Annotated in this window: 51 protein-coding genes and 2 pseudogenes; 27 read left to right on the forward strand and 26 right to left on the reverse strand. The window is 60.3% G+C overall.

Features of this window, described 5'->3' with window-relative positions:
- Window positions 1-190 precede the first annotated feature (190 nt).
- Together NKJ06_RS12350 and NKJ06_RS12355 are read left to right on the forward strand one after the other, a co-directional pair.
- Window positions 191-610 carry a helix-turn-helix domain-containing protein gene (locus NKJ06_RS12350; RefSeq protein ID WP_352809862.1) on the forward strand — a complete coding sequence of 140 codons (420 nt, stop codon included), beginning with the start codon at window positions 191-193 and terminating at the stop codon, window positions 608-610.
- Complete coding sequence (locus NKJ06_RS12355) at window positions 607-819, forward strand: hypothetical protein (RefSeq protein ID WP_352809863.1); 213 nt, start codon at window positions 607-609, stop codon at window positions 817-819. Before NKJ06_RS12350 ends, NKJ06_RS12355 begins: the two co-directional genes overlap by 4 nt.
- 258 nt (window positions 820-1077) lie before the next feature.
- Here the strand turns inward: NKJ06_RS12355 and NKJ06_RS12360 are convergent, their stop codons facing one another.
- Window positions 1078-1536 carry a hypothetical protein gene (locus tag NKJ06_RS12360; protein ID WP_352809865.1) on the reverse strand — a complete coding sequence of 153 codons (459 nt, stop codon included), beginning with the start codon at window positions 1534-1536 and terminating at the stop codon, window positions 1078-1080.
- 777 nt (window positions 1537-2313) lie between these two features.
- Between NKJ06_RS12360 and NKJ06_RS12365 the strand changes: the two genes are divergently transcribed.
- The gene (locus tag NKJ06_RS12365; RefSeq protein WP_352809866.1) at window positions 2314-2820 is read left to right on the forward strand and encodes a helix-turn-helix domain-containing protein; all 507 of its coding nucleotides are present in this window, start codon (window positions 2314-2316) and stop codon (window positions 2818-2820) included.
- Between the two features lie 454 nt (window positions 2821-3274).
- On the opposite strand, the gene NKJ06_RS12370 is transcribed toward NKJ06_RS12365, so the two are convergent.
- Entirely contained in the window at window positions 3275-4300 is a 1026-nt protein-coding gene (locus NKJ06_RS12370) for an RcgR family putative quorum lactone hydrolase (protein WP_352809867.1), read from the reverse strand.
- Window positions 4290-5903: an RcgA family putative transporter gene (locus NKJ06_RS12375; RefSeq protein ID WP_352809938.1), complete on the reverse strand. Its 1614-nt coding sequence runs from the start codon at window positions 5901-5903 to the stop codon at window positions 4290-4292. The genes NKJ06_RS12370 and NKJ06_RS12375 overlap by 11 nt, the downstream gene beginning before the upstream one ends.
- 341 nt (window positions 5904-6244) lie before the next feature.
- Here NKJ06_RS12375 and NKJ06_RS12380 point away from each other — a divergent pair, with 341 nt between their 5' ends.
- Complete coding sequence (locus NKJ06_RS12380) at window positions 6245-6589, forward strand: hypothetical protein (RefSeq protein WP_352809868.1); 345 nt, start codon at window positions 6245-6247, stop codon at window positions 6587-6589.
- Here the strand turns inward: NKJ06_RS12380 and NKJ06_RS12385 are convergent.
- Genes NKJ06_RS12385 through NKJ06_RS12395 form a run of 3 tightly spaced genes read right to left on the reverse strand, consistent with a single transcriptional unit; the run spans window position 6586 to window position 7894 of the window.
- Window positions 6586-6750, reverse strand: coding sequence for a hypothetical protein (locus NKJ06_RS12385; RefSeq protein ID WP_352809869.1), 165 nt, complete (start codon window positions 6748-6750; stop codon window positions 6586-6588). The genes NKJ06_RS12380 and NKJ06_RS12385 overlap by 4 nt on opposite strands.
- Complete coding sequence (locus NKJ06_RS12390) at window positions 6747-7295, reverse strand: thermonuclease family protein (protein WP_352809870.1); 549 nt, start codon at window positions 7293-7295, stop codon at window positions 6747-6749. Before NKJ06_RS12390 ends, NKJ06_RS12385 begins: the two co-directional genes overlap by 4 nt.
- The gene (locus NKJ06_RS12395; RefSeq protein WP_352809871.1) at window positions 7292-7894 is read right to left on the reverse strand and encodes a hypothetical protein; all 603 of its coding nucleotides are present in this window, start codon (window positions 7892-7894) and stop codon (window positions 7292-7294) included. The genes NKJ06_RS12390 and NKJ06_RS12395 overlap by 4 nt, the downstream gene beginning before the upstream one ends.
- 87 nt (window positions 7895-7981) lie before the next feature.
- On the opposite strand from NKJ06_RS12395, the gene NKJ06_RS12400 reads away from it, so the two are divergent.
- The 12 genes from NKJ06_RS12400 to NKJ06_RS12455 all read left to right on the forward strand — a co-directional run bounded on the left by NKJ06_RS12400 (window position 7982) and on the right by NKJ06_RS12455 (window position 21004).
- The gene (locus NKJ06_RS12400; RefSeq protein WP_352809873.1) at window positions 7982-8635 is read left to right on the forward strand and encodes a lytic transglycosylase domain-containing protein; all 654 of its coding nucleotides are present in this window, start codon (window positions 7982-7984) and stop codon (window positions 8633-8635) included.
- Window positions 8636-8647: 12 nt separating this feature from the next.
- Window positions 8648-8962, forward strand: a complete 315-nt coding sequence (locus tag NKJ06_RS12405; protein ID WP_023749602.1) for a TrbC/VirB2 family type IV secretion system protein — start codon at window positions 8648-8650, stop codon at window positions 8960-8962.
- Between the two features lie 3 nt (window positions 8963-8965).
- Window positions 8966-9259, forward strand: a complete 294-nt coding sequence (locus NKJ06_RS12410; protein ID WP_023720449.1) for a VirB3 family type IV secretion system protein — start codon at window positions 8966-8968, stop codon at window positions 9257-9259.
- Window positions 9256-11658: a VirB4 family type IV secretion/conjugal transfer ATPase gene (locus NKJ06_RS12415; RefSeq protein WP_352809874.1), complete on the forward strand. Its 2403-nt coding sequence runs from the start codon at window positions 9256-9258 to the stop codon at window positions 11656-11658. The genes NKJ06_RS12410 and NKJ06_RS12415 overlap by 4 nt, the downstream gene beginning before the upstream one ends.
- Window positions 11642-12799, forward strand: coding sequence for a transglycosylase SLT domain-containing protein (locus NKJ06_RS12420; protein ID WP_352809876.1), 1158 nt, complete (start codon window positions 11642-11644; stop codon window positions 12797-12799). Before NKJ06_RS12415 ends, NKJ06_RS12420 begins: the two co-directional genes overlap by 17 nt.
- Window positions 12800-12808: 9 nt before the next feature.
- Window positions 12809-13543 (forward strand): type IV secretion system protein, encoded by a 735-nt coding sequence (locus NKJ06_RS12425; RefSeq protein ID WP_352809877.1) that lies wholly within the window; start codon window positions 12809-12811, stop codon window positions 13541-13543.
- A gap of 183 nt (window positions 13544-13726) precedes the next feature.
- The gene (locus tag NKJ06_RS12430) at window positions 13727-14770 is read left to right on the forward strand and encodes a TrbL/VirB6 family protein (RefSeq protein WP_352809879.1); all 1044 of its coding nucleotides are present in this window, start codon (window positions 13727-13729) and stop codon (window positions 14768-14770) included.
- A gap of 81 nt (window positions 14771-14851) precedes the next feature.
- Complete coding sequence (locus tag NKJ06_RS12435) at window positions 14852-15559, forward strand: VirB8 family type IV secretion system protein (protein ID WP_352809880.1); 708 nt, start codon at window positions 14852-14854, stop codon at window positions 15557-15559.
- Window positions 15556-16356 (forward strand): TrbG/VirB9 family P-type conjugative transfer protein, encoded by an 801-nt coding sequence (locus NKJ06_RS12440; protein ID WP_352809882.1) that lies wholly within the window; start codon window positions 15556-15558, stop codon window positions 16354-16356. Before NKJ06_RS12435 ends, NKJ06_RS12440 begins: the two co-directional genes overlap by 4 nt.
- The gene (virB10, locus tag NKJ06_RS12445; RefSeq protein WP_352809883.1) at window positions 16356-17819 is read left to right on the forward strand and encodes a type IV secretion system protein VirB10; all 1464 of its coding nucleotides are present in this window, start codon (window positions 16356-16358) and stop codon (window positions 17817-17819) included. The genes NKJ06_RS12440 and virB10 overlap by 1 nt, the downstream gene beginning before the upstream one ends.
- Window positions 17816-18841, forward strand: a complete 1026-nt coding sequence (gene virB11, locus NKJ06_RS12450; protein WP_352809885.1) for a P-type DNA transfer ATPase VirB11 — start codon at window positions 17816-17818, stop codon at window positions 18839-18841. The genes virB10 and virB11 overlap by 4 nt, the downstream gene beginning before the upstream one ends.
- Before the next feature lie 12 nt (window positions 18842-18853).
- The gene (locus NKJ06_RS12455) at window positions 18854-21004 is read left to right on the forward strand and encodes a type IV secretory system conjugative DNA transfer family protein (protein WP_352809887.1); all 2151 of its coding nucleotides are present in this window, start codon (window positions 18854-18856) and stop codon (window positions 21002-21004) included.
- Window positions 21005-21401: 397 nt separating this feature from the next.
- Here the strand turns inward: NKJ06_RS12455 and NKJ06_RS12460 are convergent, their stop codons facing one another.
- The gene (locus NKJ06_RS12460; RefSeq protein WP_352809888.1) at window positions 21402-21647 is read right to left on the reverse strand and encodes a hypothetical protein; all 246 of its coding nucleotides are present in this window, start codon (window positions 21645-21647) and stop codon (window positions 21402-21404) included.
- Between the two features lie 81 nt (window positions 21648-21728).
- Entirely contained in the window at window positions 21729-22277 is a 549-nt protein-coding gene (locus NKJ06_RS12465; protein WP_352809890.1) for a Crp/Fnr family transcriptional regulator, read from the reverse strand.
- A gap of 541 nt (window positions 22278-22818) precedes the next feature.
- Here NKJ06_RS12465 and ligD point away from each other — a divergent pair.
- The 3 genes from ligD to NKJ06_RS12480 all read left to right on the forward strand — a co-directional run bounded on the left by ligD (window position 22819) and on the right by NKJ06_RS12480 (window position 27750).
- Window positions 22819-24717 (forward strand): DNA ligase D, encoded by a 1899-nt coding sequence (gene ligD / locus NKJ06_RS12470; RefSeq protein WP_352809892.1) that lies wholly within the window; start codon window positions 22819-22821, stop codon window positions 24715-24717.
- Window positions 24718-24824: 107 nt separating this feature from the next.
- Window positions 24825-26486, forward strand: a complete 1662-nt coding sequence (locus NKJ06_RS12475) for a DNA polymerase/3'-5' exonuclease PolX (protein WP_352809894.1) — start codon at window positions 24825-24827, stop codon at window positions 26484-26486.
- A gap of 271 nt (window positions 26487-26757) precedes the next feature.
- Window positions 26758-27750 (forward strand): IS481 family transposase, encoded by a 993-nt coding sequence (locus NKJ06_RS12480; protein WP_352513790.1) that lies wholly within the window; start codon window positions 26758-26760, stop codon window positions 27748-27750.
- A 50-nt stretch (window positions 27751-27800) separates the two neighbouring features.
- Here NKJ06_RS12480 and NKJ06_RS12485 read toward each other — a convergent pair whose 3' ends face one another.
- Window positions 27801-28979, reverse strand: a complete 1179-nt coding sequence (locus NKJ06_RS12485) for a trans-sulfuration enzyme family protein (protein ID WP_352809895.1) — start codon at window positions 28977-28979, stop codon at window positions 27801-27803.
- 40 nt (window positions 28980-29019) lie between these two features.
- Between NKJ06_RS12485 and NKJ06_RS12490 the strand changes: the two genes are divergently transcribed.
- Both NKJ06_RS12490 and NKJ06_RS12495 read left to right on the forward strand, forming a co-directional pair.
- Window positions 29020-29679, forward strand: a complete 660-nt coding sequence (locus NKJ06_RS12490) for a helix-turn-helix domain-containing protein (protein ID WP_352809896.1) — start codon at window positions 29020-29022, stop codon at window positions 29677-29679.
- Window positions 29680-29714: 35 nt separating this feature from the next.
- On the forward strand, window positions 29715-30356 hold the full coding sequence (locus tag NKJ06_RS12495) for an FMN-binding negative transcriptional regulator (RefSeq protein ID WP_352809897.1): 642 nt from the start codon (window positions 29715-29717) through the stop codon (window positions 30354-30356).
- A 247-nt stretch (window positions 30357-30603) separates the two neighbouring features.
- Here NKJ06_RS12495 and NKJ06_RS12500 read toward each other — a convergent pair whose 3' ends face one another.
- Both NKJ06_RS12500 and NKJ06_RS12505 read right to left on the reverse strand, forming a co-directional pair.
- Window positions 30604-32844, reverse strand: coding sequence for a relaxase/mobilization nuclease domain-containing protein (locus NKJ06_RS12500; RefSeq protein WP_352809898.1), 2241 nt, complete (start codon window positions 32842-32844; stop codon window positions 30604-30606).
- Window positions 32841-33248: a MobC domain-containing protein gene (locus NKJ06_RS12505; RefSeq protein ID WP_352809899.1), complete on the reverse strand. Its 408-nt coding sequence runs from the start codon at window positions 33246-33248 to the stop codon at window positions 32841-32843. Before NKJ06_RS12505 ends, NKJ06_RS12500 begins: the two co-directional genes overlap by 4 nt.
- Window positions 33249-33744: 496 nt before the next feature.
- Here NKJ06_RS12505 and NKJ06_RS12510 point away from each other — a divergent pair, with 496 nt between their 5' ends.
- Together NKJ06_RS12510 and NKJ06_RS12515 are read left to right on the forward strand one after the other, a co-directional pair.
- A complete protein-coding gene (locus NKJ06_RS12510; RefSeq protein WP_352809901.1) occupies window positions 33745-34425 on the forward strand; it encodes a nucleotide-binding protein in 681 nt (226 codons plus the stop codon).
- Window positions 34422-34829, forward strand: coding sequence for a hypothetical protein (locus tag NKJ06_RS12515; RefSeq protein ID WP_352809902.1), 408 nt, complete (start codon window positions 34422-34424; stop codon window positions 34827-34829). The genes NKJ06_RS12510 and NKJ06_RS12515 overlap by 4 nt, the downstream gene beginning before the upstream one ends.
- Before the next feature lie 118 nt (window positions 34830-34947).
- Here NKJ06_RS12515 and NKJ06_RS12520 read toward each other — a convergent pair whose 3' ends face one another.
- The 8 genes from NKJ06_RS12520 to NKJ06_RS12555 form a co-directional block, all read right to left on the reverse strand.
- On the reverse strand, window positions 34948-35289 hold the full coding sequence (locus NKJ06_RS12520; protein ID WP_352809904.1) for a hypothetical protein: 342 nt from the start codon (window positions 35287-35289) through the stop codon (window positions 34948-34950).
- A 57-nt stretch (window positions 35290-35346) separates the two neighbouring features.
- Window positions 35347-35670: a DUF736 domain-containing protein gene (locus NKJ06_RS12525; protein WP_006339490.1), complete on the reverse strand. Its 324-nt coding sequence runs from the start codon at window positions 35668-35670 to the stop codon at window positions 35347-35349.
- A gap of 702 nt (window positions 35671-36372) precedes the next feature.
- Complete coding sequence (locus NKJ06_RS12530) at window positions 36373-36906, reverse strand: hypothetical protein (protein WP_352809906.1); 534 nt, start codon at window positions 36904-36906, stop codon at window positions 36373-36375.
- Window positions 36907-37196: 290 nt separating this feature from the next.
- Window positions 37197-37616 carry a hypothetical protein gene (locus NKJ06_RS12535; protein WP_352809908.1) on the reverse strand — a complete coding sequence of 140 codons (420 nt, stop codon included), beginning with the start codon at window positions 37614-37616 and terminating at the stop codon, window positions 37197-37199.
- Window positions 37606-37866, reverse strand: coding sequence for a type II toxin-antitoxin system prevent-host-death family antitoxin (locus NKJ06_RS12540; RefSeq protein WP_352443212.1), 261 nt, complete (start codon window positions 37864-37866; stop codon window positions 37606-37608). Before NKJ06_RS12540 ends, NKJ06_RS12535 begins: the two co-directional genes overlap by 11 nt.
- Window positions 37867-37929: 63 nt before the next feature.
- On the reverse strand, window positions 37930-38871 hold the full coding sequence (locus NKJ06_RS12545; protein WP_352809909.1) for a DUF2493 domain-containing protein: 942 nt from the start codon (window positions 38869-38871) through the stop codon (window positions 37930-37932).
- Window positions 38872-39117: 246 nt separating this feature from the next.
- A complete protein-coding gene (locus NKJ06_RS12550) occupies window positions 39118-40170 on the reverse strand; it encodes a DUF7146 domain-containing protein (protein ID WP_352809911.1) in 1053 nt (350 codons plus the stop codon).
- A 12-nt stretch (window positions 40171-40182) separates the two neighbouring features.
- A complete protein-coding gene (locus NKJ06_RS12555) occupies window positions 40183-44742 on the reverse strand; it encodes a strawberry notch-like NTP hydrolase domain-containing protein (protein ID WP_352809913.1) in 4560 nt (1519 codons plus the stop codon).
- A 184-nt stretch (window positions 44743-44926) separates the two neighbouring features.
- Here NKJ06_RS12555 and NKJ06_RS35800 point away from each other — a divergent pair.
- Window positions 44927-46120: pseudogene (locus NKJ06_RS35800) on the forward strand (DUF1173 domain-containing protein).
- Window positions 46121-46149: 29 nt separating this feature from the next.
- On the opposite strand, the gene NKJ06_RS12570 reads toward NKJ06_RS35800, so the two are convergent.
- Window positions 46150-46833, reverse strand: a complete 684-nt coding sequence (locus NKJ06_RS12570) for a transposase (RefSeq protein WP_352809915.1) — start codon at window positions 46831-46833, stop codon at window positions 46150-46152.
- A 227-nt stretch (window positions 46834-47060) separates the two neighbouring features.
- Between NKJ06_RS12570 and NKJ06_RS12575 the strand changes: the two genes are divergently transcribed.
- The gene (locus NKJ06_RS12575; protein ID WP_352809917.1) at window positions 47061-47519 is read left to right on the forward strand and encodes a hypothetical protein; all 459 of its coding nucleotides are present in this window, start codon (window positions 47061-47063) and stop codon (window positions 47517-47519) included.
- Window positions 47520-47707: 188 nt separating this feature from the next.
- On the opposite strand, the gene NKJ06_RS12580 is transcribed toward NKJ06_RS12575, so the two are convergent.
- From NKJ06_RS12580 to NKJ06_RS12595, 4 genes and pseudogenes are all read right to left on the reverse strand, one after another.
- On the reverse strand, window positions 47708-48343 hold the full coding sequence (locus NKJ06_RS12580) for a DUF1419 domain-containing protein (protein WP_352809918.1): 636 nt from the start codon (window positions 48341-48343) through the stop codon (window positions 47708-47710).
- A 95-nt stretch (window positions 48344-48438) separates the two neighbouring features.
- Window positions 48439-48831 carry a hypothetical protein gene (locus tag NKJ06_RS12585; RefSeq protein ID WP_352809919.1) on the reverse strand — a complete coding sequence of 131 codons (393 nt, stop codon included), beginning with the start codon at window positions 48829-48831 and terminating at the stop codon, window positions 48439-48441.
- A 119-nt stretch (window positions 48832-48950) separates the two neighbouring features.
- Window positions 48951-51086, reverse strand: a complete 2136-nt coding sequence (locus NKJ06_RS12590) for a ParB/RepB/Spo0J family partition protein (RefSeq protein ID WP_352809920.1) — start codon at window positions 51084-51086, stop codon at window positions 48951-48953.
- A gap of 324 nt (window positions 51087-51410) precedes the next feature.
- A pseudogene (locus tag NKJ06_RS12595) lies at window positions 51411-52413 on the reverse strand (hypothetical protein).
- A 332-nt stretch (window positions 52414-52745) separates the two neighbouring features.
- Between NKJ06_RS12595 and NKJ06_RS12600 the strand changes: the two are divergent.
- Window positions 52746-52988 carry a DUF982 domain-containing protein gene (locus tag NKJ06_RS12600; RefSeq protein WP_352700127.1) on the forward strand — a complete coding sequence of 81 codons (243 nt, stop codon included), beginning with the start codon at window positions 52746-52748 and terminating at the stop codon, window positions 52986-52988.
- Window positions 52989-53610: 622 nt separating this feature from the next.
- Window positions 53611-54072, forward strand: a complete 462-nt coding sequence (locus NKJ06_RS12605) for a Ros/MucR family transcriptional regulator (RefSeq protein ID WP_352809921.1) — start codon at window positions 53611-53613, stop codon at window positions 54070-54072.
- Between the two features lie 252 nt (window positions 54073-54324).
- Here the strand turns inward: NKJ06_RS12605 and NKJ06_RS12610 are convergent, their stop codons facing one another.
- Window positions 54325-54537 (reverse strand): cold-shock protein, encoded by a 213-nt coding sequence (locus NKJ06_RS12610; RefSeq protein ID WP_027038889.1) that lies wholly within the window; start codon window positions 54535-54537, stop codon window positions 54325-54327.
- Window positions 54538-55238: 701 nt separating this feature from the next.
- Entirely contained in the window at window positions 55239-56057 is an 819-nt protein-coding gene (locus NKJ06_RS12615) for a GGDEF domain-containing protein (RefSeq protein ID WP_352809922.1), read from the reverse strand.
- Between the last annotated feature and the right edge of the window lie 200 nt (window positions 56058-56257).

The following is a 56257-nucleotide window of genomic DNA, read 5'->3' on the forward strand; positions in this document are numbered from 1 at the left end:
GCCCGAAACCAACGAAACAGTAACCCAATGAAGGGGGTCAGTTCCTGATGTCGCCAAAGGGGTCAATTCCTCGTGTCGCTTGACAACCGGACACCGTTCCGATCAAAAACCGGACGCGATTGGAGTGCACCCCCAGGCTGAGACAAGGAAAATCGCGGACAGTTTCCCCGCAAGTAGAGGAAACTCGGGCATGGCCGGACGGCAAAGAGTTATTGATGATGACCAAAAGCTGGAGCTTCTCCGGCGCATGGAGGCGGGCGAAACCGTCAGCAAGTTGGCAGATGAGGTTGGTATCAGTCGCCAACGACTTTACGAGTGGCGTGATCATCTCAGGCTTCATGGTAATCTGAAGTCGCGTCGGCGCGGCCGGCCGGCCAGGACAGCAGGAGTTGACGGGGCCGCACAGCTGCAGAGTGCAGTCGATGTGCCGTCACCTCAGGAAAAGGCACTGAGCAAGGCCAGGCGCCGGAGCAGGGAACTGGAGCAGAAGGTCGGGCAGCAGCAGCTCGATCTCGATTTTTTTCGCGAAGCCTTGCGGCACTTCGAGGAAGATCGGCGTCGGAGCAGCGCTCCTGGCGAAACGGGATCTTCAAAGTCATCGAAAAGATGATGACCGGCCTGTCGCAAGGCGAATTCAACATCGACAGAATGTGCTGGCTCGCTGGTGTCAGCCGCGCGAGCTATTACCGTCACTGGCTGGATTCGGCCCCTCGTCGGGCCGAGACGGGTTTGCGCGATCTCATTCAGAAGCTGGCTCTCGGCAACGTACACTACGGCTATCGCCGAATTGGAGCCCTGCTGACCGAGCAGCTTCCATGAGGAAAACTGAATATCATCTAGTCATGAAAATAATTATCGAGTTGTCGACAACATTCCCGGATGCAGTGGCAATCAATCAGTTTCGAATCAGTAAATTCCACTTGATGTTTTGGTCTTGTAGACCGGTGCTTCTTTAAACAACCTCATCGTCGCATGAAATTGACGAAAAGGCCCTGACATTCTCTGCAGCGCTCGCCGAGGATCGGCCTCCAGGTCAGACCATATCTGGTGCTTCGCTCCCCTCCCCTCTCGGCGCACTCACTTATGCGGCATGCAATAGACCCCCTCGGATTCCATCAGTACCGCGCCACCCTTCAACTCGCTCAGGGCGCCGACCCACGCTTCCGAATAAGTGCGGCTGGCATCCACGGCCGTCAACCAAAGAACGCGATTATCGGCCAATTCGACTTTAACTTCCTGCTGCAAAGGGCTTGCCTGCACGGTCTGTTGATAGTGGCGCTTGATCCTGACATTGCCAGCTGGGAACTCGGCTTCGTTACTGCCGTAGTTCAGCACAAATCCAGAGCGGTCCTCAGTCACTGAGCAACCGCCATCACGCTCGCATACAATCTTGGCAGCGGTCTTGCAGTCCCACTTCAGTGAAGCCGGCCACATAGGATTGTCCACGCTTGATCGCGGCTTGTCGCTCTGACCAGCGGCCGTCAACACTGCGCCTGTGTTCATAATCATTGTGGATAGCAGAAGCGCCTTGAACACTACAAACCTCCCGGAATTGTGGCCCTCATAGTCCTCGTCCTACGTGATGGCCTGGCTTATGGCATGTTGAGATTGAACCAGCTTTTCTGGCGCACGCCGTTCGCGTCATCATACTCGATGAACCAGGGCTTTCCGCGCATCGGTCGAGGGATGGTGTAGTAGGTCGGGCCATTATCAATGGAATGCCCTCGATCGTTCCCCGCGGTCTGGATTGTTGCCGCAACCGCCTTGCCGTCGATTTCGATTTGGACCTGACGTGATCCGTCTCCATGATGCCCGCCGAGGGCGTTTGTTTTTGAAAACGACGGGCAAGGAGAGCCTATCAGCCGCGAGGCGGCAGATGTTCCGTTCTTGACCTAAGCCCGGCCGATCGGATTCGGAGCTGCCAACTGCTTGCCAGCCAGACGGACAATCCTCATACTTCTCAAATCTCGCCGCGCTCGAGTTGCCTTGCGGACAGGTCGGCCAATTGAAACCCGGGGCTTCCATCGCCTCAATCAACTTGTAAATTGGCGGGTGGCACGAGGGGGTGCCTTGCCAGTCGCCGGAAAGACATAGGAGGACCTGACAGCCCCATTCCGACGCTTTTGATTGGGATGGAAGAGCTGCGACGCCCGCGATGGCGACGGCACCCCCCAGTAGAAATTTGAGTATGGTCATAGCCTTTTCCTCGCTGCAGATTTGACAGTTTACTATGGATGATCCGCGCGAAAAAGGACAGGTCAAAAAGGCAGGTTTGTGCGACTACATCGATTTATGAAACGAGACGACGGAGGCGTGGTCAACAACCCGTTGCGCGCCAACATTGCCCTGACGCTTGAGCGGGAGAGAGCCAGACGCGGCCTATCCCACATGCACATGGCCGAACTGTTTCGGACCGCCGAGGGCGAAAAACTGGCCTATCGAACCTACATTCAGACTGTGCGTCAGAAAAATAATGTCACGTTGACGACGCTGCAGATCATGGCAATCGGCTTGCAAGTGTCTTTTGCAGAAATGCTCGCCGGCGGTAAGAAAGTTCCGGAATGGGCGCATCGGTTGGACGACAATGCGATCCGCAAGCGGCTGGCGCACATCATCGATTTTGAGCGACAACGACGTACTTTGCACCGCTATGAGATGGCCGAACTCATCGGCGTGGCGGAGGCGACCTTCACGAAACTGGAACGCGCGAGCGGCAACATCAGCGTGGACACGATTGCCGCGATCGCCAAGGCGTTGAAACTTGATCCAGCGACCTTCCTCTTTTCCGAAAAGATCCCGCCTAGCAGAGCCGACACCTAGCCGCCCCACGAGTGTTCCCAAAGAGCCTATAATTCGCCCCAGCCGGCGCCGCTCCTATGCCCCTGCCGGTCAGGCCCGGCGGCCGACTAGCGCCCCCCGCCGCGGCTGTCGGACCGCTGCTGTCATCGTCGGCTGTTGGCCTATTGCGGCGGCGGGATGATAAGGGGACTTTGGCATGGACGACTGTGCTGGCGCCGGGAATGCTGCTGATCAAGAGCTTCCCTTGAGGGTCGAAACCATATGAGAACAGCCGTCAAACCTAGCCCGGGGTGATTGCCGGCGCGTGTTGAGAAGAAGGGTGTCGTGGCCTTTTCGACAATTACCGGCGTCATGCTGCGCGTTTGTCGGCCCCTTCCAGGGTCGGTTCCGGTATGGGGCGACCCCACATTCATCACTTTCGTGTTGTGATGCCTACCAGAGAATTTGCTGGTGAACTGACCGGCCAAAGCCAAACTCATGCTCGCCGGGTTGATTTTTCAGCACACGACAGAAACCGCTTCAAGCTCAAACCCGCCCACAAAATGTAAGGCGGCATGGCGAGGGAATAGTGACCACAGTTTAATTCCAAAATATTTGGCCTAGCGCCGGCGTCCTTCAGCCTCTGCATGAACCTCTCCGATAGCTCTGGCAACACCACTTTGTCTCTCTCAGCCAACACAACATGGAGATCGAGATCAGGCCGTGCCAAACTATGCGCGTAATTCTCCAAGTTAAGTGGACCCCAGGCCCTTCTGAGATCGGTCAGCTCAATCTCAGGCTCAAGGCTATCGCGTATTGATCGTGTCGCGCGGCCCGTCCAAACCATATCCGCCAGACTCCCCGCCGTCAGAAACAACGAGGCTTTCGACACAGCCAAGTCGTGCGCTGCGACTATGGCCGCAACCCAGGAACCCAAGCTCATTCCGAGAACCGAAATCTCTCGATAGCCTTCGCTTTTCAACCAACGTATGAGTTTTCGCCCATCGAACACTGCCTGCCTTACAGATTGGATTGTTCGACCGAGATTAGGGCTAAGCATATAGTCGGCGTGCACGGAGCCGGGACGGCTGCGTTCGAAGTGATAAGGCATAGCAATCTCGACAACCGTGATACCACGCTGGGAGAAAAAGTTGGCAATCTGACGGTTCCGGGCGCTCGCATTCCAGTGGTGAAAAATCACCATCGCCTGATCGAACGACCCGCTTTCTGTGATTTTCGCCGACACGACATTGTTCTGTTCAATATCAGTAGAAATGCCCGATGGAAATTTGAGCCACCCATCCAGCCGTTCAAACCCCTGATCACTCACATTCGAGTCATCGAAAAAGGCTGGATCAGCCACAGCCTGGTCCGCAAAGGCACAGAACTCCTCGATACTTGTTATCTTCTTCGCACCTGGAAAGGCGAGTTCCGCGTCAAGGGCGAAATCCGATGGCTTCTTCCCTTCCTCACCGCGCCGCGCCCGCCGCTCATCCCAACGATCAAGCCAACTATGATACACTCTGATTGTTTCCTAACTTACTCGCTTGCCCTCGCCCCAACCCTGGATCAAACAGGCCGTACATTGAGAACAGCAGTCCAACCCCCAGAAGGATCGAAAAGCCAGCAAATGCATCGATCAGCAAGTAGCTAGCCACGAGTAACGCTACGATCGCTGACATTCTCCACAAAGACATATAAAACCGACGTTCGACACCTAAACGGATGGATCCGTATACAAATACCACACAGGTCGAAATAGCGATAAGAAGGCTACTGTAATGGGTGGGCCTACGGTAGATGATCTCGGTGCTCACATGGTTGCGTCCATCAAAGGCGGAAGACATATCGCCGACCAGCCAAGACACAATATTCTCTCCACGCGATGTCAGGTAAGCACTCTGGAGCTTCATGACTATGGCGATCAGAAGTCCCAAAACAGTACACCGAAACATCGCACGCATAACCCTGAGGCTGGCTTCATGGAGCTTGTGTTGATAGTCCACTTCCGGCCGATTACTCGCTGCCTCTCCAATACTCCAAAGATCATGGATCACCGTATAAAGCAAAATCAGGCCTACGAAGAACAGATAAAAACAGAGGCACATATACAGGTAAGCGAGCCCCGTGAATACGACCGCTTCCGGCACCGATATAACCTCAGGGCGTACAATCGCTAACGAGCCCCAATCCGTCGCATAGTTGCCACCCCCTTTTAGCAACGGGATTAAAGACACGCCGATCCACTGAAGAAGACCGGCGAACACCACACAAATCAAAAAAACCGCCCAATATGAATATGAAGAAGCTTGTACGGTGCGCGACCAGGCATCGTCGCTTTCCATCCTGTCGCCCTGCGTCACAAGCTTTGGGCGGCCTTCATCTTTCCAAAAGGTCACCAGCTCGGTCACGAAGGCAAAAAACAGTGGCAAAAATACCATGAAGACGAATGTCCAATTCGCTGTCCAAAGAAACCCAACCTGCTTGACGACGCCATCCGCCCGGCCATACGTCACGCTGTGAATCCCTGTAAGGTACGACAAAAACCCAAGAGCGGTGACACCCGCAAACACCGACGCAGGTAAATTCAGGGGAGATCCGCGACTAAAAAACGCCTCCGATTTCCTAGCCAAACTAAAGCGCCGGCTCGGCCCCTTGGGGTCAGTATCCAGTATCAGCTCTACCGGGCAGTCTGTCTCGTCATCGATGGCCGCAGTCACTGCCGTATCTGGAAGCTCCTGCGCAACGCTGCTTCCGGTTCTCTTCCATTCTCGTCTCTTGGCCGATAACCGCGATTGCGCCTCACTAAGCTCCATCTGCCATTCGCTAGTTGCGACCGGATCATCGCATCCAAAAATCCTCGCCAGCCAACGAATGTTGGCAGTGCTAATTCCCTTCTCGTTCTCTTGAAACCAAAGCTGCACCGTTCGCAGATCGACTCCAACCCGGTTGGAATCAATCAGTGAAATCGCCTCTGCAAGGAGTTCGGGCGTCCATGGGCCAGCAGGAAACCCATCTTTGTCCAACAGTCGACCCGCACCCGCCGCCGCCAGTCGTTTGAATAGTTCTTTGAAATCACTCCCGTCTCTCGGCGGAGGGAGAAATAACTTTCCGTTCTTAAACAACAACTTATAGGCTCTTTTTTCGTTCCGTTTCGCTAGGCTTCGTATCCTATCGTGCCTTCCTCCTCAATCAACGTTTTTATCAACTCGATTTTGGCCGGGCAGGGAGACATCCAATGACGGGTGACCCGCTGGAGAGGCTGAACACGTTTGTTGCGTAGGAGATGCTTCGCAAACCGCCGGCCAACTGAAACGTTTGTCTGGTCGCAGGGTAGTGTGACCTCATGAGCGAACAGTGGGGAAGCCAGGGCTTCGGGAGCCTGAAAAGCGGAGGGATGAACCCATTCCTATTTTTCTCGCCTCCCCAGGTATCATTTACGAATTGTCATGCATGGAGCCGGTCGATGCCCATTCAAGTGGTCTGTAATAACGGAGTGATAGAAGAGGCCGATGGGGTCGCGAGTCTGCTCGCGGCGCATCGTCATGCAGTCGCCATGGTTGAACGTCTCGGCAGGCGATGGATGAGGGCCGAAGAGCCGGACGCGACCCTGATCGGCCGGCGATTGGATTCGTTGATGGCGGAAGAGGCTATCGCGCGTCGGCGCGCGGCCGCTGCGCAGGTGGCCGATGTCGCTGAGATGAAAATGAAGGCAGCTTATTTCCAGCGGTTGTTGGGCAACGACTGGTGCGAGCTTGATGTCGACGATTTTCGCGCGTTGCTCGGTTCTTTCGCGAAACTGCAGTCCTAGGAGAAGAGCGCTGAAATCCATGAGGCCATGGTATTCCAGGCCGCATAGATTCCTGCCGGCACCAAGATGATCGCGATGAGAGCGATAGCATCGCCGATGGCGCCTTCAGTGCGTCCTTCCACGGGATAGTAATATTTATGCGCATCATCGTCGTGCTTCATTGTTGTATCTCCGATCGCTTGTTTAGCAGCAGCTGCACAGGGTGCTGAAACGTCGCGCCCCACAAACCCGCACGTTTCATCTTAGCGTTGATTTCCGCGACGAGGTAGTTCTCATTGACGGCTTTGCCCTTTGCTGTCGTTGCGGCAAACGCGTATCCGGTCGCTATGAGCGCTGTGCCGACGTCGATTGTTTCGCCATTCAGCTGCGCACCGCACACGACAAAAACCGCCTTATCCAGGGCGTAGCCGATTGGCTGGCATGTAACCGCCGCGCTATCGAACAGCGCAGCAAGGTGCGCCAGCGAGGTGTTCCCGCAATCGATTTTGTTCCCATTTGGCTCTTCAGCTGATGTGCCTCGAAGACATGACTGGACGCCATAGAGGCGGAAAAGGTGATCTCCGTCACGCCAGGTATCTCCGGTCAGCAGTTGAGCCGATTTCGATACCGCGAAGGGCGTTGGCACGGCAGACTCGGATGCATCCTGCGCCTGCGCCGATGCGCATACCGAGAATGCGGCCAGCACTGCAAAGCTCGCCTGTTTCATTCCTGGAACTGTCCACCGAGGTCGGCGGAATGCTCGAGATCGGGGCGCAGCGACTTGCCGTCCTTGTTGCGTCCGATCGCTGCCATGTCGAAAAAAACCATTTCGTCATCGTCGTAGGCGACGTTGTACGGGTCGTTTGCGTTGCCCGCACCCACGAGAGAGAAACACGACACGGCGTCGGGTTCACCCTTCTTGCTTTGCAGCACAAGCGTTTTGCAAAGCACGACAGATGCACGATCGTTGTAGATTGACTCTTCATAGTCCTGCGCGGCTTTCGTGCAGTCCCATTGCTGCGCCTTGTAGGTAATCTTTGGTTTTGGACAGGCTGCAAGGCCGCGCAGTCGATAAGCCATGCCGTTGATGACGCGCTCGGTCGCCGAGGGCACCTTGACCGGCGAGACAAGGGTCGCCGCATCGCGCTGAAAGAGCGCGCCTTTCGCATCGTAGCGCTCATAGACGAACACTTTCTCTCCCGGCTTGGCAAACTGGAGCAGGTAGCGCTCCGACGGCTGCGCGAAGGCACTTGGGGCATCCGCGCCGGCAGCATAAGCGACGGCACCTTGGAGCAGCAAGACCGTGCAAAGGGCAGTCTGTTTCATTGAAATTCGTCCCTGCGGCGCATATCGTGTTGACACTTTACTAGGGCTGCGTGTAGCCATAGTAAAGTGTTAAATTTTGGCGACAGTATGAACACTCGATTCGCTCTTCTGGTCACCCTCTTTGGCGCCACGATGCCGTTGCAAGCGCACGGGCAGGACAGGGCATTAGACCGCGTCGCAGTCGCCTTTGCAACGCCGGCGCAAGCCCTTGCCGCGGTTGGGGCGCAAAGGCCGGGGGCGTGTGAGACCGGAAATCGTGCCGAGGTCTCCCAACTTGTGCGTTCAATCGCGCAAGACGAAGGGTTCGACGCCGATCTGGCCGAGACAATTGCATGGGCCGAAAGCGATCTCGGCGCCAGTCAGGGCCCGTCAAAGGCCGGAGCCTTGGGAATCATGCAGCTGATGCCGGGCACGGCGGCCGATCTGGGGGTGAGCGACCGTTGCGATACACAGGCAAATGTCCGGGCTGGCCTTCGCTATCTGAAGTCACTCTATGACGAATTCGGGGACCCGCTGCTGATGCTGGCAGCATACAACGCCGGGCCCAACAGCGTCTACAAGGCCCAGGGTATTCCGGTGAATCCGGAGACGGCGGAATACATTGTGAAAATACTGAACCGCTGGAAGTTCGGCGGTGTGGTGAAGAAGTCCGCCCTGACCAAATCCGAGACGCTCGCGGCCGCTCCGCCAGCAAGCGAGGACGCTTGGCAGGGTGGTCATGTCATGGACTTCGGCAACTGAAAGGAGCCAAGGGTGGAATACAGGAAAGCGGGCAGATTTGCCCTGAAACTGGCCTTGGCCTCGGCGGTCGGAATAGCTCTCGCGCCAGCCACTGCGTATGCCCAGTCGGCGGCGCCAGTCGAAAATGTGCTGGAGTGGTTCGTCGGAGTTCTGCAGGGCAACATAGCGCGTTCATTCGCCATCATCGCCGTCTGTTTTCTCGGTTTCCTCGCCATGACGGGCCGGCTCGCGTGGATGATGGCTTTCTCCATCATCATTGGCATCGCTCTGATCTTCGGCGCTGCCCAGCTGGTGGATGCGGTTCGTGCGACCGCGGGAGGCAGCTGAGAAATGGATGACGAGGAAGTCTATGTCGAGCCGGTCAGCCTGCCACTGACACGCCCCCCGATGAAATGGGGAGTGCGCTATGAGGTCTTCGCTCTGAATGGCATCCTGGCGGTTATCGGCTTCATTGCCACGAGCAGCTTCATGCTCGGCCTTGGCGTGTTCGGCGTGGTGCATCTGGTCAGCGCATATCTGTGCCAGCGCGACCCCTACATGTTTCATATTTTCGAGCGGCGCGTCTCCAAACGCGGAGCGGTGGCGAACCTTACTTTTTGGGGCGCGAGGAGCTATTCGCCATGAGCCTCGATGCCGACCTGAAATTTGGCCGCGAGCGCCGGCGTGAAAAACCCGCGGCGATGCACATCCCTTACCTTCGCCATGTCGATGACAATCTGATCGTGACGAAGAGCGGCTTTCTGATCGGCGTCATCCAGCTCAGTGGCCTGCCCTTCCAGACGATGGACCAAGCCGAGTTGAACAGCCGCATGTTCAACCGCAACACGACGTTCCGCAATCTCTCGACCTCTCGCTTTGCGGTCTACACAACGATCATCCGCCGCCACGTAACGCCGGAGATCGAAGGCGACTTTGACAATCCTTTCGTGGCCGAGCTCGACGCCCGCTACATGGATGAGCTTGGGGCGAAAAACCTTTTCGTCAACGAGGCGTCTCTGGCGGTCATACGCCGACCGATGGTCGGTCGCGTCGGCTGGGTGGACAAGGCGCTCAATGCGTTCCGCATCAGTACCGCGGGCGAAGAAACCCGCGAAGAGGCGATGGCCGAACTGCATGACGTTCTCGACGGAGTCGTCAAGGATTTCACGGCTTATGGTGCACGTCTTCTCGGCGTCGTGAAGCGCCGCGACAGCCTCTTTTCCGAGCCCGCGGAATTTTTGGCGAAGATCCTCGCCGGCGGCGGCGACGTGGAAATGCCTTTGCCGCGCATGAGCCTTGGCGATGTGCTGGCGACACGACAATTGTTTTTCGGCAAATCCGCGCTGGAACTTCGCGGACCGGACGCTGGCAAGCTCGGCGCCATGGTGTCGATCAAGGAATACCCACCGTTCACCGCGCCGGGCTCATTGGACGGTCTCTTGCGCCTGCCGCATGAGTTTGTCCTGACGCAGAGTTTTGCGATCGAAGATCGTGTCACGGCGATGCGCAGGATCAACACCATCGCGAACCAGGTTGAGGGCTCCGACGAGGCGGGCACGACGGTTGAGGAGTCCGTCCACGACGGCGCTGACAAGCTGGCCGGCGGCGAAGTGGTCTTCGGACAACATCACATGAGCGTCATGGCCTTGGCACCGGATATGGGGGGTCTCAACCGTGCGCTATCCGACATCACGGCGGAGCTTTCGCGCATGTCGATCGTGCCGGTTCGCGAGACACTGAACACGGAACTGGCCTTTTGGGCGCAGTTGCCGGGAAATTTCAGCTACATCGCGCGACGTGCGTTGATCTCGTCCCTCAATTTCGCCGGCCTTTTTTCAGGACACAATTTCCCGTCGGGCCAACGTGAGCGGCTGCATTGGAAACGGCCCATCGCTTTGCTCGAAACGACCAGCCAGACAGCCTATTATTTCAATTTCCACGTTCATGATGTTGGGCACTTCACGGTGTTCGGTCCGACTGGCTCGGGCAAGACCGTGGTGCTGTCATTCCTGATGGCGCAGGCCATGCGCATCATGCCGCGGCCACGATGTGTTTATTTCGATTATATGCGCGGCGCTGAAATTTTCGTTCGGGCGCTCGGCGGTCGCTATGAGGTGATGGAGCCTTCCCAGCCGACCGGGTTCGCGCCATTGCAGCTTGAGGACACGGCAGAAAACCGGTCCTTCCTGGAAGATTTGCTCATCTACATTCTGACGCCGGAAGGCGGCGCGCTGGATGTAGCGGAGATGCGCGTCATCAACGCCGCCGTCGACATGATCTACAAGATCCCGCGCGAACAGCGTACCTTCGACCTGCTGCCGGAAGTGCTGCGGGGGTCGCTCATGCCTGGCATGAACGATCTGGCCGCGCGGATACAGCCCTGGCTCGACCCGAAGGACAAGGGCTGGCTTTTCAACAATCCCGTCGATCTGGTCGATTTTTCGAAGCCGGTTGTCGGGTTCGATATGACCAAGATCCTGGGCGATCGAAAGCTGCGTTCGGCGGCGTTGCTCTACATTTTCCATCGGCTTGAGGACGTCATCGACGGCTCGCCGATCATGCTCTTCCTCGATGAAGGCTGGAAGCTGTTGGACGACGAGGTTTTCGCTGCTTTCATCAATGAGACGCTGAAGACCATTCGTCGCCGCAACGGCGTCGTCGGCTTTGGCACGCAGACGGCGGAAGACGTCGTCAATTCCTCCATCTCGTCGTCGCTGATCGAGCAAACGAAGACCAACATTTTCTTCCCCAACCCGAAGGCGAGCAAGGAGTCCTACATGGAGCGCTTCTCGCTGACAGCGAAGGAATTCGAGTTCGTGCGCCGCACCGCCAAGGAAACACGCACCTTCCTTGTCAAGCACGACAGCGACTCGATCGTTGCCAAGCTCGATTTGTCGGCGATGCCCGATCTCATCAAGGTCTTGTCCTCGAACGAAGCCAACAGCAAGGAATGCGCCCGGCTCCGGGAGGCCTTCGGCGACGAGCCGGAGATTTGGCTGCCATACTTCTGCGGATGGGAGAACGAGCATGACGAAGCGGCTTAGCAGCGCTTGTCTGGCCGTGGCTCTCGCGACGGCGGAAAGCATGACCGTGGCTGTCGCTCAGATCGCGGTGATCGACGGGCCGAACCTCGACAAGCGGCAAGAGGACGAGCAGCACAGCACGAAGTCGGAAGAAGCGAAGAACGACGAAACCGACAAGAAGAAAAGCGTCGTCTGCACCTATTCGAACAAATACCGCTCACAAATGTTTCGCCGGTCGCCAGCCGAAGCGTTGCAGCGCGACGCGGGCAACGTGAAGATGATCCGCTATTATGCGCAAAAATACGGGGTGCCCGAAGGCCTGGCGCTGTCCGTCGCCTATCAGGAATCGCGCTTCGACACATGCGCCGGAAGCCACACCGGCGTCAAAGGCGTCATGCAGCTGACTAAAGGCACCGGCAAGTCCATGGGGCTTGACCGCGACGTCAACGAGCAGAATGTCGAAGGCGGCGTCAAATATCTCGGAATGGGCGTGAAGCAATGCGGGGCGACGAATTATAGCTGTCTCGCCTCCTTCTACAACGGATCGAACGCTGGCGAGCAAAACCAGTGGGCCGGCGGTGTCGGCCGCTGGAACAGCTACTTCAACGACTATGTGTCGAGCGGCAAGGCTCCGGCCGCCGCGCCGCCACCATTCTCGATCGTAACGGCCGACGGCGCAGGCGGCACGGCCCAGGACGCGGCCATGGGCACGGTCAGGAAGGCGGCTGGCGGCCTCGATGCAAGCTCATCGCAGATGGGCGCCAACAATGCTGCAATCGACGCGCTGGCGGGCAACGTTGGCCAGGTGACCGAATACAAGGACGCTTGGGAGCTAAACTCGTCGGCTCGTGGGATCAACGCCGATGTCACCAACCAGTACCTCGCCCAGGCGGGGGACTTCACGGCATTGCTGGCCCAACTTCTATCGTTGCAGAATGTTCAGGCATCGCAGTCGTCCAAGCTGGTGCAACAGCCGAAGAGCGGCTCTCCAAACCCGTTCTCTTGTGATCCCGCGGAATTGGAGCGGTTGAGGATCGATCGCGGCCGGTGGCTACCATGCGCACTTGAGAACGCGAGGGCAAGCTCGGCCGACAGTCGCTCGATGATCATCACCAGTGATCCTGCCGGCCCTGCCAGCGTCATTAATTCTCTACAGCAATAGGAGGCTGACATGAACAAATTCGCGATTGCTGCCAGTCTGGCGCTTTGGGCAAGCACGGCCCACGCACAGATTGCCGTCATTGATGGCGCCAATCTCGATGTCGCCCGCAAGAATGCGGACAACACCAACTCCATCATGGATTCGAACAAGGACATTCTGAAAAAGAGCGAGGAGATCCTGCAGGCTCTCAGCGGCAGTCGTGACGGTTCGCTCGGCATCGGACAGATGGGCCTCGGCGGCAACATGTCGATCTCCCAGGCGCCGTCGTTCGGATCGATCCTGAACGGCGGGGCTCTTTCGTTTGGTGGCCTTTCGCCCGAAATCCAGAAAATCGCCGGCGCCGTCATCAATGGGCTCCAACTGGTGAAGCAGCTCCAGCAGATTGCCGGCAAGGAGACCAGCGCCGTCAACACGGCCTATGGCGGCAGCGTCAACGTGGCCTCGCTGCTAAGCGCATTGACCTCGCAGGCTTCGCAGGGCGTCACCCAGCGCCAACAGTCTCTGCAGTCAGCGAGCGGGCAGATCGGGCAGTCGCAGGACGTCAAGGGTTCGGTGGACCAGAACACACGAATGCAGCTGGAAAACGCGCGCGCCGTCAACGAACTGATCGGCGTCCAGAACGGCGCGGTCGCGGCCCTGAATGAGAAGCTGAAGGGAGACCTACTTCGCCAAAGTCAGGTGCAGAAGATGATGACACCGCGCACCGTCAATCCGTTCGTGGACTTCGGCAAGAGCGGAGGCTGAGCGCTTGTCGAGGCGAGTCCTGCGCATATGCGTTGTGATTGGGCTCGGCCCAGTGCTTTTCGGATGCGCAAAACGTGAACTGAAAGCGCCGTGCGGGCCTTTGGCGTATGCCCATGCCGACGAATGCGGCGCACTGAAGCCGGTCAATTCAACGCCGTTCTCCAGCATCGTTGACGAGGATCCATGAACGGTCTCGCCGCAAGCATCCTCGGTGGCATTGACAACATCGGTGAGGACTTCGTTCGCACCGTCTATATGCAGTTGGGCAATGCGATGGGCAACGTCTTCACCCTGATGCTGACCCTTTATATCATGTGGTGGGGCTATTCGATCCTGAGCGGGCGAGAGTCGATTTCGCCAATCGAAGCAGCCTATCGCCTCGGCCGCGCCGTCATCATCTATCTGCTGATGACCGGATGGGGCACATTTTCCGCGACGATCTATCAGCTCGTGCAAAGCATTCCAGACGAGGTCGGTAAGGTGATCGTCGGCGCCGTGTCGCGGGCTACCGGCAATCAGCTCAGCGACCAGGCGGCAATTCCAGCGCTTATCGACAATCTCTACAAAGGGGCGCAGGACGTCGCCAATCAGGTCTATAGCGGATCCTTCTATGACATTTTTGGCGCGCTCTTGTCGTTGCTGGTTCTGCTATCAGCCATCATCTTCGCAGCGCTTGCCATTGCCGCAATCATCGCCGCCAAGGTGATGTTGTTCATCACGCTCGCTCTGGCGCCGATATGGATCATTCTTTGGCTTTACCGCTGGTCCTCGCGCATGAGCGAAGGCTTCCTTTCGCTGACCACCTTTCTGATGATCCAGCAAATCCTGATCTACGGATTTCTCGGCTTCTACTTTTCGCTCGTCAATGCGGCGCTGAACACCGCCACGTCCGGTGGAGCAACCATGGACAGCAAAATGTCGCTGGTACTGCCGCTGGTGCTGGTGACGATCATCGGGATCTACGTTCTCATGCAGATACCCTCGATTGCTTCGATCCTGAACGGCGGCGGGTATCTCAGCACCGTGGGAGCTCGCTACTCCTATGGGACCTTCGGCAGGAATGCCGTGCGCTACTCCGGTGCACGATGGGCCGCCGGCCGCGCCGCTCGGGGCGCCCGGCAGCTCGCGGCAAACAGTTTTCGAACTTCGCGAGCAGCGAGGGCGGATGCCGCAACCCGGTTCGCCATCCAACAAGGTGCGCGCGATAACTCCAGGCCTCTGGCCTAAACGAGAACACAACGATCACCGATCGCGGCTCTGGATCAGGATCCGTCGCGCAAACGAGGCAATAGTAACGTGTCAACTCCAATGGAAACAGCTGCTAGCAACAGCAGTGAAGTCGTAGACAAGCGCTATTACAGAGCTGCCGCGACTTGGGAAGACGATACGCACAGGACAATGCGTCGATCGCGCACATTGGCCTGGATCGTCAGCGGCATTTCGGGACTGGTTGCCGTGCTGTCGCTGCTGGCGCTCGTGCTGATACTGCCGCTCCGGCAGTTCGAACCATATGTTGTCGAGGTCGACAAATCGACGGGCTACCTCGAGATCATGCGCGCGCTGAAGCCTGGAGATTTGTCGCAGAACGAGGCCGTCACGGCCGCCAATTTGGTGCGCTACATCAGGGCCCGCGAAACCTACGACCCGCGTGAACTGAAACAGAATTACGACCTGGCACAGCTCTATTCCACGGATGCCGCGTCCAAGGATTTGACGTGGCTTTATACGCCTGCAAACCCGCAATCGCTGGACAAGATTTTTGGCCGCAATGTCACTGTCTCGGTCGAGATCAAATCGGTTTCCCTGCTCAATCGCAACACAGCCTCGGTGCGCTTTGCCACGACGACGCGGCGGGACAATTCGTCGACCGCCGACAATTGGGTGGCGGTGATAAAATTCCGCTACACCTCGACGCCGCTCAAGAACGAATGGCGTTTCGACAACCCGCTTGGATTTCAGGTTACGGATTATCGCCGCGACCAGGAATCGGCACCGACCGCTGGGAGCCTGCAATGAGATGGCGGCGCGTACGCCTCGCCCTGTCGGCCGCCCTTCTGCTCGGCACAATGAACTGCGCGGCCGCACGCGACGGCCGCATCCGATATGTCACCTTCAACAACGACGACGTGACGTCGGTGCGCGCCGCTCTTGGGATTTCCACGATGGTCGAGCTCAGCCCGACCGAAGTCATCGAAACCGTGTCGGCTGGCGACACGAAAGGCTGGTCGATCATCCCCAAACGCGGATCGCGATTTCTGTTCGTCAAGCCGCTGGAGCGCGATGCGTGGACCAACGTCAACGTGGTCACCAACCGGCGCGTCTATTCCCTGCTGCTGCAGGCGACCGACAATAGCCGTGACCGGGCATCTTTCCAGGTCCGGTTCAAATACCCGGACGAGGATATCAACGCGCGGCTGCTCTCACAGGCCAAGGAGAGCGCCGCCGATCCGGATTTGAAGGATCTGAACTATGCCGATCTCAATTACGACTACGCCTACAAGGGCGACGATAGCCTGAAGCCGCGCACCGTATTCGACGACGGCACCAAGGTGTTTCTGGAGTTCAAGGGCGACATTCCGGCGATCTTCGTTGTCGACAACAAGCGTCAGGAGTCTCTGGTCAACGTTCGCACGCAGGGCAAATACACCGTCATCGACAAGGTCGCACGGCAATTCACCTTGCGGGCCGATGGCAAGACGCTCTGCCTCTACAACCGGGCGCGACCCAACGCGATCGATCCCGTCGAGCAAGTCTACGGTCCAACGAAACTGACAGGCGGTTCCACCCTGTTCGGATCCAGCGGAGGGCGGTGATGACCCAGATCGATTATAACCAACTGGACGGCAGCCCGAAGGTCGCGCGCCGTGGTGCGGGCGTGGGTACCAGGATCGCCTTGGTCAGCCTCGGCGTGGTGCTGGTAGGCGCGCTGATATGGCTGAACTGGCCCAGGGAGCCTGTATCGCGCGACGTTCGCAGCGATGGCGAGGAAAACTTCAACCCGCCCGAGTTCCGCCCGCCGGCGTTGAACGAACCGCCGCAACCTGCCGACGGCACGATCGACCAGATCGTGGTGCCGCCACCGGCCGCCGACCAGAGCGGCACACAACAAGCCGAGAATGTCGATCAGACGGTGCAGGAGGGCGTGGATCTCGATGCGCAGCGGCGGGCGCTGGAGGCGCAAATGGCGGCCGAGGAAGCTCGCCGCAAGGCCGAGGCGGAAGAAGCCCGCCGCAAGGCCGCGGCTGAGGACGAGGCTCGTCGTAAAGCGGAGGCAGCCGAGCGCGAGAAAGCGGTGTGGGAACGCCTGCGGTCGAACCAGATGGTGACGAGTGATCAAACCGCCTCGACAGATGCCGGCGCCCAGGCGGCGCACGTCGAAATCGCGCCCGACGGTCAGATCGTCCCGGTCCCCGGCGCCGACAGTGATCCCAACAAGGCATTCTTGGCGCAGTCGGAGGCAAGTTCTTCCGGCATCGTCAAAGCCAGGGCCTTCCGGCGTACCGACGCGTTGATCCCCGAAGGAACGATCATTCGCGGCTATTTGGAAACCGCTGTTAACACCGACCTTCCCGGCGCCGTGCGCGCAGTCGTGCGTGAGGATGTCTTCTCGCTCGACGGCAGGCGGATCCTCATTCCGAAGGGCTCGCGCCTGACCGGGGAATACCGCTCGGGGCTTGCGCGCGGTCAAAAGCGTGTTTTCATCGTCTGGAGCAGGGTCATTCGCTCGGACGGTATTTCTGTCGATATCAAGTCGCCTGGTGCAGATGCGCTCGGCCGCGGCGGCATGGGCGGCCGTGTCGATACGCATTGGGTTGAACGCTACGGCAACGCCGTCATGCTTTCCATTATTGGCGGTGTCTCTGAATATCTGTCCTCGCTTTCCGATAGCAGCCAGAATGGACAACAGCGCCAGGTGTCGACGGTCGATCCCGTGACCGGCGAGACCACGACCGTAACCTATGGCGGCAATGGCTCGCAGCGCGACGCGCGTAGCATCGCCTTCGACAAATCATCGACCGCCCTGCAGCAACTCGCGCAAGAGGCGTTTCGTGATACGCAGAACATTGGCCCGACGGTCTACGTCGACCAAGGCACATCGGTCGTCGTACTGGTGCGGCGAGACCTCGATTTCTCGGATTTGTACGCCGATCCCGTCCAGGAAGAAGTTGCACGCCTGAAGGCAGGCGGGCGGCCGAAGACGGCGATCGATCCGACACCTCTCTACGGGACGCCAAAAGATCATTTCTATCTCGGCTATGGGAGCCCGGTGAAATGAATGCCGTGCATCCCCTCCCCGACCCATGGACGAGAGCCCCGGTCCTGCGCGCTCATCTGGAGCCGATATGGCCCTATTTGAACGAAGATGCGGTGTCCGAGATTGCGATCAACAGGCCGGGTGAATTGTTCATCGAACGCCTCGGCGCGAAGGAGATGGAGCACGTCGTCAAGCGAGAGGTCACACCCGGCTGGATTAGGCATATCTCGACCGGCGTCGCCTCGGCGACCAACCAGGTCATCAACGAAGAAAAGCCGGTCCTGTCGGCCGCTCTTCCCTCGGGCGAGCGCATCCAATGCATCTTGCCGCCGGCAGCCCCCGAAGGCGGGGCGATTTCGATCCGCAAGCAGGTCATCATGGATATGAGCCTTGATGCCTACAAGGATCTCGGCGCATTCGAGAACACGGCGATGGGCAGTGGACTGGCGCTGTCAACCGAGGAAAAGCGACTTGTCGAAATGCTGCACGACACATCGCCGATGGAGTTCCTGCAATATGCTGTGCGCAACCGAGTCTCGATCGTCGTTTCAGGCGGTACGTCGACCGGCAAGACGACGTTCTTGAATGCACTCTTGAAGGAGATCCCGGCCCATGAACGGATCATCACCATCGAAGACACCCGCGAACTGAGGCTGCCGGCTCCCAACAACGTCACCCTGATAGCCTCGAAGGGCGATCAGGGCCTTGCCAAAGTTTCCGCGCAACAGTTGCTCGAGGCTTCGCTTCGCATGCGACCCGACCGTGTGCTATTGGGCGAGTTGCGCGGTGCTGAAACCTTCGCGTTCCTCCAGGCGATCAACACCGGCCATCCGGGTTCGCTCACCACCGTTCATGCCAATTCCGCCCGGTCCGCCTACGAGCGGCTTGCGCTGATGGTCATGCAGGGCAGCTCGGGCCTCTCACGAAGCGAAATTCTCGACTATCTGCGCGAGGTCATTCCGGTGGTCGTCCAGATGGTCCGCACCGAAGGCGGACGGCGCGGCATCAGCGAGATCAAGTTCACCAAGGCGGAGACGATCTAGCGGGGCTTATCCATGCAGAAAGTCGCAACAGCAATTTTCATGGTGCTCATGGCGATGGCCCTGGGTGTCCTGCTCTTCACGGTCGCCTATACCGCGACTGATTGGTACCGGACCGGCTCCCACGTTCTGTTCGACCAGCTGAACGCCAATCCGGTGCCAGTCGTTCGTCAGGCGTGGGCGGACACGATGGCGAGGGATTTTGGCCGGGTTCAATACGCCATTGCGGCGGGAGCATTAGGGTTTCTCTCGCCACTGGTCAGCTTACTTCTCATGCGTCCGAGAAAGCGCAATGACTCTCGCTTTATGACGATGAGCGACGTATCGAAAACCGGCCTGACGAAAGTGGGCGGCGTCTTCGTCGGTCGAGCCGGCGGCAGGCTTGCCGAAATTCTGTCGCCCGGCCTCGATCAGCGCTCCGGCAAGATCCGCTTGACGCAGCGCAGGCTAATCGGCGGCAAGAAATTGTGGATTGATGGCGATGATGTCGGCGGCTTCGTCATAGGGCCACCGCGCTCCGGTAAAGGCACGTCTCTCATCATCCCGAACGCCTTGACCTGGCCGCATTCGCTCGTGGTTCTCGATCTGCGGGGCGAGACCTATGCGGCGACCGCCGGTTACCGTTCGACCATGAGCCGCGTGGTGCGTTTCGCGCCGGCTGATCCGGGCGGCAATACCGCGTGCTACAACCCGATGGACTTCATCTCGCTGGATTCGGCGCAGCGCGACATCGACCTTCGCAACATCGCTGCGGCATTGTTTCCGCGGCCCCCGTCCAACTCAGACCCGTACTGGGTCAACGATGCCCGCCTCCTTTTTACCGGCATCGCGTCCTTCGTCATGGAATCGCCCGCGATCCCAAACGAGAAAAAAACCTTTGCCACAATCCTCGAGATCATGAACGGCGCCGAGCAGCCGCTCCTGGAATTCATTGGCTCACTGCGCGAGGAAAGCCGCCGCGAATGTTCGTATTTTACCCTGCAAACCCTGCTGCCATATTTTGAGATGTCCGAGCGGCAGTTTTCCGGAATCTACGCTGGCGTACGCACCGGCATGGCTCCCTTTCTCAACGAGCGCCTGATGCGAGCTACGTCCTGCAGCACGTTCGATATTCGCAGGCTCAAGCGTGATCGAATTTCTCTTTATCTCGACGTGCGGCGCGAGCAGATTACGTCGCTTGGACCGTTGTTCAACGTCCTGATTACGCAGATGATGAACTTCATGTCGGAAAGCCTTCCGCAGCCGGGCGAGCATCCGGTGCTTGTGCTGCTCGACGAGTTCCAGAACCTCGGCAAGCTCGAGAATGTCACCGAAATGGCGAGCGTGCTCGGCGGCAACGGTGTTTCGATGTGGTTTTTCGTGCAGTCGCTGAAGGCTGTAGACGAGATCTATCGCCAGGAAGGGCGCAAGACGCTTATCAATGCCGCTCGCGTGCAGATCTTTTTCGGTGCGCAGGACGCTGACGATCTGCGCTACGTTTCCGAGCAGCTTGGCGAAACGTCGGACGTGCAAAAGGATGTGACGCGCACCAAGGCAACGTTGTTCGACACTTATTACACGCGCTCCGAACACCGCAAGGAAGTGCGGCGGCCCCTGATGCGGCCGGACGAAATCCGCACCCTCGACAAGAACAAGGTCATCATATTGTCGCGTGGTGAATTGCCAATCCTCGGCACCCGAAATTTCTATTTCGCCGACGGTCCGCTCGCCAAACGCGCGTTCATGCCCCTGCCCGCCTCTACCGACGCTTCGCGCACGAAAAGCCCTGCCGCGGACTCCTCTGCGGCGCTCCCATCTCCTGTGCTCCCGACGATTGTGCCGACAGCACCCGCGTATCGCTCAGGCCTCTTGCAGGCCCGCCTGCGGCGCGGCGCGACATTTGCCGCAAAAGCAGGCCGTATAGCTCCGCCGCCGGGCCGGCGCGCAATCGTAAAAGACCGGTTGAAAGCAACAGAGGCTGCAGCGGTACCGGTCTATGCCGCCATAGATTTTTCCGCCTTGGCGGCCAAAGCGGTGACAACGCGCATAGCGCCCGACAAAGAAGCGGCGGTTGCCGCCATTCTAAACAAGGTGCGTTCTCTGCGCGCCAACGCGTACGACGCCGAGACTTTCGATCGAAATCTGAGCATCGTCGAAGATACGTTGCCAGATGTAGTCGATGGGTAGGCTAGCACTCCCATTCGGCGGAGAGGTCATTGTCTACCGTGACCTTGTCGCACACGTCATGGCCGCGGAGGACATTGCCGCGCGCTTCGGGCAGTACCATGTCTCAATCGAGAAGATCACACGGCGCGAACCGTCGACGATACTGGACCTCGACAGGGGTTTCAGGGGTCCACCCCGTCAAGTTCAATCGCAAATCCCGCGTCGACCGCGCTTCGCGCAATGACATCGCCAAGTTCCCAATCCGTGAGTTCGCAGAGCGGAAGCATTCTCCTCACGGTCCGGCTAACCTCGGATATCGAAATGCTCGGACTGCCGATGTTGTCGATCAGGTGGCGGACAATCGCTTGGCGAACATCCGACAAGGTAGGCGTCTGCGCGAGCGCAGGCATCACCGGCCCTATGAATGGAGCCGTGGTTCTTCGGCCACGGCTGTTTTTAAGTCGAACGCGACGGGCACGCCGTGAATAATGGATGCTGCCGCCACCAACTCCTCCAGGTCGCGGTCGGTAACCTGGCATGCCGGCATGAGTGTTCGGATGGCGCGGATTGCCTGCGCGATGGAGAGAAAACGGGCCTTGCCTCGGGAGAGGACGTAGGCTTCAGCGGCGCTTTCAACTGTGACGGTGTGAAAACTCCTGGTCATCGAGAAAACCTCCCTAAAACCCTCAACGCGATTTACGGCAGGAATTCCGTAGCCTGCAAGGGTCTGTCTGAATCCGAACAATCAGGCGGAGGCAAGGCCGAAGTGACTTTGTTCCTCCTCACCGTAAGCACCATGTGTGAGTTGTATCATTCCAACGCGGTCGACAATCGTGATCTCGCCGCGCTTGGCGTGAACCAGGCCCCGATATTCAAGCATTTGGAGTGCGATGGTAACGCCGGGACGCCGAGCGCCAAGCATGGTCGCCAGAAATTCATGCGTCAGGTAGATCCTATTTCCTTCGACGCGGTCTTGGACCATCAGCAGCCAGCGGGCCAACCGCTCCTCGATTTTCGAATGGCCGTTGACCAGTGCCGTCCGGGAGGACTGGACAAGGAACGCATGGGCATAGCGAAGCAGTGACTCGCGAAGGGATTGGCTTGCCGCAATCGCAGAGCGAAGGTTTTCAACCGAGAGAATCCAGCCATTACCTGCGACCTGGATATAGGTTTCGTTGGGAGACCTGTCTTGGCCGAGGATAACGGCAACTCCTGTCATGCCGTCGTGGCCGACGATGCCGACCTCGCTTTGCCGCCCCCCAGTCATCGTAGCGACCACCGACGCGATGCCCATCTCTGGAAAATATACACGCTCGATCGGCTGATATGAGACTTCAAGCTAGGCTTTGATGCCTAGTTCGACGTGATGCAGTGACGGCTGCAATCGCGTGAAATCCTCTGAGGAGAGAGCTTTCAATACATGGTTGCGAAGAAGGGATTGGGGCATGGCTCTCTCCCATACGGGCAAGAGCACGTACCTCTTACTGTCGGCTGCGTCCGAAGGATCTGGCGGCCGATGCGACAGCATAGGCTTCAAATGCGCGACTAGCAAAGAATCCGCCTCTGGCGAAAAGTTGGAGAAAGTCGGCTCCCTCGGTGGAGGCCCAACCGGGCTTGAGGGCACGTTCCTGCTCTTAATTATTGCCAGTGAGCTGTGTGCGCAGATTGCGAAGGTGGAAGGGCCGGACCCAGGAAGCAGGGCCTCAGGCCGAGGCGCTAATCAAGCGGGTCGGCAAATGATCGCGAAAAGCTCAATACGGCCGGCAACGAAACTAAAGAAGTAGTCGCGCGTTGGACGCGGAACGCTATTCGTCTCTGATATGGTTTAGGTCAGGGTGGTCAAGCCAACGTCGCGCAAGGCAATCAATGGGTCGAGCGCTAGTCCAGCGAAGTCGCTCGCTCGTGACGAGGTCACTTTAGCGCCACCCGCTTTCCGGCCGCTCCAGCTCGCAACGCTCGTGGACAGGGTCCCTGCCGGCGATCGTTGGATCCATGAGATGAAATACGACGGCTATCGTGTTCTCGTTGCCGTCGGCGGTGGCAAAGCGCGAGCCTACACACGATCTGGTCTGGACTGGTCTAGCCGTTTTCCCTCGATCCTCTCCGAGGCTCGCAAGCTCAAGGTGCGCTCCGCCCTGATTGACGGCGAGGCCGTGGTTGTCGATGCGGAAGGAAGATCTAATTTCCAGGCGCTTCAGAATGCATTGAAGGGTGCCCCGGCGACTATCGACTTTTATGCGTTCGATCTGCTGCAACTCGACGGCGAAGATCTGACTAGGCTTCCTCTCCTTGAGCGCAAGGCGAAACTTGAGGCGATCTTGCCCGCGAAAAATCCGGTCCTTCGTTACTCCGACCATATCCTCGGTCGCGGAGAAGAGTTGCTCGATCGCTTCTGCGCAGCCGGCCTTGAGGGCGTCATTTCAAAGCTCGCGGATTCGAGTTATGTGGCGGCCCGCGGCGCAAGCTGGCTGAAGATCAAATGCATCAGGCGGCAGGAATTTCTGATTGTCGGCTGGACGCCGTCCGACAAGGTCCGCGCGTTCCGGTCCTTGATCCTTGGCGTTCATGACGGCGGCAAGCTGCGTTACGCCGGGAAAGTCGGCACCGGCTTCGATACAGCTGAACTTCTTCGTCTCTTGAAGATCATGGCGCCGCTTGAGCAGAAGGCCGCGACCGTCGACGCACCACGCGCCGAAGTGCGCGGCGCACACTGGCTCCGTCCGAAACTGGTCGCTGAGATTGCCTTCACCGAAATGACAAATGAAGGGACATTACGACATCCGAGCTATCTTGGTCTCCGCGAAGACAAGAAGCCGGAGGCGGTCGCGCTCGAGACGGAACGTCATGCGAGCGACATCGCGGCGTCTGCGACGACCGCCATCGCGATAAGCAACCGGGACCGCGTCATCTATCCGGAGTCCAACATCACCAAGGGACAGCTCGCCGATCATTACGCAGCGGTCGCGGCGATCATGCTTCCTTGGGTTGGCAGCCGGCCGATCAGTCTGGTTCGATGCCCACAGGGCCGCGCGAAGAAGTGCTTCTTCCAAAAACACGACGCCGGCAGCTTTGGCGACAAAGTCCACCACGTCGGCATCACGGAGAAGGACGGGCACGAGGAACCATATCTCTATGTCGACGATGCCGACGGACTGATGACTTGCGTCCAGATGGGAACGATTGAGCTGCATGGATGGGGGTCTCGGATCGAGGATGTCGAAAAGGCCGACCGCCTCGTGTTCGACCTCGACCCCGATGAAGGCCTCGATTTTGAGGCCGTCCGCGCCGCTGCCTTTCAGTTCCGCGCCATCCTTAAATCGCTCGGGCTCACGACTTTTCCGATGCTGACGGGAGGCAAAGGAGTGCACGTCATCGCGCCCCTCACCCCTGGCGCAGAGTGGCCAGAGGTGAAGGACTTCGCGTCTCGCCTGGCGCAAGCGGTCGCCCAGAGCGATCCGGCCCATTTCACGGCCGTGTTGTCAAAGGCGCGCCGCAAGGGTCGCATCTTTGTGGACTATCTACGCAATCAGCGCGGGGCGACCGCTATCATGCCCTACAGCGCAAGATCACGTCCGGGCGCTCCTGTCGCGGCACCGATCACGTGGGCGGAAATGAAGACAATAGATTCGCCATCTCATTTCCACGTGGGAGATGCTCCTGAATTAAAGAAACGCGCAGCCTCCAAAGCTCTGGCGGGATGGGGTCGCGCTGACCAATCCTTGCCCAGTCTGTAGCGTCCGACGCGGGAGGAGCCAGAAAAGCCGGGATTTAAAGGGCAACGCACCGCTCATGGCCTTGCCTGAATGGAACCTGGGGACATCGGCCTCGTTTGGCTGAAGCCATGGCAAAAATCGATCCGAGGACCGTCGCCAATCTTTCGAGGGAATACGCGCAACGGGCGTCTATGCGCGGCGACAATCCCTATCGCACAAAGGCATACTTGCGCGCGGCAGACAGTCTGACGGCGCTGTCGCAGCCGCTTGATCGGATCATCGCCGCCGGCGCCCTCACCAAGATCCCGGGGATCGGCGACGCGATCGCAGACATCGTGACCAAGCTTTACCAAACCGGCACGCACCCGAGCCTTGAGAAACTGCGCGAGGATGTTCCAGCGGGCGTGATGGAGCTGTTTGCCATACCTGGGCTTCGTCCCGATAAGATACTCAAGCTTCATCAGGCGCTCGGCGTGAACTCCCTGGCGGAGCTCGAGGCCGCAGCAAGAGAAGACCGCATACGCCCAGTGAAAGGCCTCGGCGCCGCGCTTCAGGCAAAACTCCTGCAGAACTTGGCCATCGTGCGAAGCGGCGAAACACAAATTCACCTGCACAAGGCCGCCGCGCTTCTCGAACATGCGGTCATATCGGTGAAGCAAGAGCATCCAGAGTTTTCGCGCGTCGACATTGCAGGTGACTTTCGGCGCGGTTGCGAACTCGTTTCCGACTTCGCCCTGGTAGCGCAGGGCAGAAAGTCGACTGGATCCGAGGATACGACCCTCAGGCTTGTTGTCACTGACAGGAAGCACTTTGGGGCGAGCCTGCTCGAAGCAACCGGTTCGGCAGACCACCTCGAGCAACTGAAGACGTTCGCGGCCAATAAGGGGTTCACCCTAAACGCCGACGGGCTTCATCGCGGGAGAAAACTGATCGCGTCAGCGACAGAAGAAGAAATCTACCAAGCTCTAGACTTGCAGTTTATCGAGCCGGAATTGCGCGAAGGCAGGGACGAGATTGAGCGAGCCGCAAAGCGGAAGCTACCCGTTCTCGTTCGGGATGAAGATCTGCATGGCATCCTGCATTCTCACACGACCGCATCCGATGGAACCGAAACGCTTGAGGCAATGGCTGAAGCCACGCACAAGCGCGGATTCGAATACTATGGTGTCGCCGATCATTCGCAGTCCGCTCACTACGCCGGCGGCCTTTCGGTGCAGGAGATTGCTGAACAGCACCGCGAAGCTGACCGGCTGAACAAGGCATACAATGGAAAATTTCGCATATTGAAGGGCATCGAGGCAGACATCCTGGCGGATGGCTCGCTCGATTACCCGGACGATATCTTGGAGACATTCGATTTCGTCGTCGCGAGCGTGCACAGCCGCTTCAAGTTGCCAAAGAAGGAACAGACGGAGCGTATCATTGAGGCGATCGGAAATCCTCGGACAACAATCATCGGGCACATGACCGGTCGCCAGCTGTTGCGCCGGCCCGGTTATGATCTCGACGTCGACAAAGTCCTCAAAGCGTGTGCGAAACACGGCGTCGCTGTCGAAATCAACGCACATCCGTGGCGACTCGACCTCGACTGGCGCTGGCATCAACAGGCACTCGACCAAGGTTGCATCTTCAGCATTAATCCGGACGCTCATTCGATCCGCGAGCTCGACCACATGCATTGGGGTGTCGAGATGGCGCGCAAGGGCGGTGTCCCTGCGAAGCGGGTCCTGAACGCGATGCGTTTGGCTGCCCTCCTTGCGCATCTCGCACGCCGCAGGCAAACGCCATAAACTGCTTGTGCGCCCGGCCTATCAGCGCAGGAGTCCGTCCTTCACAAAAAACTTCCCAGCCGCGCGAAAGGGAGTGTGAGTTCTCATCCGGGCCATAGCCAGCTAAATCTGCAGTTCCGCGACCGCTTCTTTGCGCGCGTTTCATAGCGGCCTTCCCCGCGGCTCGCCGCCTATTCTCTGCTGTCGCTGCCGGTGTTCGCCAAAGATGGCCTAGGTGTTTGATCCCAGGCTTTGATGGTGCATACTTTTCGTCCGAATCAAAGGATGCGCTATGGGCCAGGTTCTTCATGGGAGCGCCACGACGACAGAGGCGATCCGTCGAGCGATACAGCATAGTCAAGAGAGCCTGAGGGCGCTGGCGAAGCGCTACGGCATCAATCAGAAGACGGTTAGGAAGTGGAGGAACCGGACGTCGGCCGCCGATCTTCCGACTGGCCCCAGAGATCCGAAGTCGACAGTGCTATCGACTGAGGAAGAGGCGGTCATCGTCGCCTTTCGGCGTTATACGCTGCTGCCACTGGACGATTGCCTCTATGCTCTCCAACCGACGATCCCGCATCTGTCGCGGTCATCCTTGCATCGCTGCCTGCAGCGTCACGGGATAGGCAGGTTGCCGGATGTCGAGGGCGACAAGCCGGCAAGGAAGAAGTTCAAGGCCTATCCAATCGGCTACTTCCATATCGACGTCGCCGAGGTCCGAACCGAGCAGGGCAAGCTGCATATGTTCGTGGCCATAGATCGGACCTCGAAGTTCGCTTTCGTCGAGCTGCACGAGAAGGCAACGACAGCGGTCTCCGCCGATTTCCTGCGCCATCTTCTTGATGCTGTCCCTTACAAGATCCACACAGTGCTTACCGACAACGGCATTCAGTTCACGACCCCAGGTGCCGGCGGCTCGGCCGTTCCGCTGATCAAGGAAGCCATGGCGGCGGGAGAAATCATATGGGCGCACGCCTTCGAACATACTTGCGCCAAGGCCGATATCGACCACCGAACGACAAAGCCAAGGCACCCATGGACCAACGGCCAGGTCGAACGCATGAACCGCACGATCAAGGATGCGACCGTCAAACGCTTCTACTACGAGAGCCATGACCAACTGCGCCAGCATCTCGCCGATTTCGTCTTAGCCTATAATTTCGGCCGTCGACTGAAGACCCTCAAGGGCCTCACGCCCTTTGAATACATCTGCAAAATCTGGACAAAAGAGCCCGAACGATTCAGGCTCGATCCAACCCATCAAACCTTGGGACTAAACACCTAGGTTATGGCCCATCACAGATCCTTCGCCAGACGAGGGCTATCTGGCCTCGCTTACACAGTTGCGCCCAGGGCCTGCATCAGGTCGTCAATGATGTCCTGAGGGTGCTCGAGCCCCACGGACATTCGCAGCAATCCGCCTGGCGCTTTGGACTTCGCACCCTCGACGGATGCGCGATGCTCGATCAGAGAGTGCGTCCCTCCAAGGCTTGTCGCACGGACAACAAGGCTGAGGCGGGCAGCCACCGCCATCGCGGCATCGGTTCCACCTTCGACGATAAAGGAAAGCATCGCTCCGTAACCGCTCATCTGCCGCGTAGCCAGATCGTGTCCCGGATCATCTTGCAGGCCTGGAAAGAGCACTTTCTCGACGCGTGGGTGAGACGCCAAGGCCTCGGCAACCTTCTGGGCGCCTTCACAATGAGCGCGCATGCGGATCGGCAATGTCTGCAGGCCCCGCAATGCCAGCCAACAGTCGAATGGCGCTGCGACGCTGCCCTTGTGTTTTTGGACCATCCGTAGCGACCGTCCTAGAGGCGATGAATGCGGCACAACAACGACGCCCGCCATCAGATCCGAGTGGCCGCCAATGTACTTTGTTGCCGAGTGCATGACCGCGTCCGCCCCAAGTTCAAGCGGGTGCTGAAGCACGGGCGTTGCCCACGTATTATCCACCGCCGCGATGGCGCCGGCCTCGTGCGCGATTTTGCAGATGGCCGAAATGTCGACAACGCGGATCATCGGGTTAGACGGCGTCTCGACCCACACGAGGCCAGTCCGCTTTGAGGTGACCGCATCGCGCACCGCATCCAGATTCCGCATATCGACCGCGGCGAAGTCGAAGCGAGAGCCGATATCCGTTTCGTCCATCAGCGAGCGGATGCCAAAATACATATCATCAGGAAGGACGATCCGTCCCGTCGAGGGATGGCTCTCAAAGACCGAAGCGATTGCAGCCATGCCCGACGCAAAGGCTATTCCTTCGTATCCTCCCTCGAGCGCGGCCATCGCCGACTCGAATGCATTGCGTGTTGGATTCGCATCACGAGTGTACTCGAACCCAAACGGAAACGAGCCGTCGGCGCCTCGCTCGAACGTCGTGCTGGTATGAAGCGGTAATGAAACCGCGCCCGTGGACGGATCGACAGCTCGACCGCTATGGATTGCCTTCGTTTCAAAGCGCACTGGCCAATTCCTCGATTTAAAGCGCGGTTGCAATTTCACGCCGGTCATTATATTGACCGTAAGCGAAGCGCGAGGCCAAGTCAATATAATGACCAACACCCCCACACCTATAGAGACCGAGCAGGAGCTGGGCCAGGCGATTGCGATCCGGATCCAGGATCTGAGACGCGACCAAAACCTGACCCTTGATCGACTGGCCAAACTGACTGGTCTGTCGAAAGGGACGGTTGTCGCGCTTGAGCAGGGTAAGGCAAACCCGAGTATCGGCATCCTTTGCCGCCTGGCGGCGGCGCTCTCGCTATCGGTTGCCGATCTGCTGAACGACGAACCTTCCACAGCACCCGACCACCCGATCGAACGGAGTATTTCCAGGACGCTTTGGACGAGCGCCAAAGGCAGCCGGGCACAGCTTCACACATCGACCTCGGGACGCACGATGTTCGAACTCTGGAGCTGGGTCCTTATGCCGAGCGATGTGTTTGCCGCCGATGCGCACAGTCCCGATACGCGCGAACTCGTCTCGGTTACCCAAGGCTCACTCAAGGTCACTGTGGGCAGCCACGAGATCCTTCTAAATGCAGGCGAGAGTGCGCGCCTCGTTACAGATCAACCTCACTCGTATGCCGCGGCATCCGACGTGCCCGCCCACTTCTCGATGGCGGTTCTTGAACGCGGCGGACAGCGGGTTCCGGCACCCTCGTCGCAGGCAGCGAAGTCGCCCATTGCTGTTTCGCCAAGACCTCGCTGACCACTGACAACTGCCCTTTAACAGGAGATTCCCCTTTGTACGTTCCTCCGCATTTCGCCGTACCCGATCAGAACGCCCTCTTCGATCTTATCGAAAAACACCCGTTTGGTATCCTGATTACCCACAACAATGGCGCACTCGACGCCAACCATATCCCCTTCGAGCTCGACCGCTCAAAGGGCGACAAGGGCGTCCTCAATTGCCATGTCGCCCGCAAAAACCCTGTCTGGATGGAGGTTGCCAATGGTGATGAAGTCCTCGTCGTCTTCCGAGCGGCCGACGCCTACATCTCGCCGAACTGGTATCCAAGCAAACACGAATTCCATAAGCAGGTGCCGACCTGGAACTATCTCGTTGCCCACGCCCATGGTCGCATCACTGTCCGGGACGATGAGCGCTATGTGCGCCGCAACGTCGCGAAGCTCACTCACATGCACGAGGCCAACCAGCCAGCCCCGTGGAAGATGGGCGACGCGCCGAAGGATTTCATAGACACGATGACCAAAGCGATCGTGGCCTTGGAGATCGAGATCACCAGCCTGGTTGGAAAATTCAAACTCAGTCAGAATAAAGAGCTGCGCGACATTCAGAACGCCGGGGAGACGCTAACTGCTCAAGGCGCTGTTGAAGTGGGACAGGCGATGCTCGCAGCGGCTGCGGCGGCCAAATCCCAATAGCAACTGTCCGACAAAGCACAGGTGCTGGATTCCCAACGGGTGACCTTGAGAGACAAATGCTTCGGCTCGCCGGAAAGGGGACCAGCATCTGACCACCCGCGATGCGGCAGGTAGCACATTTCAATATCATGCCCCGCAATGACATGCGTGGCTCTTGATCCTGAACCTCCGACGCACGAACGAGCCTCGGCGACATTTTGGTTCCCTGCGCTCTTCCGCGCTTCAGAGGGCCGGCACGTAAATTTGCTCAGCGCTCGTAATCGTTATCATTCGAGCGCTGGGTCTTACGGTCCTGTTCTTCCGACTGCCGTCCCTTCTGTTTGTTGGCGTCCTTCTGCTTGGCTCTCATCTTCTCCTGCTCGGTGCCGGTGCGCGGCTCCTCCGGCTGGCGGGGATCGTCCCGCGTTGGGAGGTCTCGCCCTCGCGCTTCGCGCTCGGGGATTGGCTCCTCACCGCCACCACCACGACGCTGCTGCTGCCGCTCGAATTGCAGCCGCGCCAGACGGTCGTGCATCTTGTCGTTCACCTCTTCACGATACTGTTCGAACTGTCCTTGATGTGCCGGCGGCAGCGTCTCGCGCATGTTGTCGAGAGCCTGATTGACGCGGGCCATCTGACGCCGCATTTCCAAGGGGGTCTGCGCCATGTTCAAATCTCCTATCAGTGCATTCAATTCTCTCATACCGGGATGGGACAGGAAAGACTCCTGCCCCGACTGATCAGTCCCACGATCCGCGCCAGGACCTGGCTGCCCCTCCCCTGTCCGATCGCGACGGAACTGCAGAAAATTGTTGCCGATCGACTCCGCTGCCGCGAGAGCCTGACCGACCACGCCCGCGGTCCGCATCGTCGTCACAGTCTTTTGCCATGCGGCAGCGATTGCATCGCCGTTCACGACAAGGGATTGTCCATCCAAACGGCGTTGCCGCTTGGCCTCCACCCGCAGGATCGTCCTGGCGCTCACCTGGTAGTGCGGATCGCTCTGGGCGCGGCTGTAGGCCCCGGCATGCTCCTTGGTGAATGGCCGCGTCATCGCATGGTCCATGCGCCGCGTCGCCACCATCGCAATGCCGTTCTCCCGGGCCTTTTCCGCAAAGGTCTCGCGCCAGGCGACCAGATCTGGCTTGTAGAATTTCAGGCGCTCACCGTCGGCTGACCGTGCCTGCACCATCGCGTGGATATGGACGTGCTTGGTGTCCTTGTGATGCGCCAGGACGAACATGTATCCAGGCGCTCGCTCCTCGATCACGGCACGTGCCGCGGCCATGACGGCGTTGGCATCGGTGCCGGCTCTTGCGGAGAAAAGCAGGTGATAGGCATTGCGGCGCTCTCGCCCCGAAAACTGCGGGCGCCATTGCTCATAGACCGAAGCCGCCGCCTTGGTGGAATTCTTCACCCCGGGCACGGGCTCGCCATTTGCGTGGCGGACTTGGCTGTGGCTGCGGATGAACTTCTGCAGGAAATATTTCGACTTGGGTTCACGGCTGACGGCCGCCGTTACCTCTGCCTTGGCGACCACCCCTGCGGCGCCCATGGCTTCAGACAACCGAGCCTCGATCTTGTCGAGCGCCCTGCTGCGCGAATTTTCCCGACCACCGGCCAGGACTCTCGCAAGCGGTCCGGCCCGCTCATCGGTGTGCGCGTATACCTCCACCGCCTGACCACCCTGCGCGTAGATGAACGGTTTCGCGCCGAAGGCCTTGTTCAACGCCTCGCTCAAGGCGGCATCGGTGACCTCGCCGGCGAGCTCGAAACGAACCTCCAGAAAATTAGTATTTTCCAAGGGCGGCTCGAACGTCTCGCAAAACGTTTCCAGGAACGCTTTTCGTGCGCCGCCTGTCGCAAGGACCTGCCCGTCCTCGTCGAAAATCTCGATGTCGTGTTTCTCGCCTTTTTCGTCCTCGCGCTTCCCGATGTAATTGAGCAGCCGGGCGGCGGCTTCCTTGGTCGAGGGCGGATTGGGCATGACCTTGAATACAGCAGGCTGCGCGCCCGCCGCATAGCCTGCCCGTGCCGCCACGGCCCGCGCCTGATAGCCCGCCCGCACCGCTCGTCCTGTAGCGCTCGCGCGACCCGCGCCACGGCCGCCGCCGCCGCGCCGCTTCCAGTCTTCCTCCTCCTCTTCCGGCCGGAAACCCGCGAGCGTGGCGCCATAGACCATGATCGGAGCGCTAGCGGCCCTGGGCGAGCTCGCAGCAGCAGTGGACTTCGGCCCCCTGCTGGACATGGAGCTTCCCGCCGCCCCCAATCCTCCCGGCGACGAACGAGGGGCGTTCCTGCCGCCACCGGCCGTCGGGCCGGCTTGTCCTTGCCCGAGGCGTCCGGCGCCACCGGTCCGCTCATAACTCTTCATCGCCTGGAATTCACCGGCCTCACGCCGGGCGCCCGCAAGTGACTTGTCATCGTCCAGGTCTTCACGCTTCACGCCGGCAGCGCCCCGCAGATAGCGTTCGATTTCGGCTGCGTAGCCAGCAAGACGACGGCTCATGGCCTGGCCTCCCTCGCCTTGCGGGACCCGCCAGTCATCGCCTTCAGTTCCTCGCGAAACTGCCGCACTAGATCACCCACGGCGATCAACGCCTGCTCAAGATCCTCATCATGGGCAACTCGGCCGTCGTTCATGGCGCGCACGGCCTGATTGAAATTGATGCCGACGCGGCGCAGCTGATCGGTCATGTCCACGATCGCCGGTCGCAACGCCTCTGATGCAACAGGCAGGTGCCCCGCCTCTGCCCGCACCAGACGCCGGACGACCTCGCTGACGGTTACGCCGTCCCGCTCCGCAATGGCTTTGAGGCCGACCAGCTCGTCAGCCGAAAACCGGATGTGCGTCACCTCGCCATAGCGTCGTGACGCGCTCTTCACCGCTGGTTTCTGGGCGTCTGCATCCATCTGTCAAGCCCGCTTGCGGGCGCTAAGGCCCGCCAGGGCCGCGCCGCCTATTTTGTGTGTATCACAAAATAGGCTATCCTGCCAATTAAAAACAAATGGGAGAGGAGGAAAGGAAATTATGGGCGCGTTTTCTCACCGGCCCAGTTGTCGGGCGCGGGCGAAATGTTCCCGTCGTGATTTGATGCGATGTGTCTATGATGCGTTGGCGACTTGTTTCCGTGTTAACATGGAAACATCGGCCTCTGATGGTCAGCCGGAAGCGTAGTCGGAAAATGCGCGGTCGACGGGCCACCGGACCCCTTCTCTCCTGAGGATTAGCAGCTGCGCAAAAACTGCCCCTTTAGCGAGCCCTTATCGATGCGCGCCTGGGTTGCCAAACCATCCTTCCCCGTCGACAATGTCACCATGTTTCAACCGTGATTTTGTTTCATGTGTCCATGATGACTTGTTTCTATGTTAACATGGAAACAAGGAAACAACGCCGGAAGGAGGCCCCATGATCATCTCCGCTGCGATCCCAAAGGGCGGCACTGGCAAATCGACGATGCTGCGCACCCTCGCATCCGTCGCGCTGCATAGGGGGTATTCTGTCACTCTTATCGACGGCGACCGGCGGCAGAACATGAACCGCTGGTTCCAGATGCTGGGCGAAGCTGGCAATCGTCCTGACAAACTTACGATGGTGAGCGCGATGACGCCGCAGGAAATCCTTCGCGCGGCAGCCACTCACAACGGTGAACGCTCGGTCGTCTTGATCGATACGGAAGGCACCACAAACGATAACCTCATGGCCGGGCTCTTCGCGGCCGACATCGTCGTCGTGCCGGTCTATTTTGCCCTAGACGATGTGACCGCCGCCATCCAGATCACCGACCACTACATCCCGCTGGCGGTCGAGAGCCGGGGTAGACCGCTGCCTGCGATATTCGTGCTGACCAAGCAGACCATCATCGATGGCAGGGCGCGAGCCCTGACCGAACTGCGCGCCATCATCCAGGCCAACGGCACGCCCATTGCGAAACACGTCCTGCACAATCGCGTTGCCTACCGCGAGCTTCAGACCGGGCAGACCCTTTACAGCCCCGAGGTGCCCGACGCGAAGGCGATTGCCGAGAGCGAAGGGGTCTTCGATGACCTTCTGCAAACCTTCATCGAAGCCACAAGGAACGCGGCATGAGTGAAGAAACCGCACCTAAAGCCGGTGACGACAAGAAAGCCCGCATGATGAAGGCGATCTCCACGCAGCCGCCGGCGCTGCCCAGCATGTTCATCCCACAGAAGGCCGAGCCATCAGGGATCAAGGAGCAAGCTACGCCCCAGATGCAGGAACCGACAAAGCCATCCCCGGCAGTCGGGCCCGATTTCCGCAAGCTGCTGCGGCAGGGTCAGAAAAAGGACCCCATCGCCGGAAAGAAGATTCGCGAGGAGGAGATGATCCGCTGCGGATACTACCTGACCGCTGCGGAGCAGCGCCAGTTCAAGTTGCTGGCGATCAGCAACGGGCACAGCATGACCGAACTGCTGCGAAAGGCTGTCCAGGACTATATCCGCATTCATAAGCACAAACTGCCGAAGGAATAATCGGCGGTTTTGGAGTCGCTCTCGCATGCCGTGACGGGTGATGTGCGGGGCGCCTTTCCAACGCCCAACAAACGGCCCCGCCACGGACCACCCCGGCGCGGGCCCTGAGATGTGTTGCCTACTTGGGTTGGTTGAGGTGTTTCAGCACCGGCCCGAGGATTGTGTCTCGCACCGGACGCCCGCTGGCTGCCGCTTTGTCGTCGACCAGCTTTGCGGCCAGTTTGGGCGACAGCGGGATGAAGTCGTAGCCGTGTGAGATGGCTGCGCGGTGAAGATCCTCAAGCGTTTGGAACGCGCGATCGTGGGTGCCGAGCCAAAGACCGGGCTCGTCGGTTTCTTCGTGCGGGAACGCCTGCAGGAAGTAGGTCCGAAGTGGTGGATCGTAGCCGATGACAGCGTCTGGGTCCGAGCGGCCCTGTCCGGTGACGGTGCCAGTGACAGTGATGGTGTAGCGGCTCATTGCAACCTCATTTTCCGGGTGGGGCGCGGGCCCCTTGCGGGGCGGGCCACCGATGCCTCACTGGGGGTTGTTCCAGAGGATGACCTTCTTGTTTTCCTCGCCGCCCGGGGCTGGAGCAAGATTGCCGAAGATCACGCCAATCTCTGGTGCTTCCAGCTTGACCGAGAGGTACTCCTCGCCCGAACGCTGGGAGATGCGGTGCCAGCCCGCTCCGATCTCGAAGCCCGTGCGCTTGTTGACGATCCGGTAGTCGGGCGCGTCCTCGCGCGACTTGTTGGTGTTCGGGATGAGAGTGATCGGGGCGTTGACCCGGAGCGTGGCAAAGACGCCTTCCATCGAGCCGTCGGACTTGGTGGTGAGGTTTGCGATCGTGGTGGCCATGGTAGTTCTCCTTCGGTTGCATCGGGACCATTCCCGATGGCGCCAAAGGAGAGGACCGTCCTGCTGCGGTCATCTCGGCGAAAATTCTGGAAAATTCTATTTGCCGAAAAATAGCGGGCAGGCCCTTCGCCTGCCCGCAGATAAGAAACAGAAATCGAATTTTCCTGAATATTCGCCGAGTGTACCCCAACGGGGGTTGACCGCACAAAGCAGGCGGTCGTCTACAAAGGCGACATGAAACGGGAATGGCCCCGGATGCGACCGAAGGAGAAGAACTCAGGCCGCCATCGCTAGACCGCCGACGCAACGCTGCCGGATCGCAGGAACATGCTGCAGCCTCTCGGGTCATGTCGTCGGCATCGCCAACACATCGAACAGCAGCCCGGCGCGTGGCCGCCTTGCATGTTCGGTCTGGCGGCAGAGTGGTTTCGAGATCGGAGCCGGCTGGCAGCGGCCTTCACGCCCCTCGGGGACGATACCGCGCAGTCAGGTTGGATGACCCGGCAAGCCAGGATGTTGTTCGGCACGCTTGCACCCGCTTCAGAGGCGAGAAGCGTCAAGATGATCATCCGCACAACGCCCCGCGGCTCTGCGCGTGGACCGGTTTCGAAAGGGGCCGGCTCCGTCCGCACATACAGTGGATTAGGCGGCGCGGAGCCGGATCAACATATCGGATTAAACCCGCCGGGCTGTCGGCAGCCATCATCCTGGCAACGTTAGACGCTCCTCCGGCATCATGCGGGCTTCGGCTTGGCGGCGAATGTCCGAACCGGCATGGCGGAGCATGGCGCACCAGTCCTCCACATTGTACGTCGTTGCCATCCGGCCCCTGGCCAGATCGTAAATGACGCACGGCTTGTTTGCGATGGCGAGCCGAAGCACGTTGACGGCCGTACCGGGTGATGCGCCGTCCCAGACCATCATGCCAAAGTCGGCGCGCCGCGCCATCTCCCGGTCCTTGGCGGCGTCGTACCAAGATCCATGAGTGCCTCCAGGTGACGGGACATGGTAGGCGGCCCAGTCGCCCAGATTGTTGCGGGGTTCCTTGCAGGCATGGAAGACCCCGACATGCTCGTACTTGTAGCCCGCGAGCAGGCCCTGCGCCTCGGCATCGGCTCCCGACGCGTCGCCAACCAGCACGCCGTGCTCGGCAGCAACGATTGCGCCGATGCGAGCGATGGCAGGTTCCGGCAGCTCGAATATCTCGCGTGATCCACCTATGAATATCATCGACATGGTGACTTTCCCTTCTCTCCCGCGTCCCCCGCCCCGCGCCGGCCGCCCTCTCCCTTGGCCCTGCGCGAGGGATCGTCACCCGAAGGCCGAGACGGCAAAGCCGGCTCGGGAAGCGGCGGGACGCCGCGACGAGAGCCCGGCGGGCCGCAGGCCGGCGCGCCCGGATCCTGCAGCTGCCGGAGGCGCTACGCGCATCTGGCTAGTGGCGCTTCGCGCTTGGAGCTAGTGGTCTTGTCGGCCAGCCAGAGGCTCCCGTCCTGGATCGAGCGCATGGCCGCGAAAAGAGAACGTCAATCCAGACGGCTGACGCGGCGGCCCTCGCTGCGCGCTTCGATAAAGGCGCCTGCGATCTTCATCATGAATGCCTTGCTGAAACGACCGAGGGGCTTAGCGTCGGCTTCGATGTACCAGGAGCGTTCGGCAATATCGTAGTTGTATTCGTCAACCACGATCCAGCCGCGTTTGAGATCGGTCAGACCAGCGCGGCGGCACTCGATAGTGGAGATTTCTAAACCGACCCGATCGCTGGTTGGTGGCTGGGTGGTTATCGCCAGGAGCGCGACATGGGTCAGGCCATCTCTTGCGCCGCAGACAGCGATGACCACGCAGGTCAGCCGGCTCTTGCGACCTTCCGTTTCGCCGCGCTCGTATTGCCATGCCCAAAGATAAGGATAGGAGATCACCTGACCGGGCAGAAATCTACCGCTCATCATCGTATCCTTCCCCGCGCGCCAATCGGTCGATCTCGGCGGCGAAGAGTTCCGTGTGTTCCTCCGGCATCTCGGCGACATGGTATGCGCGGCGGGGATCGCCGCCGATGCGCATCCGTTCGTAGTGCTCGTAACTCATCAGCACGAACCGGGGTTTCCGGTGCTTGGTAAGAATAACGGGTTCGCGGCTGGCAACGTCGGTGACGTCGCCAACCTGCTTGTTGAGATCCCCCGTCGTGAACTGGCGCATGGCTAGACTCCTTGATCGATCTCGATATTATCTGGATTCGCCAGATTTGCAAGAAAACGGCGCTCACGCGCCGCCCTCCGCGAACCGCCAGACGGGAATGCCGAGCCGACGGGCCTTGTCGGCAAGGTTGTCGGTGATCCCGGAGCCGGGAAAGACGATCAGGCCGTAGGGCACCACCGAGAGAAGCTGGTCGTTGCGGCGGAACGGAGCCGCCTTGGCGTGCCGGTTCCAATCCGGCTTGAAGGCGATCTGCGTGACCTTGCGGTTCTCGGCCCAGCAGGCGGCGATACGTTCGGCGCCGCGCGGGCTGCCGCCGTGGAGCAGGACCATGTCGGGATGCTTCTCGCGGGCCTTGTCGAGCGCATCCCAGATCCGGTCGTGATCGTTGCAGTCGAGGCCGCCGGCGAAGGCAATCTTGGTGCCGGCCGGAACGAGCACCTCGTTTTCGGCGCGACGGCGGGCGGCGAGGAAGTCTCTGGAGTCGATCACCGACGCGGTCATTGCCTGGTGACTGACCTTGGAGCCGGTGCGTGGCCGCCATGCCGATCCGGTTTGTGCCTCGTAGAGGTCGGCGGCCTCGTCGCGCATGATTTCGAGCACGTTGCGGCGCTCGATATAGCTGATGCCTTCCGCGGTGAGCCGCTCCAGCTCGACGGACTTCACCTCCGAGCCGTCCTGCTCCTGCTGGCTTGAACGCTGCGCCTCCTCGTTGCGGTCGAGGTTGCGGGCGACGCGCTCGGCGGCACGGTGGAAGACGTTTGCGAAGGACCAGAGCAGGTCATCGAGATCGGGTTCGAGCCTGGTGTCGCCAAGCATGCCGGCGAAGGTCTCGACGATGCCGGCAAGCCCGGTCCGGATCACCTCGTCGTCGGGAAGTGGCCGAGCATCAGGTTCGTCCTGATGCGGACGATGGCCGTACATCTGCAGTTCGAGGATGACGCGGTCGGTCGGCGAGGAGGCGTGGTAGGGCTCGTAGCCGTCGTCGAAAGGAAGCTCGTAGGTCATGGCGTGTCTCCGTCGGTTGTGGCCGCGCCCATCGCGGCCTGACAGCGCATCCCGGCCACGCCCCGGGCGCGGCCGCACCGAAGGCCGGAGCGCGAGCGGAGGACGGCGCAGCCGTTGCGGCCGTGACCGGGGGGTGGCAGGGGTCGCCTCTGAGGCAGGCCGCGGGCGCGGCCTCTCCGGCGGACCGCCGCCATGCCTGCAAGGCCTCCAGTGACGCCGCCTCGCCCGCCTGCCGGCCCCGCCCATTCATCCGGGCGGCAGGAAGAGACGGGCATCCTCCGGGACGAGCTGATCGCTAAGCCATGCGGCAAGGTGGGCCGGGCCGAGATGGCGCAGATCGTCGTTGAAGTCGCCGAGCTGCGGCCGCAACACCAGGGCGAGGATCCCAGCCTCGCCTGCGCGCTGGCTGAGACGCTCGATGCCGTGCCGGCCGGCGGCGTCGGCATCGGCTGCGATGTAGAGGCGACGGCAGCCAGGCGGGAAGATCAGGCCGGCGAGGTGATTGGCTGAGGTGGCGGCAGCCAACGGCAGCGCCGGCATCACCGTCCGGAGCGACGCCATCGTCTCGAAGCCCTCGCCGGCGGCCATGACGGGCGCACCGGACTGTTGGCCTAGCCAGATGCCGTTGCCCAGCAGGTGACCAAGCGAGCGGCGTGGATCGGCGACCGGCGCCTTGCCGACCTTGCCACTCGGGTCCAGCCCAGAGGACAGATAAGTGCGCTGCAGGCCGGTGATACGCCCGTCGAGGCTGGTGACAGCGGCGATCAGCGCAGGCAGGGTCCGCGTCTCGCCCGTGACGAGATCCCTGTAGTAGCAGCCAGGATGGAAGCGCAGCGCGCGCTCATGCGTCGAAAGCAAAATGCCGCGACCGGCAAGATAGCGTTCGGCCAGCGTACCGGCGATCGGATGGGACCTGGCGAACAGGCGACGCGCGGCGTCAGGCGAGCCGGGTGCCGCGGCAGGCTGGCGTTGCGCGCCAGGAGCTTGGGGCGGTGGCAGCGGCACGGAGAGGAAGCGACGCGCTTCATCCGCGACGTCACGGAAATCAACAAGACCGCAGCTTTCTCGGATGACATCGAGCAGATCGCCAAATTCAGAGGTCGCCTCGTCGACCCACCTACCCGCCGGGCCTTTGGCGTTGGCTTTCAGCCGCACATGCATGGAGCGGCCGCGCGTGTTGCGGACATCACCGACCATCCAGTAATTGCCGGAACGATTGCCGTTGGAGAGATATTCGCGGCACACCGCCTCGGCATGTTCGCCAAGGCGGCGTGCCAGCTCGGAAGCCGAGCCGGTCATGATCGCCTCCCCTCAAACCGCCGAGGTACGGTCGGTGATGCCAACCAGCGTATGGCTGTCGATAAGCGTGGCGATAATGGCGGACCCTTGCGCGGTCGTCGGGATGAACAGCCGCAGCTTCCAGGAGATGATCTCGGAGATCAGCCCCAGCGCCTTCAGCCGAGGGACCATCGCGTCGGTGAAGCCGATCAATTCGACACGGTAGTCGTTCATGACCCGACTGCGGCGCAGAATCAGGCCATCGGCGAGTTGCAGTCCGATCCGTCCGTCGACAAGCCCGGTCCAGGCATCTTCCGGCGCCAGCCTCGGCATATCGTCGAGACCCAGATTGCGCAACATGGTCGCGACCAGAGTCGGCGCGATGTGACGCCCGATGATGCGTTCGCCGGCATCGGTCTGGATCCGGTAGACCTGACAATCATGGTCTGGCAGCCGACGCCAGATCGGCAACAGCAGACCCGTCACTATGTGAAAGGTGCTCGTGGTGAACTCCGGTACGGCGGCGACTTCTGCCTGCCACAGGTCGTAGAACCGTTTTCGGTCGGCCGGCTGCCAGTGGGTTTCGGCAAGGGCATCGAGGCCGAAGCGCAGCTCGTCCGTCGGCCGCAGCAGGCGCACGCGATGCTCGACCGTCCCATCGTCGAGCATTAGGCTCGCCGTCGGAAGCTGTATGGCTGCACGGCAGGAGCGCGTGTTGACCAACAGGATTGCTTGCGGCTCGGCCCGGGCAATCGCCAGCGCGTCGGCCAAGCCGAGCGGCCGCATACGGTCCTTGCGCGCGACGGTCAGCACATGCGACTGCGCGCCCGAGACCGGATGCGTGTAGACTGTGCGCCTGTCGGTGACGACGATGCTCTGCGCCGTGATCGTCTCCAGTCCCTTGTCATAGTTTCCCGCGGCGATGGCGCCTTCTATTCTTCCCCCCATCAGCTGCTCGAACACCTCGAACAGCAGATTCTGGGTTTCGATGCGCAGCGCCAGCAGGCGGTTGAGCCAAGTCGTGATCGGCGGCAGCTCGTCGCGCAACCCGCCCTCGTCGGTCGTCAAAGACAGCCCGGTCACCGTCTCGAAGGTCGTGAGCGAGCAGCCCTCGATCTTGCCTTGGTGCAGCAGCATGTAGAATTGGCGAAGTGCGGCCCGCGCGTAGGGGCTTTCGAGATTGTCCTCGGCACGGAACAACCCAGCCCCGCCGGTCTGGCGCTGGCCGCGCGTGATCGCACCCAGTGTGTCGAGCCGCCTGGCGATCGTCGACAGGAAGCGTTTGCCGGCCTTCACATTGGCGGCCATGGGCCGGAACAGCGGCGGTTGCTTCTGATTTGTGCGGTGCGTCCGTCCGAGACCCTGGATGGCATTGTCGGCGCGCCAGCCGGCCTCGAGCAGATAGTGCTTGCGCAGCCTCTGGTTCCTGACCCCGAGATCGGCGTGGTAGGAGCGGCCGGTGCCGCCGGCGTCGGAAAAGATCAGTACGCGCTTGTCGTCATCCATAAAACTCTGGGTCTCGGCGAGATTGGCCGAGCCCGGGCGGTTCTCGACGGCAAGCCGGTCGATACCGTCGCGGCCGGTCTTCTTCACGATGCGCCGCGTGCGGCCGGTCACCTCGGCGACGGTGTCGGTGCCGAAATGGTGGATGATCTGGTCAAGGGCACTGCCGACCGGCGGCAACGATGCGAGTTTTTCGATCATCTCGTCGCGCAGGCGAACGCCCTCCCGGCATTGAACCGGATTGCCATCTTCGTCGTGGACAGGCCGCGAATAGACGTTCCCTTCCGCGTCCGAATATTCCTCGAACAACTGCGTGGGGAAGGAGTGCATCAAGTACCCGCCGACATACTCGCGCGGTGTGACGTCGACATGCAGGTCCGACCATTCCTCGATCGGGATTTCGGCAAGCCGCCGTTCCATCAGCGCTTCGCCGGTCGAGACGATTTGCACGACTGCCGAATGACCGTCGGCGAGGTCCTGCTCGATCGCGCCGATCAGCGTTGGCGTCATCATCGAGGTGATGAGATGGCTGAAGAAACGTTGCTTGGTGCTCTCGAAGGCTGAACGAGCCGCCGATTTTGCGTCGCGGTTCAACGTGCCGGCCCTGCTGGTGATGTTGGTCGCCTCAAGTGCGGCGGTCAGGTTGTTGTGGATGACCTGGAACGCATCGGCATAGGCGTTGTAGATGCGGATCTGTTCGTCGCTCAGCGCATGCTCGAGCAGGTCGTATTCAACCCCGTCATAGGAAAGCGAGCGCGCCGCATAGAGGCCGAGCGATTTAAGATCGCGGGCGAGCACTTCCATCGCCGCGACACCGCCGTCCTCGATCGCGGCGACGAATTCGGCGCGGTTGGCGAAGGGAAAATCCTCGCTGCCCCAAATGCCGAGACGCTGCGCATAGGCGAGGTTCTCGACCGCGGTCGCACCGGTCGCGGAGACGTAGACGATGCGGGCGTCCGGAAGGGCGTGCTGCAGCCGCAGTCCCGCCCTTCCCTGCTGCGACGGGGCGACGTCGCCACGCTCGCTTTTGCCACCAGCGGCGTTGGCCATAGCGTGGGCCTCGTCAAACACGATGACGCCATCGAACGATTTTTTCGCCTCCGACGGGTTTTCTCCAATCCTCGTCGAGCCTTCGTCCCTCCCCGCCGACTTTACTGCATTCCCTGTCGGGCCGTCGGCCCTCCCTGGCTCTTGGCCCACCCAGTCGACGATCTGGGCAATCCGGGATTTCTTGCCTTCCCGTTCCTGCGAGCGGAGCGTCGCGTAGGTCGTGAACAGGATGCCGTCGGCAAGGCGGATCGGCGTGCCCTGCCGGTAGCGCGACAGCGGCTGGACGAGAAGTTTTTCCTGGCCAAGGGCAGCCCAATCGCGCTGGGCGTCTTCAAGCAATTTGTCCGACTTGGAGATCCAGATCGCGCGGCGGCGGCCCTGCAGCCAGTTGTCGAGGATAATGCCGGCGACTTGCCGTCCCTTGCCGCAGCCGGTTCCATCGCCCAAAAACCATCCACGGCGGAAGCGGACCGCGTTCGCAGCACCGTCTGGCGCGGCCGAAACGACATCGCAGGTCTCGTCAACCGTCCAGGTGCCGGCGAGATGGCCGCAATGGGCCTCGCCGGCGTAGATGACGCTTTCGAGTTGGGCGTCCGACAGCAGGCCCTCGTCTATGATCGCATCTGGAAGGAGCGGCCGATAGGAAGGTTTTGGTTGCCCGACGGCGGCCATTGCGGCCGACTGCACGAGCGGCGTCGGATGCGGCTTTGCGCGGGGAATGTCGATCGACTGGAGCGCGTAGGGTTCGTAGATCGTGTCGGTGAGCTGGCCGCCCTCTTCCGGCATCCAGTCGCGTCGCTCATAGGCGAGGGGCACCGCCGGCGTGCTGTTTGCCATGACCTGGCGTGCGGGTTTCGCCCGCGCAATCGGGCGAACCGGTTGGATGGCCTTCGGAGCAGCCTTTGAGACAGCGACGGGTGCGGCTCTCGCCCCCGATCGGGCGCCCATGTGCATGGCGGCATTGCGCGGCATGACGTTGGACAGCGCGCCGATCGAGTCCGGAAAGCCGCCCGGTGTCCGGGGCGGCAGATCAGTGATCCACGAGAGCAACGTTTCGACATCAGTGGCCTTGCCCGGCGACCTGACGAAGCTTTTCGGGTCGGCCGCCGGTACCATGTCGATAATTGTCAGGCGGGTCTCAGTGGTGGTGCCATGGCGGGCGTAGACACGGCCATCGATCGCCGCGGTGAAAATGACGGTGCCCTGCTGCTGCAGGCGCTCGAAGGCCGGCCGCCATTTGGGGTTTTCCGGAGACAGCCCGGTGCAGGTGATGGCGACGAGGCGCCCGCCCGGACGCAGGCGTGCGAATGCGGAGGAAAGATGCCGCCATGCCGCGTCAGTGACATGGCCGTCGACATAGGCGCCGGCGTTGAACGGTGGATTCATCAGCACGACGGACGGCTCGATGCCCGCGTCGAGATGATCGTCGATATGGGCGGCGTCGTGCCGCGAGACGGGGAACCGGGGAAACAGCAGGCTGAGGAGATCGGCCCGCGTCGCGGCAAGCTCATTGAGGGCGACCGAGGCGCGCGCAATCTCCGCGTGGACGGCGAGCAGACCAGTGCCGGCCGAGGGTTCGAGAACGAGGTCGCAAGATGCGATCGCCGCGGCGTGCGCCGTGACGAAGGCCAGCGGCAAGGGCGTCGACAGCTGCTGCATGGCCTGGCTCTCGTCGGACCGTCGCGTATGGGTGGGAAGAAGGTCGGCGATGCGCTTGATCATCGCCAGCGTTGCCTGCGGCGAGGTGGACCGCGACAGGATCGCTTGGCCGAACCGGCGCAAAAACAGCACCTGGGCGACTTCGAGCGCCTCATAGCCGTCCTTCCAGACCCAGAACCCTTGCGCATCGCTGCCGCCAAAACTGGTCGTCATGGCGGTGCGCAGTGCGGCGGTGGTGACAGGCTTGCCCTGCTCGAGGAAAGGCAGAAGCAGCGTTGCCGCTTGATAGATCGCCTGGGCGGTGTCGATGGAGGCCGGCCTCGGCGCGTCGAGGGGAGCGGCGGTCGGAGTAACGGCAGGTGTGGTCGAAACGATGTTCATGGAGATGTCCTTCGCGAGAGGGGAGAGGCGCCCGCGCCGACACTCTCTGCGCGCCAGCCGGGCAACACGCCTCCGGCTCCCCTCTGCCTCTGGCGCCGATGCACCAAAGGGGTTGCGCTCCGTGCAAACCCATGACTTGAATGCGCGCACAGGGATGCGGCGGCGACCTGGAGCTGTGGAGGTGATGCGACGGTTCAGAATTGGCAGTGCGGTCTACGAGGAGGCAGCGCCTGACCTGCAGGCGGCGCTGGCGAGCGCCTATGCCCGCACCGAGCGTCCGCTATGCCTGTGCCGCGAGCCGGGCTGCCCGATGTATATTGCCCGCATCGGCGACCTTCACCTGATCAAGCGCATGCCGCTGAGCGGCGGCGGGCATGATCCATCCTGTGATTCCTTTGAATCGCCTTACGAACTGTCCGGGCTGGGCGCCTTGATGGGCAGCGCGATACAGCTCGATCCGCAAAACGGCTTGGCGGCCCTCAAGTTGGACTTCAGGCTGTCGAAGACGGGGAGCCGCGCGGCATCGGTGCCTGCGGGGCAAAGTTCCGCCAGCGTGACCGCCGATCCGAGGAGGATGTCGCTGCGTGGCCTGCTTCATTATCTCTGGCACGAGGCCGAACTGACGGTCTGGACATCGAGGTGGTCCGGCAAGCGGCATTGGTGGAATGTCCGCTGGCATCTACTCGAGGCTGCCGGGCAAATGACGGTGAGGGGCGGACCACTCGCGGATATCCTGTTCGTGCCCGAGCCGTTTCGGGCCGAGAACAGGCAAGCCATCGAGCAGCGTCGCAACGCGGTTCTCGGCACGGCGCTCCCGCCGAAATCCGGGCCCACGAAAGCTACTGGTTCTGGTCGGCGAGGTGAAGGAGATCGTGCCCGCCCGCTCCGGTCAGAAAATCGTCATCAGGCACCTGCCCGGTTTTCCCTTCATCATCGACGATGCATTGCATCGCCGCTTGCAGGCGCGTTTTGAGAAAGAATTGTCGCTGTGGGCAGCGGATTCCAGCTCGCATCTGATGACGATCGCGACGTTCGGACTGAACCCCGCCGGCCTCGCCATTGTCGAGGAGGTCGCCTTGATGGTGGTGTCCGAGAACTGGATCCCTACGAGACAGTCCCGGAGAAAAGGCTCGTCGATGGGCTCGCGCGCCTTCGCGAGAAAAGCGTGAAGGGATTGCGCTTTGACCTGCAACCCGACCAGCCGATCGCCAATGCATTGCTTCAGAGCAGGGACGAGCCGATCGCGCTCTTTGTCGTTCCGGCCGGAGCAGACCAGAACTACGAAGCGTCGCTCGACGAAATGATCGCCGCGCGACCGGAGATCGGCTCCTGGGTGTGGCGGGTCGGCGAAGGCGATATGCCCCCGCTACCGCTTTGAGCCGTCGGCTGAATTTCCGTCGTAGCTTCTTAGGCCAGGCCCAGCTTCTTCTTGAGCTCGGCATTTTCCCTGCGCAGACGGTCGGCAAGCAGGTTCTTCAGGCGCTTGTTTTCTTCTTCGAGTGCGACAAGATCGCGAAGATCGCCGCTGTCAGAGGAAGGTGCGGCAGCCCTCTTCCAATAATAGTAGGTCTGCTCCGATATGCCGGCCTGGCCGACCGCAATCTTGCTGGTCGCGCCGCCAGCGATCGATTTCTCGATCTGGGCAAGCTTCTGGGAGCGTTCCTTCTCAGAATATGTCTTGCGGGCGGTCTTCGCTGCCACGGGAGCTTCCGCGGCTTGGGGCGCAGGTTTCGCTCCGTTCATGCGGACCGGCTTTACGAACTCTGCCTTCGCGTTCTTTGCTCGCGGCACTTTCTTCTTGGATTCAGGCGCTTCCACTTTGGCTGGGGCTACTGTCGTCTGAACAGTCTGAGCGTCCTGAAACTCGGCCATGATATACTCCGCTTGTGGTTTGTCCCCTTCTTCAGCATCAAGGGGTCTTATACTGAAGTCAATGACCTGGGAATTTGGAAGCTGAGCAGCATGAGCTGGATGCGTCATCTCCGTGGCAATTTTGGACAGGTCGAGATCGCCCCAGATCGAATGGCTTGGCTTTTGCAGGCCGCGCCTCTGTTTCACTTCCAGGATGAATGGCCGGATCTGGCGCTTCATAGTCTGTTCCTTGATGTGAGCATGACTTGCAAGCCAAGTCGCTGCTCGTCTTAGCGGGTACCCGACGTATCTTATCGCCCTCGTCGTGCTTTATCGGAGAAACCCCGCAACGAGCAAGCGGTGTGTCATGGGCCTTGGGCCGCCGGCTCAATCACCGGGGGCAAACATGCCTACCGAGAGAGCTGCCTCATACACGCGATGCTCAGGCGTCCAGCCGGCGGTGTGCGATGACTGTGCACAATCGGGCTGGAGCGATTGCAATCCTTATATTCTTGGGAACTAATCTTCTCATGGCGGCGGATGAGCTGGACGCGCTTGTTTTCGGGATGGCGGTCGACAGCGTTCGTGCGCTTTCTGTTCCTTTCGCGGAAAAAGTCGCAGAAATCGCCCACAGAAGCCACGGCGTCCTGCTTTTCAATTTGCGCATCGATGGCGACATGGAATTTCAGCGCGTTGCCGCCATCCGGTATCCAAGCAATCAGACAGCGGTTCTGATGCTGGATAAGCAGGGCTTGTCGACCAGCCATTGCATGGTCAATGGCACTTTCTCCAGCTTTATCGCTCCGTTGGAGGAATGGAACACGCTGCCGCTCGCAACGCAGGCCAGGACGAGTATCGCCGGCTCGGCCAGCCTGTTCATCGGCGCTTTGCGCAATGCCGGATACCTCCCGCGTGGCAGGCACTGACGCCACGTTTTGCTGAGGGCCAGATGCTTGTATCCTCGGGGCAGTTGGCCATACGGTCTCGCATGTCTCAACAGCTTGAGGATGGGCCGTACGCGGGTGCATCCATTGAGCGAAACTCGGTCACCGTGATGGAGACGCTTCTCCGCCGAAGCGCGGTTCTTATAGATGCCCATCGTCGTCTTTCTTCGTTAGCTCCGACGCAATCGCACTTTGGACAGGAACTCGTCGATCTCGAGATCCGACAGATCATCGAGCAGCTTGAAGGCAGCATCATGCCTTCCGGCGTTGACGAGAATCGTGCGTTTGCCGCGATGTTCGGCCCACCCGGTCTCGGGATCTGCATTGCGGGCAATGCCCCTGACTTCGACAGGGGTTATGTTCCAGATCGCCTCGAGCTTTCCCGAGCGGGTCATGCTGTCGCTCGCGCCGGTCTCGTGGGCGATGATGGCGGCGCGCATCTTGTCTGGCGACTGCCGATCCGTGAGATCGCAGAAGCCATGAAACCAGCGTTCACGGCCCCGGATCCGGATCGCGAAGAATACGCTGGTGACGTTGCCGGCCTTATACTCCGACATGCCGAACATGCCCGTGCGCATGAAGAGCGGCGGCAACAAATCGAGCATGAAGTGGAATTCGGACGCGGTAATCTCGAACCACTCGGCTGAATAGGGAGTGCCGGAAAGCGGATCGATGCCGGGCGTGTCTTTGTGTCGGCTGAACAGTTGAAACATCTGCTCGCGGGTGGCGACGCCGTCGAGCACCTTCCTGAACGGTGGATGAGCGGTCATGGGGTTCTCCTGAGCGCAGGTCGGCACGCGCGGCATCACCGCGCCATGGCAACTGCCTGGTGTGTTGTGGCTGGCGACGGTCCGAGCCTGCGGCCGGCGCGTCCATCGGCGATGATGGGGTTTGCAGGGGTTCAGGCGGCGCGTCGTTCGGAGGAACGCGAAGCGTCTCGACCAACCCCGGTGATGGCACGCACGGCGGCGGCGAGCGCCGGGATGTCGTCCAGCATGCGGAGTGCGACGAAGTGGTTGGCTCCGCCAGTATAGTCCTTGCGGCCCTTGCAGGTGCGGATCAGGATGCCGTGACCTGAGGACAAACCGAACTGGCCGACCTGGATGTAGGCGCGGTCATGGTGCAGGGTAATTTCACCGCAAACGGCGATGCCCGCCTTGTGTGAGCGCAGGTCATAGCTGCCCGATGGCAGGTTTAATTCAGCGGCAAGTTTCTTCAGGCGTGAACGGGCTGTGGTGTGGAAATGTCTCTTCTGTTGCTCGTCGTAGGAGCAGCTTCTGTTCCAGTCGAACATGTCGATCTCCATGAAACGCAAGCGCCCGGGGTCGCGATGGCGATCCCGGGCTCGAGAGTGAGTTGGAACTGAAATGGGCCCGGCGGGGAGTGCCGGGCCCTGTGCGAGCGTGAGGCCGATTATTCGGCGGCCTGGAGGTGGTCCGCCTCGTCGCTGTCGATGGTCACCGGCTCATCGGAGGACGAATCCGCATCGTCGGCGAGGAAGGCCGGCAGCTCGGCGGCATCGAGAGCCTCGTCCGACCTGTCGCCGGCGACCGCGTCGCCACCATCGGTAGCCACTTCATCGATCTTAAGGCGCAGCGGCTCGGGCAGCCAGTTCGAGCCTTCGAGAAGACGGGCAGCTTCACGGGCCATGATGTCCTTCTTCATGTGGTCGATCAGCTGCGCGGAGTCTGCGCCACGCGCTTCACGGACAGCTTGTAAAATCCGCGCCTTGGTGAGCCGCCCGAGGAACTCGACGGTAGGCGTCCAGCCGGCGTCGACCATGTCGAACTGCAGCGAGCGACCAAGCACGTCTGCATGCTCGAGCGCCTTCGCTCGCCTGTTCCAGGGTTCGAACACCGCATTGAGGGTCAGCGAGACGCAGTGCGCGAACAGCGCCTTGCGGCTTGCTTCGTCGAGGCCGAGAAGGAAGTCCCAAAGGCCATCCGCTTCATAGGGCAAATCGCGGTCCCAGGCTTCGTGCCGCTCGGCGATCTCCTTGGCCCAGGATGTCTCGGCAAGACCGTCGACCTGGCTGAAGTTGCCGCTCTTCAGGCTGATCTCCAGGCACGTGTCCGGCGCGAAGCGATAAAAGACCTGCAGGACGAAGGCATGAAGTGCGGCGACAATGGCGATGTCGGCGTCACCGGCGAGTGCGTTGCGCAATGCCAGCGTCCGCTGCGCGGTCAGGTCGAAGACGAGCCGATCGGGCAGTGGCTTAATGCCATCGTCCTCGCCGTCGTCACTAGCGCTGTCGTTCACTGGCTTGCCGTTGACGACAACATCATCGCCATCGTCGTCGCCATTGGATCCGCCGTCAGCGCCCCCTTCCTCCCCTTCATCGATGCCGCCGGTTTCGGTCCGCGGCTCGTCCTCGGACCGCACGAAACCGGCGTCGACCTGGAGCTTGCCGTTCGCGGCAAGCGTAACGAACACACCGGCAGTGGCCTTCTGGGCGGGATCGTAGCTTTGAGGACGATCGTCGATCGCATCGAGCTCGGCACCCAGCTGGTCGAGCTTCGCCTCGATTGCTTCGTCGGCATCCTCGGCCCGGGCATAGTCCGCATCCAGCTTGTCGTATTCGGCCTTCAGCGCGTCGTAGCGTTCGATCTCCTCGGCGCTGAGCTCCTGCGCTTCGGCATAAATGCGCCGCATGCCGGAGGTGTGGCCATAGGGAAAGCTGATCGCCGCCTCGACCCATTTCCAGCCTTCGGCGCGGATCGCCTCGGCATCCATTTTCAGCCTGTCGAAGACAAGCTGCTCGAGAAGTGCGGCATCCTGGAACCAGCCGCCGGCATCCTGCTCGAACAGGTCGCGCAGGATGACCCCGCCCGCAGCCTCATAGGCTTTGGTACCGACATAGACGGCACGGCGATCATCAGCCGGCACCGTCGTATCCGTCAGCAGACGCCTGATGTAATACGGTTCCTGCGTGTGCGAGCTGGAGATCCGCTCCCAGACCTGCTCCTGGCGCGCATGATCGTCGGAGATCGAAAACGCCATGATCTGTTCGAGCCGTATTTCGTCCTTCTCGTAGAGTTCGAGCAACTTCGGCGACACCGATGCCAGCCGCAGGCGCTGCCTCACCGTCGCAGGCGATACGAAGAAGCGGGCGCCAATCTCCTCCGGATCCAGGCCCTGATCGCTGAGCGTCTTGAAGGCCCGAAACTGGTCGAGCGGGTGCAGGTCGGCGCGCCGCAGGTTTTCGGCAAGAGAGTCTTCTTCGGCCGTGGTTTCCTGCCCGCGGTTGACAACGCAGGGGATTGGCTCGTTCTTGGCCAGGCGCTTTTGCTTGATGAGGATGCCGAGCGCCAGATAACGCCGCCCGCCGGCGGGCACCTCGAACATGCCGGTCTCCTCGCCCTCGCCGTCGAGCACGGGACGGACGTTCAGGCTCTGGATCAGCTTTCGCCGCCCGATGTCTTCGGCCAGCTGCTCGATCGACACGCCGTCCTTGATGCGCCGAACATTCTTCTGCGACAGCATTAGCTTGCAATAGGGAATATTCTCCGCGGCGTTCATCGCGATCTTCTGAATGGCGTTCTTTGCCATGGTCAGGTTCTCCATGACGGGCGGCCCGGGGCCTCTCCCCGAACCTCCAAGCCCGTCAAAAACCCTCCCCTCCCCCCTCTGCCTCCAGGCCTCACGCCAGCGCCGCCTCCCGACTTGCAGGCTCGACATGAAGCGCTGCTGGTTTCGGCTCGCGGATCTAGACGCGGCCGAGCCGCGCCCGAGGCGCCTACAGCATGTTGGCGTCACCGCGTCCTCCCACGAGAAAAGCGCCGTCCACTTGCTTCGAAGGACCGCGCTGGGATTGATGGAGACGGCCCGGTGGCAGGCCGGCGACGAGAGTTTTCGTTGCCGGCCTGCGCAGGATCAGGCGGCGAAGTCGAGAAGCTTCTTGGCTTTTCCCTCCATGTCCAGGCGGACATCCTGATGCGGCTTGTCGCGCGCGACCCGCGTGATGCCCTGCACGAAATCAAAAATCGATTCCGGTGGTCTGCCTTCCTCCATGAGAACAGTATCGATGATCTTCGTGGTCTCGGACTTGGAGAAGCCGCGCTTGCTTACGATTCTGGCACACTGCACGTAGATAGAAGCTGGCAATCCCGAGGGTGCGGGCTCCGACTTCGGAATTCCAGCAATAGAAGCCGCGGAAATAGAGATCCGGTTCCCCATTCGGCAGCCGCCCGGCCTCGATCGGGTTCAGATCGTCGACGAGGAACACAAAGAAATCGCGATCTGACGCGTAGAGCGTCGTGGTGTCGCGGGAGATGTCGACGTGCGGATTGTAGATACCTGTCGACCAGTCGAGCACGCCGGGTACTTTCCAACGCGTGTCGCCGGTACCGTTTCCCGCGATCTTCTGCACGGCGTCGACCAGTTCTGAGTCAAATATTCTGCCGTAATCAGGGCCTGTTACCGCTCGCAGCTCGAGGCGTCCGTTCTCGATTTCCAGCGTCTTCACCTGCTCGGCGCGGTGGTTGAGGAGACCGTGCTGAAGGTTGATCGCGGCGAGCGGGGCTGGAAGCTGCCGCAGATAGGTGGCCGGTGCGCCGACCAAACTGGCGAGTTGGCCAAAACTCCAATGCGTGGGGGCAACAGGGGCAGGCGCATCGGGCAGCATTAGCCTTAGGCGCTCCGGATCGTCGCGGCTGGCCTCGACGCGGATCAGCTCACTTTCGACGATGCGGGTCTTGCTGCGCTCCGACCGGCTCTTCACCGCATTTCCAAGGTCGTCGAGCGACAGGTATCGCTCGTCCGTCGGCCGGTTGAACCATTCTGACGACACGCGGCCAATACGCTGGCCGCGGCTGGGGTCGACCTTGTAACCGGCACGCTCGTTGCGCTTGGGCGCAAGAATTTCCATCTGGGTCATTGGTGTTGCTCCTTGGCGGGCGCCGGGAGACTCTCTCCCGGACCTTTATCCGCCACCGCAACCCGCCCGCCCTCTTCCTCTCTCGGCACCCGCGCACCACTAGCAGCGTCGCCATTGCGGCAGGGGCCGCGTCAAGACTGGCACCCGCCGCTTCACGTTCCGGACGCGACAGAATTCCGCTGTGCTTTCTTGCGCAACAAGGCCGGAACATAGCGGCCTGCTTGATTGGGCAACTGCCAGTTCTGCTCTGGCCCTAGTCAGAAATGTATAAATTGTCCCAACGTCATGATACGCGAAAATCGTGTCATGGTCGGAACTGAGAGTGTAATTGCATGTCGAGCAGGTTCGCCCGGCCCGTGGTGGTGCAAGTTGGCCGGCATGACCGTGAGCGCGTCATATTCGATGTGAACGACGCAGCCTCGATCCTGCTGCGGAGTTTCCCTCATCAGACGAAGAAGCGAAAACTGGCTATGGATGCATGTCTTCAGGTTTTGCGTGGAGAAGCCCAGACACCGGCAGCGAGACGGGCTTTCGTTGCAGCGGCGTTAGAAGCAAAAATTCTACGCAGCGACTGAGGTCAAAATTGATCGTAGCCCTCGATGGCTTCCAAAGTGACGGGGGGAGCAGAGCTTCAGCCATCGCAGTGGTGACCGGGATTTGTGCAGCTGGCAGCAAGCAACGAGTCCTGCCGCCGGGGGGAACACCCGCCTTTCATCTGCTTGACTCGACAACCGTCAGGAGGAGAGTCGGCTTCTCGATGAGACCGAGGATCTCGCGTGCATGAACTGGCCAAATCGGATATCTACGACGTTGCAGACCCGCCTTTCCGGTAAGCAATCGAAGAACCGTCAATCTTCCACAATACGCGACCGACGTCGTCGGGCGACCCCACCAGCGCAGTACTAGACACTGCACGCCGCGCCCTGCTTAAGGGGGACCCCCTCGAAACCAAATTTGTGCTGTGGTACCCGGCGGGGGCGTGGAAATTGTTTACGATTATCCCTCCTCATCGAGTGGAGAGCAGCGGCCGCTCGATCAGGACCGGGTCTGACCACCGGATCAATACGCGCGCAAAGTCAGGATGTAGCTGTTTACCGCAGCACGCAAAGTCTGTCGGGGAATTATTGCTTCCACCGACAACCACCACTATGAAGCAACACTTCGCCGATATCTTTCAAGCTACCCCGGAGAGTTTTCATGGCAGAAGATGCCGACAACACAATCGACGCCCTCATCGAGCTCACCGCTGATGTGGTCTCAGCCTATGTCTCCAACAATCCGGTCCCGGTGAGCGATCTTCCTGCGCTGATCGGCCAAGTGCACGCAGCACTGAAAGGCACGATCGGCAACGTTCCCGCAGAAATCCCTGAGGTTCTCAAGCCTGCTGTGCCGATCAGGAAGTCGGTGACGCCGGACTACCTCATCTGCCTTGACGACGGGAAGAAATTCAAGTCGCTGAAGCGCCATCTTTCGACCCGCTACGGGCTGACGCCGGACGACTATCGCGCCAAATGGGGCCTGCCGGCGGATTACCCCATGGTCGCGCCGAATTATGCTGCGTCGCGCTCGGCGTTGGCCAAGACGATGGGTCTCGGCCGCAAACCGAAAGAGGCGGAAGCGCCGGCGCCTAAGAAGACCGGCAAGAAGGCCGCAGCCTGACGTCAATCTTTGGGCTTTGTTCTGATGGGCAGCACCCACTGGCCTAATCTGCGTGGAATATCAAAAGGCGGGACCAGCCCCGCCTTCCCTTCGAACGACTCAATTTCATAGGAGTTCGCAACGCCCTTGCAGCAATCTGCTGCCCAGGCCTTGCAGTTTACCCACGTTCTTGCTCGCTCTTGTCGAGCGGTCGCCAAAACATCCGGGACCTAGCCGCGTCCTTCCGACTCTTGCCGGGACGCAGCAGAAAAATCAACCAGCTTTGCTGAGATTGCCCGCGGAGGACTTGCCAGTCCGCCGGTCCTGTTCAATCTCGTAGTTGATCTTCTGCCCATCAGCGAGGGTCGAGAGGCCCGCTCGTTCGACAGCGGAAATGTGGACGAAAACATCCTGACCACCATTGTCGGGCTGGATGAATCCAAATCCCTTGGTGCTGTTGAACCACTTCACGGTGCCGGTCGCCATATGTACGTATTCCTTCGTAACAATTGCAGTGTGGCCTGGCAGTTGTGCCAGGCCGGTTCAGATCAAGGCATTGGAATTAGACGCAGCAAAGAAAAAATTGCAAGACCCGGCATTCTCGGATGGCGTCACGACCGGCCAGTTAAAGACAACGTCGCGACCCTGCGCAATTGCTGGGCAGCCGTTTCCGGGTAACCGAACATCCCGCGTGGCGGAGCTGGATTGAAAGCAGCGAGTGGCTGCCGATCCGTGGTCATCGTTCCCGCATAAACCGGCTTTCGCTGCGCTCGCGCGGCCGCGGCAAGTCAACGGTGATGAAGCCGCGCCGCGCCGCGAGGGGAGGGATTGCGCGAGTTCGGCCTGCATTGAGCAAGCTGTCAACTCGCCAGCATTTGTCGGCTAGCAGGGCCGGAAGCTCAAAGGCCATCAAAACGGCACTGACCTTCAGTCGGTGTTTACCATTCGCTTCTATCTTTCGCGCAGCGGCAAGGTTCTGAGTACCGCACATAAAGGCCTGCTCCAGACAATGGAGCGGGCTTTTTGTGTCACTTGGGAGACGGCTCCAACAATGCCGTCTACCGGAAAACGGTCCGCAAGGCTGTGCGGCTTGTGAGGTGGCTGGGGCTGGTCGTGCGAATGGGCAGGCCGAAGGCAGGCCGGTTTCGGGCAATATTCTGCCCGCGTCAGGCTGGGCCTAAGCTGGGTTATGGCGTCACGGCCCGCAACCTGGTTGCTTCATAGTCGAACGAAACACGATTTCGTCCACGTTGTTTCGCTTCAAAAAGGCAGCGTCCGGCGGTGCGAAGGACGTCTTGAGCATCTGCATCGGGAGAGATTTCCGCGCCGCCGATGCTGACAGTCACTTTCACGCCGTCCTGTTGGCCTTTCGCCATCGGACCCGCCTCGACAAGACGGCGTATGTTTTCCGCGATGGTAGCTGCCTGTTCTTTACGCGCGCTGCGTAACAACACACCAAACTCTTCTCCGCCAAGACGACCGATCGAGTCTCCCGGGCGTGTCAGATAAACTAGCGCCTTTGCAATTCGAACCAAAGCCTCGTCACCTTTGGAATGGCCGTGTTGGTCGTTGATCAAGGAGAAGTGATCCGGATCGATCAGGAGCAGTGTGTCGCATTCACCTTCGTCACGCTTTCTGTCCATTCTTGCGATAAATTCACCGCGACTGAGAAGGCCTGTCATCGGGTCGTGACTGGATACGAAGGTGAGCCTGTCGTGCGCCTCTCTCAGGGCTGTGTATGATTTCTCCAACTTGTCACATGTTTCCTGAATCGTTTCCCCCTGGGTGAAGATAAAGGCGCTAACGGGCATTCCGATCAGGATGGGGATGACGGTGCATTCCACCCAACTCAGCCAGTCGATCGGCATCTGCAGGCCAAGTCTTGCCGTGAACGACAGCCCGAAAGTCGCGACGACTGCAATTATCGTCACGACTGTAGATTTGCCCAGAATCCGTTTGCTGCGCGGCGTCATATTGTTGCTATAGACAGTCCGGCTGAATGACATGTTACCAGCTTCATTAGGATTGTTCTGGACACACCGGCGAGGAGCCGAACCGGCAGGGTCCTCAAGGCCAGGTCGAGCAAATGCGCCCGCGTCCTGCCGACACTTCGCCTCGGTCGGTTCTTGGGCCCATTGTGCCGGCTGCGAGGGAAATGACATTTTGACCCGCGGTGAATTTCAGATTTCGGCTGGAAAAACCCGCC

The sequence above is a fragment of the Mesorhizobium sp. M0293 genome (assembly GCF_040321735.1).
GTDB lineage: Bacteria > Pseudomonadota > Alphaproteobacteria > Rhizobiales > Rhizobiaceae > Mesorhizobium.

Coding starts and splice junctions, on each gene's coding strand:
- NKJ06_RS12350 (WP_352809862.1), top strand. CDS start 191: ATGGCCGGACGGCAAAGAGTTATTGATGATGACCAAAAGCTGGAGCTT.
- NKJ06_RS12355 (WP_352809863.1), top strand. CDS start 607: ATGATGACCGGCCTGTCGCAAGGCGAATTCAACATCGACAGAATGTGC.
- NKJ06_RS12380 (WP_352809868.1), top strand. CDS start 6,245: ATGCCCATTCAAGTGGTCTGTAATAACGGAGTGATAGAAGAGGCCGAT.
- NKJ06_RS12385 (WP_352809869.1), bottom strand. CDS start 6,750: ATGAAGCACGACGATGATGCGCATAAATATTACTATCCCGTGGAAGGA.
- NKJ06_RS12390 (WP_352809870.1), bottom strand. CDS start 7,295: ATGAAACAGGCGAGCTTTGCAGTGCTGGCCGCATTCTCGGTATGCGCA.
- NKJ06_RS12395 (WP_352809871.1), bottom strand. CDS start 7,894: ATGAAACAGACTGCCCTTTGCACGGTCTTGCTGCTCCAAGGTGCCGTC.
- NKJ06_RS12400 (WP_352809873.1), top strand. CDS start 7,982: ATGAACACTCGATTCGCTCTTCTGGTCACCCTCTTTGGCGCCACGATG.
- NKJ06_RS12410 (WP_023720449.1), top strand. CDS start 8,966: ATGGATGACGAGGAAGTCTATGTCGAGCCGGTCAGCCTGCCACTGACA.
- NKJ06_RS12415 (WP_352809874.1), top strand. CDS start 9,256: ATGAGCCTCGATGCCGACCTGAAATTTGGCCGCGAGCGCCGGCGTGAA.
- NKJ06_RS12420 (WP_352809876.1), top strand. CDS start 11,642: ATGACGAAGCGGCTTAGCAGCGCTTGTCTGGCCGTGGCTCTCGCGACG.
- NKJ06_RS12425 (WP_352809877.1), top strand. CDS start 12,809: ATGAACAAATTCGCGATTGCTGCCAGTCTGGCGCTTTGGGCAAGCACG.
- NKJ06_RS12430 (WP_352809879.1), top strand. CDS start 13,727: ATGAACGGTCTCGCCGCAAGCATCCTCGGTGGCATTGACAACATCGGT.
- NKJ06_RS12435 (WP_352809880.1), top strand. CDS start 14,852: ATGGAAACAGCTGCTAGCAACAGCAGTGAAGTCGTAGACAAGCGCTAT.
- NKJ06_RS12440 (WP_352809882.1), top strand. CDS start 15,556: ATGAGATGGCGGCGCGTACGCCTCGCCCTGTCGGCCGCCCTTCTGCTC.
- virB10 (WP_352809883.1), top strand. CDS start 16,356: ATGACCCAGATCGATTATAACCAACTGGACGGCAGCCCGAAGGTCGCG.
- virB11 (WP_352809885.1), top strand. CDS start 17,816: ATGAATGCCGTGCATCCCCTCCCCGACCCATGGACGAGAGCCCCGGTC.
- NKJ06_RS12455 (WP_352809887.1), top strand. CDS start 18,854: ATGCAGAAAGTCGCAACAGCAATTTTCATGGTGCTCATGGCGATGGCC.
- NKJ06_RS12460 (WP_352809888.1), bottom strand. CDS start 21,647: ATGACCAGGAGTTTTCACACCGTCACAGTTGAAAGCGCCGCTGAAGCC.
- NKJ06_RS12465 (WP_352809890.1), bottom strand. CDS start 22,277: ATGGGCATCGCGTCGGTGGTCGCTACGATGACTGGGGGGCGGCAAAGC.
- NKJ06_RS12475 (WP_352809894.1), top strand. CDS start 24,825: ATGGCAAAAATCGATCCGAGGACCGTCGCCAATCTTTCGAGGGAATAC.
- NKJ06_RS12480 (WP_352513790.1), top strand. CDS start 26,758: ATGGGCCAGGTTCTTCATGGGAGCGCCACGACGACAGAGGCGATCCGT.
- NKJ06_RS12485 (WP_352809895.1), bottom strand. CDS start 28,979: ATGACCGGCGTGAAATTGCAACCGCGCTTTAAATCGAGGAATTGGCCA.
- NKJ06_RS12490 (WP_352809896.1), top strand. CDS start 29,020: ATGACCAACACCCCCACACCTATAGAGACCGAGCAGGAGCTGGGCCAG.
- NKJ06_RS12500 (WP_352809898.1), bottom strand. CDS start 32,844: ATGAGCCGTCGTCTTGCTGGCTACGCAGCCGAAATCGAACGCTATCTG.
- NKJ06_RS12505 (WP_352809899.1), bottom strand. CDS start 33,248: ATGGATGCAGACGCCCAGAAACCAGCGGTGAAGAGCGCGTCACGACGC.
- NKJ06_RS12510 (WP_352809901.1), top strand. CDS start 33,745: ATGATCATCTCCGCTGCGATCCCAAAGGGCGGCACTGGCAAATCGACG.
- NKJ06_RS12515 (WP_352809902.1), top strand. CDS start 34,422: ATGAGTGAAGAAACCGCACCTAAAGCCGGTGACGACAAGAAAGCCCGC.
- NKJ06_RS12520 (WP_352809904.1), bottom strand. CDS start 35,289: ATGAGCCGCTACACCATCACTGTCACTGGCACCGTCACCGGACAGGGC.
- NKJ06_RS12525 (WP_006339490.1), bottom strand. CDS start 35,670: ATGGCCACCACGATCGCAAACCTCACCACCAAGTCCGACGGCTCGATG.
- NKJ06_RS12530 (WP_352809906.1), bottom strand. CDS start 36,906: ATGTCGATGATATTCATAGGTGGATCACGCGAGATATTCGAGCTGCCG.
- NKJ06_RS12535 (WP_352809908.1), bottom strand. CDS start 37,616: ATGAGCGGTAGATTTCTGCCCGGTCAGGTGATCTCCTATCCTTATCTT.
- NKJ06_RS12540 (WP_352443212.1), bottom strand. CDS start 37,866: ATGCGCCAGTTCACGACGGGGGATCTCAACAAGCAGGTTGGCGACGTC.
- NKJ06_RS12545 (WP_352809909.1), bottom strand. CDS start 38,871: ATGACCTACGAGCTTCCTTTCGACGACGGCTACGAGCCCTACCACGCC.
- NKJ06_RS12550 (WP_352809911.1), bottom strand. CDS start 40,170: ATGACCGGCTCGGCTTCCGAGCTGGCACGCCGCCTTGGCGAACATGCC.
- NKJ06_RS12555 (WP_352809913.1), bottom strand. CDS start 44,742: ATGAACATCGTTTCGACCACACCTGCCGTTACTCCGACCGCCGCTCCC.
- NKJ06_RS12570 (WP_352809915.1), bottom strand. CDS start 46,833: ATGAAGCGCCAGATCCGGCCATTCATCCTGGAAGTGAAACAGAGGCGC.
- NKJ06_RS12575 (WP_352809917.1), top strand. CDS start 47,061: ATGACTGTGCACAATCGGGCTGGAGCGATTGCAATCCTTATATTCTTG.
- NKJ06_RS12580 (WP_352809918.1), bottom strand. CDS start 48,343: ATGCCGCGCGTGCCGACCTGCGCTCAGGAGAACCCCATGACCGCTCAT.
- NKJ06_RS12585 (WP_352809919.1), bottom strand. CDS start 48,831: ATGTTCGACTGGAACAGAAGCTGCTCCTACGACGAGCAACAGAAGAGA.
- NKJ06_RS12590 (WP_352809920.1), bottom strand. CDS start 51,086: ATGGCAAAGAACGCCATTCAGAAGATCGCGATGAACGCCGCGGAGAAT.
- NKJ06_RS12600 (WP_352700127.1), top strand. CDS start 52,746: ATGTCGAGCAGGTTCGCCCGGCCCGTGGTGGTGCAAGTTGGCCGGCAT.
- NKJ06_RS12605 (WP_352809921.1), top strand. CDS start 53,611: ATGGCAGAAGATGCCGACAACACAATCGACGCCCTCATCGAGCTCACC.
- NKJ06_RS12610 (WP_027038889.1), bottom strand. CDS start 54,537: ATGGCGACCGGCACCGTGAAGTGGTTCAACAGCACCAAGGGATTTGGA.
- NKJ06_RS12615 (WP_352809922.1), bottom strand. CDS start 56,057: ATGTCATTCAGCCGGACTGTCTATAGCAACAATATGACGCCGCGCAGC.